The organism is Halothiobacillus sp. (assembly GCF_027346185.1).
In the GTDB taxonomy this organism is placed as follows: Bacteria; Pseudomonadota; Gammaproteobacteria; order Halothiobacillales; family Halothiobacillaceae; genus Halothiobacillus.
Window position 1 is genome coordinate 1 of record NZ_DAIESY010000054.1, and the last position, 56,998, is coordinate 56,998.

The following is a 56,998-nucleotide window of genomic DNA, read 5'->3' on the forward strand; positions in this document are numbered from 1 at the left end:
AAAAAGTCTGCACCAGACGGTGGATGCAGCCCAAGTCAGGCAGCAGGCAACGCCCTCTTTCAAGCCGGCTCCCGATCACATCTGGCGTCATTCCCCCATCGGCAAGGCTGCGCACACTACACCACCCACCCCGCGCTAGGACAACTCAGAAGGGGACATTTCAGCTTTGGAAAAAAGGGGACATTTTAGAATTGGGTTGACAATTTACGCCAGCCTGCGGGAGTGGTGGGGCCGACCCGGTTGCTCGGTCAGGGCTTGAGAACCTCGCGAATCGAGGCGAATGTCCGAGGGTACGGCTTAAGCTTTTGCAGGACGGTCGGCAGTTGGGCCAAGCCTTTACGCGCCGCTTCCGGGGTGGCAAAGTCGCCTGCGGTAACGGTGTACAGCACCTGGTTGTTCTTGGTTTGAGAGAACAGGTGCCAGTCGGTTATGTGTGCACCTGATGTGTGACGTTTGATAAAACCCAGAGCTGCTTTTTCATCATTGAACGCGCCCATCTGGATGACGGCACGGTGCGGCGCCCGTGCGCGGTACCACGCGTTGTCCACACCCTCGACAGCAACGGGTTTAACTGCTGGTTTGGGTTCGCCGGGCTTTGCCACCGGAGCCGGGGGTTTGACCGGTGTTGGTGCAGCTTTTTCTAATGGCTTCGCTGCGGTTGTGGCAGGTTGTCCCGCCAACTTTTGCGACTTGGGTGGAATCAGGTGAGGTGCTTCACTCGCAATGGGGGCGGTTGATTGCTCGACAGGCTTTGTAGCTTCCGTCGGCCGGGTTGCAGGGGCAATTTCTGCTGACGGGGGCGCAACGGCGGCCGGTGGCGTTGCCGGGGCTACAGTGGCTTGGCTAGCCTGTAGATCCGGTGTGCTGACCGGGCCGTCATTCGGCAATGGATTGTCTGTTTGCGCCATTTCGTTGCTGGCCAGTGACGTGGGTGTGCTTGTCGCGGTGGTTTCTGTTGCCAGTGGCAGTGACTGTGGTTTGGCTGGCTGATCGGTCGAGCGAGTGAGCAAGGCAAAGCCACCGAAGGCAACAACGGCTACGCTGATGCCAGCAACGATCAGTAATGCCGGGCTGAACCGCTTGGTTGGTTTGAAGTGATCTGACGTATTGAAACCGCGGCCATCTTCCGGATCGTCGACGAACAGAGATTGGACCGTTGTGGCGGTGGGAGCTTCAGCTGGCGTTTGTTCTGTTGAAGGCGGGGTTTCTCCAAGCAGTTGGCAAGGGTGCATATCACTCTGCATTTCGGAGAGTTCGGGTTCGAGCCGGAGTTGATCGGTCAGGCCGATATCGCCCGTTAACAGGAACAGCAGTTGGTTTGCTGCGAAGTCGTGCGCCGCACGCAGGTAACTGACCATCTCTGACCATTGCGGGGTGTTGAGCCAGACATGGGCATTTTCAATGACGACCAGAACGCGCTCGGATGCCGTAAGCGCTTCGTGAGCAGCGGTGGCCAGTTCTTGTGGGGACTCGATTCCCGGCGAGAGTTGCAACGCTTCAGTGACCAGGGTGATGATCGCCGATGGGGTGGTGGTCGGGCTGGCCCTCAGGCCGAGGATGTCGATGTGATCCGGTAGCTGTTCGTCCAGCAGCTTGACGAATGCCCGTCGTTCCGGTTCGGATGCGCTCTCGACCAAGATGGTCCGGTCGGCGTATTTGATCAGTTGTGTGATCAGATTGGCTTGATCGAGTGCGTGTTGCTGCGCGGTATTCATGAGGGTGTCCATTCAAATCAGAGTCGCAATTAAGAGGCCGTTGCGTGGGTATGTCGTAACGTTTCCATCAGGGTTTCTTCCGGAGCTTTGTCGGTGACGAGCGCCGAACCGAGGCCGTGCATCAGGACCAGTCGAAGTCGACCACTCTGCACTTTCTTGTCACTGTCCATAAGACTGCGGATCGTTTCGACACTGAGCTCGCTCGGGCTTTGTGTCGGCAACCCTGCTGCAGCCACAATGCGATAAACGCGGGCCAGATCAGCGGCACTGATCCATTCGAGCCGATGGGAAAGATCCGCCGCCATGCACATGCCCGCACCCACCGCTTCACCATGCAGCCAGTTGCCGTAGCCCATGCCGGTTTCAATGGCGTGGCCGAAGGTGTGCCCCAGATTGAGCAGGGCACGCAGTCCCCCTTCACGTTCGTCCTGATTGACGATATCGGCCTTGATGGCGCAAGACCGGGTGATGGCATGCTTTAAAGCGGTTTCTTCGCGGACGCGCAGTTTGGCCATATTGGCTTCGATCCAGTCGAGGAAATCCACATCCCAGAGCAGGCCGTATTTAATGATTTCCGCCAGCCCAGCCGACAACTCCCGATCGGGCAGGGTGTCGAGTGTGCGGATGTCCGCTATCACGCAGCGGGGCTGGTAAAACGCGCCGATCATGTTCTTGGCACGGGGGTGATTGACCCCGGTTTTTCCGCCAACGGAGCTATCGACCTGCGAGAGCAGTGTCGTCGGAATTTGGATGAAGGGTACACCGCGCTGGTAGCTGGCGGCGGCGAAGCCGGTGATGTCGCCGATGACGCCGCCACCCAGGGCAATCAGCGTGGCCTGGCGGTCGCAGCGCGCATCTACCAGTGCATCGAAAATCGTGCTGAGTACCTCAAGGGATTTGTACTGCTCGCCATCCGGCAGCACGATCTGTTCGACTTTCTTGAATGCCCGCAGCCCAGCTATCAGCGTGTCGGCATAGAGCGGTGCGACCGTGGTGTTGGATACGACTACGGCTGTATCGCCCAGAATGTGTCGAGCCAATAGCTCGGGCTGCTTGAGCAAATCAACCCCGATGTAGATTGGATAACTGCGATCGGCCAGATCAACAACCAGGGGAGCGGTGTTCATTAACGCGGTAGCCGTATCGGGCATGGGATCACCTTCATTCATGGAGACAGTGAGTTGGACGAGTACGATACAGTCCTCAAGGTATGGACTATATCAGGAAGATGCAGGACGCGGCAGCCGCATCATAGCGACGTCGAGCGGCATTATTTACGTTCGACCGGCATCCAGCCGCTGGACCCTTTCAAGAGTTGCAGGCGCGTGAGATAGATTTGCGTCTGGCCTTGCTTGAAATTACCGAACTGCAACATCAGGCCAATTTGCCCGACGGTCCCCAGCAGACTGCTGGCTGAGTCGGCGTTTTGCAGTGATTTGGCAACCTGTTCTGCGCTCTGTTTGAAGGCCAGTGTGGCGGTGACGTCGACTGTCCATTGGTGGTTCAGCTCGGCAGCGTTGAGGGAGTCAATGCGTTCGACCACGATGACTTTGCCGGATGGATCGAGTTGATCTTGCAGAATCTGTCGCACGGAGTCTTTATCGGGGCCGTTATTGAACAGGCAACCTCCAAGAGCTAAAAGTACCAACAGAAAGAGACTACGCGTTAAAAAGCTCAGTGGTCGCAAGGCGAAGGCTCCTAAAAGAGTATGGACTTGGGTATTGAACAGGGTGGGATGGAATCTCGAAGCCGGGTTACAGGCCAACTGGCCGCGGAATGCCGGCCTTGAGGTTGTCCCAATGTGCCCAGTTCTGGCTTCCGGGCGGCATTTGCACATAAAACCCGAGCGTCGACAGATAGTGGCGAACCGTGGCCGCATCCGTCCTGGCCAGAGCCCGATCCACGCTCAAATCCAGATGCATGACTTCTTCCAGTCGGCCAAAAGGTGCCCGTATTGTCGCGTCCAGCGTGTCCGGCAAGGTGCCCTTGGGCAGAAACAGGTACAAATCGGCTTTTTTCAGGCTTTTGTAGATAGTGCAGTGCATGTTGGTCTATTTCAGTGGTGAACGAGGCCAAGTTTATCCCAAATGCAGCGCAAACCGATTTTTCGTGCGAGGATGCGCAGCATGAATATCTCCTGGTTAACCCCTTTTCGCCGTGTCCTGACCTCTCGAACCGAGCTCGCGGTTCTGTTGCTGGGGTTTTCCTCGGGACTGCCTTTCCTGTTGAGTTCCGGTACCTTGCAAGCCTGGTTGACGGTGAGTCACATCAGCACGTCCACGATCGGCTTGTTTGCGCTGGTCGGGTTGCCCTACACGCTCAAGTTTCTCTGGGCGCCGTTGCTCGATTGGTACAGCATCCGCTGGCTGGGGCGACGTCGAAGCTGGATGTTGCTGGCGCAAGTAGCCATTGCATTGACTCTGCTGGCCATGGCAATCACGAAACCAGAAAGCCAGATCTGGCCGTTCGCTCTTTTGGCTTTGATGTTGGCAACGTTCTCTGCCACGCAGGATATCGCCATTGATGCGTGGCGAACCGACACACTCAGCCCCGAAGAGCGTGGTTTCGGTGCGGCATTGTTTGTCATGGCCTATCGCCTCGGGATGCTGGCGGCCGGCAGTCTGGCGATGATCTTTGCCCAATTTTTCGGTTGGCCGCTCACCTACACGGCGATGGCCGTTTTCATGGGTATCGGCATCGTCGCCACCTTGATTGCCCCGGAGAAAAACACCCTGGAATTGGCGCCACCGAGCCTGCTGGCAGCGGTGGTCGAGCCTCTGCGGGAGTTATTCGGGCGACGCGAAGCCTGGGCCTTGCTGGCGCTGATTGTGCTGTACAAATTCGGTGATGCCTTTGCCAGCGCGCTTTCAACCACGTTCCTTATTCGTGGTGCCGGTTTCAGCCTCGCCGAGATCGGCCTGATCAATAACGGTCTGGGGTTGGTTATCACCCTCGTCGGCGGTTTGTTCGGCGGTTTGTGGATGATCAAGCTGGGCCTGTTCCGCTCACTGATGGTGTTCGGTGTCCTGCAGGCGGTGACTAACTTGGGTTACGCCCTGCTGGCGGTGGCGCCCAGTCTGGAATTGATGGTGCCGGTCATCGCGCTGGAACATTTCACGGGCGGGCTCGGTACGGCGGCCTTTGTGGCCTTGTTGATGGCGGCTTGTGACATCCGTTATTCCGCCACGCAGTTTGCGCTGTTGTCGGCGATTGCCAGCTTGGGGCGCGTATACCTCGGGCCGGTTGCGGGGTTGACGGTAACCGCCTTGGGGTGGCCCAGTTTTTTTGTGCTGACTTTTATCGCCGCTTTGCCCGGGCTTTGGTTATTATTCAAACTTAGGGCGATGATCCAGCAAATGGATCGTTCGCCGAATTAACCCGGGAGGGTGTGCTATGCGTTTGAGAAATCAGGTTTTAATGGCCGTTTTGGCCAGTATGTTCAGCGTGAGTGTCGACAGCACGGTTGCGCGTGCCGACCCGCCACCTTGGGCTGGCGGACAGGATCGATCGGATAAACATCACGATGACGATCATGATCGCGGCGATGATCGTCGTGGCGAGCGAGCGGATCGTGGGCACGATCACTACCAAATCACCACTCGAGAGCAGTACTACATCACGGATTGGTATCGTCGCCACGGGCACGGTGCGCATCGTTTGCCTCCGGGACAGGCCAAAAAACTCTATCGCGGCGCGCCGTGGCCACCGCCGTATGCCTATGCCCCACTGCCTTACGAGGTTGTGCGCGGGCTGCAGCCATTGCCGCCCGGATACCGTTATTATCAGGTCGGTGCCGACGTGGTGATCGCCAATTTGGCCGGACAGGTTGTCGCCGATGTGGTGTACGACTTGCTAAACCGTTAAGCTCCGCATCCTGTCTTCCTTGTACTATGGCCAGTAGCTTTTGAATATGACCGAGCAATCTTCCCGCCCTGCTGCTGATGCGGCTGATCAATCCCCATTCCGCGATCTGGCTCTTGATCAGACCGGCTCCGTGGCATCGGCGCCGGACGCTACTGTATCGGCAGAGGCTGATGTGACATCTGAAACACCCGTGGAACATGCGATCGAGCCGAGCGCTGACCAGATGCCGGCAGGGTTGGAGCAGACGGATTCGGAGCCCACAGATTCTGAACAAAAGACGGATAAACCCGCCAAAAAGCGGGTTCCTCCGCAGGAAGTCATCGCCCGCCTAGTTGCGGCCTGGCCTTCGGCTTTCTTTGCGGAGCCGCGCTCGGTCAAGCCACTGACAATCGGTGTGTTGCAGCAGATTCTGGCGAATCGTCCGGCTGAACTTGATGGCTTGAACAGCCACGCGATTCGCACGGGCATCAAATTTTATACATCCCGGTTGTCGTACCACTACGGCATGGTGCACAACACGCACCGCATCACGCTCGCCGGAGAACCTGCCGAGGAAGTGGACGACAAGGCTCGCGAATTTGCCAAAGCCCAGATCGTTGCGATCAAGCAACAACGAGAAGCGCGCCAAAAAGCAAGCCAAGAAGAAAACAAGGCTGCGCAGAATCCGGCAGATGCCGCCTCGGGTGAGCAATCTACAGATGAGTCCACAGAGGGCAAGAAGCCGCCCCGTGCCAAGCAGGCCCGCAAACCGCGTCCTGCCACTGGAAGCGAAGGAAAAGGGCGTGATGCAGATGCTGGCGCATCATCAGGGCAGCGCCCGCGCCGTCCGCGCCGGGATCAGGCGCGCCCTCCGCGATCAGACAAACCGGTGGCTCCCGGTACTCAGGCTGCGGCACCCGCAACCGAGAACCTGAGTATGGAAGAGAAGCTCGCCCGTCTGGCCCAGCACTTCGGCAAGCCCGGTTGAGAGCCCGGTTAACATTCAGATTAGATCGATAACAGACCGCTGTATTCAATCAGACCCTTTAAGGAACCCCCTGCCATGATGGCTTCAACCGCCCTTTCGATCATCCTGCCCGCCAAGAATGAAGTCGGGGCGGTGGGAGATACCGTCAGTCGGATTCGTCAGGCCTTTCCCGATGCAGAAATTCTCGTGGTCAACGATGGCTCGACCGATGATACGGCCCAAGTGGCAGAAGCGGCTGGGGCACGGGTCATCACGCATCCCTACAGTGTGGGCAATGGCGCGGCCATCAAAACCGGCGCGCGTCACGCGACCGGCGAGGTGCTGGTGTTCATGGATGCCGATGGTCAACACGATCCGGCGGACATTCCCCGTTTGCTTGCCCGGCTCGGCGACGGGTTGGACATGGTGGTGGGCGCGCGCCAATCCGGTTCACAGGCCAGCGTGGGTCGTGGTTTGGCCAACCGCTTCTACAATGCGCTGGCTTCCTGGATGACCGGTCAGAAGATCGAAGATCTGACTTCCGGCTTTCGCGCCGTGCGCGCCGATAAATTCCGTGAATTTCTCTATTTGTTGCCCAACGGGTTCTCCTACCCCACCACCTGCACAATGGCGTTCTTCCGCGCCGGCTATGGTGTGGCCTATGTCCCGATCATGGCAGCCCAGCGGATTGGCAAAAGCCATATTCGGCCCGTCAAGGATGGCATCCGTTTTTTGCTGATCATCTTCAAGATCGGCACCCTGTACTCCCCCCTCAAATTGTTCCTGCCGGTTTCCCTGCTGCATTTCATTGTCGGACTGGGCTATTACCTGTACACCTACAGTGAATTCAATCGCTTGTCGCTGGCATCGGTGTTTTTGTGGAGCGCAGCGGTCACCATTTTTCTGATTGGTCTTGTTTCCGAGCAGATCACGCAGTTGATGTACAAGGACAGCGGCAATCGGCCCGATTCCCGGCACGAATAGCCTGTCAAAAAAGGCACTTCCGCCCTTTTCCCAATCACCCCGTTTTTTCTGCCCGCTCTCATCAGGCTGCCCGTATGATTTCTGTAACGGAATTTCATCGTTGATCGAACTACACTCAGAGCACGAACAAATACGTGGGAAACGAGTCATGTTTCAAAGCAGTCGAAAGCAGATCTGGAAAAAGTTAGGTTTATTGATCGGAGGGATTGTATTCATGGCAAGCAATGTTTACGCGGCCGATACTGGCGCAGGTCAAACGCGCCCCGCGGCCACCGACTCAATCGTATTGGGTTTGGGCTGCTTCTGGGGTGCGGAAAAGCGCATGTCGGAAATCCCCGGTGTGGTGGATGTCGAATCCGGCTATGCGGGCGGTGACAAGGCGCGGGTTGGCTATCGCGAGATTCTGAACGACGAGCAGGCCATCCGCCGGGGGGCGCTCGATGAGCGGAATCACGCCGAAGTCATCAAGGTCACTTTTGATCCGGCCAAGGTGAGCCTGAAAACCATCCTGATCAAATTCTGGGAAAACCATGACCCTACACAGGGTGATCGTCAGGGTAACGATGTCGGCAGCAACTACCGCAGCGTGATTTATTACCATGACGACGCGCAAAAGGCGGTCGCACTGGAAACGCGAGACGCGTATCAATCAGCCCTGACGCGTGCCGGACGCGGCACGATCACCACCGAGATTGCACCGTTGCGTAATTACAATACCGCCGAGGAGTACCATCAGGACTACCTCAAGAAAAACCCGAACGGCTACTGTGGTCTGGGGGGTACCGGCGTGGCCTATCCCGGCAGTGATCAGGCCGCTTCTGTCCCGGCGCCGCAACTGGTTGCGGCGGATTTGAATGCCGATCGTCAACTGATCGTGTTTGAAGCGCATGATTGCCCGTTCTGCGCCCAGTTCAAGAAAGACGTGCTGGCCGATTGGCGTTCGCCTGTGCCGGTCGTCGCCACGCTCAACCCCAATCCGCCCAAGGGCTGGACGCTGGAGAAAGCCCTGTTTGCCACGCCCACCATCGTGCTGTTCGAGCAGGGCAAGGAAGTATCCCGATACACCGGCTACAACGGCGACAAAGACCGATTCTGGAAATGGCTCGGCTTTCACCTGTTAACGCCGGAACAACAGAAAATCGCCTTTGAGCAAGGCACCGAGCGACCAGGAACCGGCTCGCATCTGGACGAAAAACGCCCCGGCACCTTCGTGGATCCGATTACCGGTGCGCCCTTGTTCCGAAGCGACACCAAATTCAACAGCGGCACCGGTTGGCCGAGTTTCTTCAACCCCCTACCGGGCGCCATCGAGCTCAGAGAGGACAATGCTTACGGCATGCACCGTGTCGAGGTGATCAGTGCCAGCTCGGGCATCCATTTGGGCCACGTTTTCGACGATGGCCCGCCACCAACCGGCAAACGCTACTGCATCAATGGTGATGTACTGAATTTCGTACCGGATTAGCTATCTGGTTCCGGGGCCAAACGCAGTAAGATAAGCGGCACTTCTTGTATGTGCCCTGATTTTTTACTGTGAAGATTTCATGTCTAAATTATTGTTCTGGATCGTCATCATTCTCGGGATTGTCGGTTACGTGGTATACAAACGTCGTGCACGCACGGTACCGCGATTGCCACGCGACAAGCCGCTCGACACCTTCGAGACGATCCGCTGTGCCGAATGCGGCGTGTTCACGGCAAAAAACAAGGCGGTGATGCGCGATGGCCACTCTTTTTGCAGTTGGGAGCATGCCCAGAAATGGCATGATCGGCATTCCTCAAGCGATCATTCGTGATTCGCGAACTCATGACCCGACATCAATGATCGAGGCCCAATGATTCATACTCGCCCCAATACCAGATCTGGTTCCGAAGCCGACAACTGGCGGGGTATTCGTCTCGTCAATGCCTACCGTGTTTTTCTTGCCTTTGCGCTCGTCGCCGCCTCCATTTCCGGCCGGGGACCACAGGTTTTCGGGCAGCAGGATCCCTACCTGTTCGGTTTTGTCGCCTGGGGTTATCTTGTCCTCGCTATGGGTTTCGAGTTCCTGCTCGAACTGCATGTCCTGCCTTTCCGTCCGCAGGCGCATTTGCACGCGTTCGGTGACATCATTGTTCTGGTGTTGGTGATGCACGCATCGGGTGGCCCTGGTGGCGGCATTGCCCTGTTGATGATTATCGCGGTCGGCCTGTCGGCGGTCTTATTGGGCGCCACGGCCGCTATGGGCTACGCCGCCTTGGCCAGCATCATGGTGCTGGGCGAGACGATGGTTTCCTCTCTGGTCGATCACGAAGAACGTCAGTTCGCGGCGGCGGGATTTCTCGGCTTTGCCCTGTTCGTGGTGGCGATTCTGGTAGCGACTTTCGAGCAACGCGTCCAAAGGATGGAGCGCCTGAGTCAGCGCAAAGAAGAGGAAATTCATTACCTGTCTACTTTGGCTGTTCAGATCATCGAGCGCTCATCAAATGGCATTTTGATCAGTGATCCGGCCGGAGAGGTGGACTATATCAACACAGCAGCGCGGCAGTTGCTGGCGGCGCGCCGGCAGGGTGATGTTCGCAAAACGGTGGGGAAATTTCCGGTAAAAATGCGCTTGAGGGATGTGCACCCCGCGCTTGTGGGGGCCCTGCAGGATTGGTATGACGGGCGAAACAGCGGCAGCATCGAGTGTGATGAACCGCTCCGATTCCGGGCGGAGTTCCATCCGCTGGAAACCGGGCTCGGGCAGCGGGCCTTGGTGATTCTGGTCGATTTGTCCGTGGAAGACGCCCGTGTGCAGGAGAGCAAGCTGGCCTCGCTGGGCCGGTTGACGGCGAGCATCGCCCATGAGGTGCGCAACCCGCTGTCGTCCATTCGCCAGGCCAGCGAGTTGCTAGCCGACTCCACCTCGGATGAGGAACGCGCCGAACTGATCCCGATCATTATCCGTCACAGTGCACGAATCAACACGTTGGTCGAAGGGGTGCTGGATGTGGCACGCAAGCCGCAGGTTCAGCCGGTCCGGATTAATTTTGCCCAATGGCTGCACGAGTTTGTCAAACTGCACCGGCTTTACTGGGAAGCAAATTCGGTGATCTGGCAGGCGCCTGAACAGGCAGATGCCGACTGTGCACTGACTTTTGATGCGGCTCACTTGTGGCAGATCATGGATAATCTTGTTACCAATGCCGTACGGCATGGACGCAGTGCCGATGGTATGGTCTATTTGAACCTGACTTGCGATATCGACACAGAGGAAACCGTGGTGCTCCGGATTTGTGATCGTGGCCCTGGCCTTTGTGATGCGGCCGCCCGTTCGCTGTTCGAGCCGTTTTTCACTACCCATGTCGAAGGGGTGGGGCTGGGATTGTATGTCAGCCGAGAGCTTGCTTTGTCCAACGGCGCACAGCTTTTTGTCGAAGCGGCGGTAAAGGGTGCGGCTGCCGATGCGCACGGCACCTGCTTTGTGCTCCGTTGTCCGCGCGCTGTATGATGGCGCTTCATGAACCGGGATTTTGTTTATGACCGCCTGCTTGATCGTTGACGATGAACTGGACATCCGCACGCTAATCGCTTTGTCGCTCCGCCGCGAAGGCGTGACCTGTCATCTGGCCGCCGATCTGGCCAGCGCGCGTGCTCAATTGGCCGAGCTGGGCCACATACTCAATTTTTGTTTGACCGACATGCACCTGCCCGATGGCGATGGGCTGGATCTGCTCGATGAGATACGCCAGCGGTTTCCTGACTTGCCCGTGGCGGTGATCACGGCGCATGGACAGGTTGATGCCGCTGTTCGTGCACTCAAGGCCGGTGCCTTCGATTTCGTGTCCAAGCCGATCGAGCAGCTGGTGCTCAAGCGACTTCTGCGAGACGCACTCAAGGCGAACCCGCCGGACACGCAATTCACGGCAACAGAACCAAACGGTGCACAAGAGGATGCCGTGCCTGGGGATGATCGGCCGATATCCTCAGCGCGGGGGGAGGGCGCACCATCCCTGATCGGTCCGTCGCGTACCATGCAGCAGTTGCGCGAGACGATTCAAAAGGTCGCCCGCTCACAGGCGCCGGTGTTCATCTGTGGCGAGTCCGGCACGGGCAAGGAATTGGTGGCACGTCAGATTCATGCCTTCAGCGGTCGGGCCGATGGCCCCTTTATCCCGGTCAACTGTGGCGCCATCCCGGCTGAATTGATCGAGAGCGAATTGTTCGGCCACAAAAAGGGGGCCTTTACAGGAGCACATAGGGCGCATGAAGGGCTTTTCCGCGCGGCGGAAGGTGGGAGCCTGTTTCTGGACGAGGTTGCCGACCTGCCTTTGGGTTTGCAGGTCAAGCTCCTGCGCGCCATTCAGGAGCGCAAGGTGCGCCCCGTTGGTGAATCAGCCGAAATACCCATCGATGTCCGCATCATCTCAGCATCGCATCAGGACCTCAACGCGGCGGTGCGCGACGGACAATTTCGTCACGACCTGTTTTACCGCCTTAATGTGATCGAGCTGCGCGTCCCCCCCCTGCGCGCGCGCCTGGAGGATTTGCCCGCGCTCTGTGCCCATATTCTGGATAAACTGGCCGAGCGGGAACGCCGCCGCCCACCCCGTCTGACAACAGAGGCCTTGCACTGGTTGGCTCAGCAGCCATTTGAAGGTAATGTCCGGGCATTGGAAAATCTGTTGGAGCGCGGGGTTGCGCTGACCGATGGTGATCTGCTCGGCGTCTCTGCCTTAACCGATCCCGGCGCATACACTCCTTCGATCGAGCAGGTTGCCCGGCCTGCGTTTCAGGCTGCCAGTGTGTCCACGAGCTGGGCCGTCACTCCGCCCAGCAGCGCGCTGGAAGCCGAAGAACAGCGCCAAGTGTTGAATGCGTTGGAGATGACCCGGTGGAATCGCAGCGAGGCGGCCAGGCAATTGGGCCTGAGTTTGCGGCAACTGCGCTATCGGTTGTCCAAATGGGGCGTCGAATAGCCGGCGACTGGGCTACGTTTTCGAACCGCTGCACTGTTGAGCCCAAAGCTTATGCCCCTTACGGGCCGTTTTTCATGCCGACGGTCGCTGTCGGCGTGTTATGGCGTTCGGCACGCGAGGCAGGGAAGGTGACCCGGAACACACTGCCCTGGCTGATCTGGCTTGTGATATCGAGTTTGGCCTCGTGTCTCAGGATCACGTGCTTGACGATCGCCAGGCCGAGCCCCGTACCGCCGCGTGAGCGTGATCGCGCCACATCAATGCGGTAGAAGCGTTCGGTCAGTCGGGGAATATGCCGTGGCTCGATGCCGATGCCGGTGTCCTCCACTTCAAAAACGGGTTGGTTTTTTTCGTTTTGCTGCCAGCGAATGGTGATTGTTCCTCCGCCGGGGGTGTATTTGACGGCGTTGAAGACCAGATTAGACAAGGCTGAGTGCAGCTCTCGCATGATGCCGACCAGCCATAGCCCCGGGTCTACTTCCAGCAGAATCTGATGCTGTTCTGCGCCGGAGAGCAATTGTGCGTCGTGAGCGACGGTTTCGAGCAGACTGCGCATGTCGATGGACTCGAAATACTCCTCGTCGGGGCGAGAGGTTTCCAGTCGCGAAAGCAGCAACAGATCTTCGACGATGCGACGCATACGCTCCGATTGTTGGTGCATGTTGGTAAGAATGCGGAACATTTCACCCTGCGTATCTTCCTCGCTGTCGAGCAGCGTTTCGAGATAGCCCGCCAGCACGGTCAATGGTGTGCGCAATTCATGCGACACGTTGGCCACGAAATCCTGCCGCACGCCCTGAAGACGATAGAGCGCCGTCACGTCCCGACCGATCAGCAAGCTGCGATCCTCGCCATAGGGCTCCATGCGCAGATTCAGCGCCCGCTGCTCATCGCCCGGAGACTGGAATTCCAGCACACGCCCCGAAGCGCCTTCCCCCAGCCAATTCACGAATGTGGGATCGCGTATCAAATTGTCGATACGCAGGCCCACATCGTTCTGCGTCAGATTCAGCAGATCGCAGGCGGCATCGTTCAGCCACTCGATTTCACGCAACGGGGTCAGCACCACCATCGCATCGGGTACCGACATGGCGGAGCGATGGTAGCGCTTCAATAAATCGACCAGCTTGCGTTGTCGCCGAACCCAAGAGGCGCGTACACGGCGCTGACGATCCTGAATCAGGCCGGTCAGCCCATAGGTTGTGTGACTGGTGAACCGACGCCGGACACTGCGCGCCAGGCGCATCAGCCGATACAGCAGTGAGAGGGCGTAGCAACCTAGCGTGAGCGCGACGGCCCAACTGATTGCGCCACCAAACATGAATAAAATCCCACCCGGCAAAGCCGAGAGCAGAAGCATCATGAATTCCTGCCGCCAGCGTGCGGCGTTCAGGCGCCATATCCGGTCTTGGTGCCTGTATCGGGCTGTGGGGGATCGATCGGGACGTTTGACAGTGTTAAGTATATTCCGCGGCACGATCGATCAGGCTTTGCTGGATAGCCGGTAGCCGACGCCGCGTACCGTTTGAATCAGGGCATCGAATCCGCTGGGCATCAGGGCCTTGCGCAGACGCAGAATGTGGACATCGACGGTGCGCTCTTCCACATAGGCGTTGCGGCCCCAGATGCGGTCGAGCAATTGCGTCCGGCTGAACACGCGCTCCGGGTGCGTCATGAAGAAGGTCAGAAGACGGAATTCGGTCGGGCCGACATCGATATCGACATTGCCGCCCGTCACCCGATGGCTTTCCGGATCAAGCCGCAAACCCGCCACTTCGATCATGCCGCCTTCGCTATCGGGTGATGCGCGACGCAGAACAGCCTTGATGCGCGCCATCAATTCCCGAGGTGAAAATGGTTTGGTGATATAGTCATCGGCACCGGCCTCTAGGCCGCTGACTTTGTCTTCTTCCTCGCCTCGTGCAGTCAACATGACGATCGGCACGTCCCGTGTAAGTTCATCCCGCTTCATGCGTCGGGCGAATTCGATGCCGCTGGCACCCGGAAGCATCCAGTCCAGCAGGACCAGATCCGGTAGTTTGTGCGTCAGTTGTTCGAACGCTTCGGATACATCGCCCGCTTCGATCAGATCGTAGCCCGCGCGCCCGAGGGCAAACGCTACCATCTCCCGAATGGGTTTCTCGTCTTCAACGATCAAAATTGTTTTGCGTGCCATGGTTAATGCTCGTGTTGCAGGGTGATGACTATTTGACCGCAAGGGAATGACACGATTATGACAATATGACAAACCGCCCGATTATCCAAGTGATGGATAATCGGGTGGTTTGTGTCTAGGGAAGGTCAGCACAAATGCAGCCCTTCCCGTGCAGGGCACGGAAGCCCTGCCGCACAATGACGTAAGCCATTTAATTTCTGAAACCGTGCCGGGCGTGAACGCGGGCTTGCGCCTGCCGAACATTCAGCTGGCGCAAGCCCACCGGCGCGGGTGTTTCTGCACGCAAAGCTGGTGTAGGCCCATGAAGCCATGGATGGATTCGTGCAGAGATTCCCTGGGGGACCTTGGTGGTGTTGCGCAACCAGTGTCTTGAGTCAAGGGTGTCCTGTGCAGCGCGCTAGCCTTCATGGGCGCCGAGCGGTACAGTAAGGGCCCTCAAATTCCGAAAAAATCGAAGTGATGATTGATTCCCAGCAGATAGCAGATGATGTAACGCGCGCGCTGACCGAAGATATGGGCGGCGGTGATGTTTCTGCGCGACTCGTTCCGGCCGAACAGATGATGCAGGGGCGGATTGTAGCGCGGGAATCGTGCATATTGGCTGGCACAGCCTGGGCAGAAACCGCGTTCCGCCGCGTATCGAATCGTTCACTGGTTCAGTGGCTGTACCGTGATGGCGATACCGTCCCGGCAGATAGTGTCATTTGTAGGCTGGACGGGCCGGCACGCGCCCTGCTGACGGCCGAGCGTACGGCTTTGAATTTTCTGCAAACACTGAGTGGTACTGCGACAGCAACCCGCACCTTTGTCGATGCCATCAGCGGGACATCGGCGCGCATTCTCGATACCCGCAAGACGATCCCCAGTTTGCGCACGGCGCAGAAATACGCAGTCACCTGCGGCGGGGGCTTCAATCATCGCATGGGTCTGTATGACATGGTTTTGCTCAAGGAAAACCACATCATGGCTGCGGGATCGATCACGGCTGCGGTGCAGGCCAGTCGCATGATCAACCCGGATGTTCCCCTTGAGGTAGAGGTTGAAACCCTCGACCAGCTCGAGGAAGCTTTGGCGGCGGGCGTTGAGCGGATTCTACTGGATAACTTCGACTTGGATGGGCTACGTGCCGCTGTGGCTTTGAACGACGGGCGAGCGAAGCTGGAAGCATCGGGCAACGTCGATATTTCCAACGTGTGCGATGTCGCGGAAACGGGAGTTGATTACATTTCAATCGGTGCGATCACCAAGCACATTCGCGCCGTGGATCTGTCGTTGCGTTTCGACCCGCTGGCCGACCGGCTCGTAGTTCTTTAACGTTTTTTAGCGGTCTCGCCCGCAGAGTGTATCCATATGATGGGGACACTCGAACCAGAACTACTCAAATTGGTAGTAGTTCTGATTCAGATAGGTCGAGACAGCACTGACCTCTTCGTCGAACCACGGCAGGTTGAAGTGGTTGGCGCATGACTGAACCTTGGTTTGCAGGCTCTCGAAGTTCTGGATTTTGCCGCCGCGGCGTGATTCATAGAACGCGGCGTCATGTGGCGCCGCGTGACAGGCCGCGCAGTGTTGCGCGTGTAGGCTCGCGCCCCAGCTTGGATCGTGCGCTTCGGCCGCAGCAGGCAGGGCAAATGTACTACAGACCAAGGCCGCTAAAATCAGGCTCAGAGCGTGTTTTGTCAGGAATGGCATAGGATTCATCTTGGCTCCTCAATGAAATCAGGCTGATGTGGACTTCCAGCCAACACATATAAGCCTGTGGCGATTTATTTGCATCTTCCTGGGCGTGTCTTCATCCGGGTATATTTTTATTTCACCCAGCTCCAAGCGTAGCCACCTGTGGATGCGGCGCAAATAAAACTTATCTATCAGTCTGCTGGATATCGATGCCCTGCTTTAACCGCCTGCTGAAATAAGTATTACAGTTGGTGGTTAATTTGCCATTATCAGGCGCGAACGTCGAGCAGGGAGCCTGTCGAATTTGCGTTAACGCCCTTTGGAGTCGGGTTCTTGACTGCGGCAGCAACTTGTTCCGGGCTGCTCACGCGGTTGGGTGTTTGCTGTTCCACGGGCATGTTGCGTGTCTGGGCCGAACTGAAGTTCGGGTTCTGGTTTGCGGTGAGGACAAGCGCGCCGTCGGCAATGGGCGTATTCGTATAACTGGCGTGTAAATTGATCATGGCCTGCTCCTTGATCGTGCATTACTGTGTTCAATGATACGTCCATTTCTACGGTTGTACATCTTCCTGTTTTATTCCAGGCATTTATCCCCGTCCGGAGAGCAGGAAGTGTTCGGCGCTATCGAGTTCTTCGGGCGCGCCGTACAGTGTAAGCGTGTCACCTTCCTGCAGCAGGGTGTCGCTTTGCGGTGTTTCCCCGCGAATACCAGAACGGTTGATGGCATCGACCACAATGGTCTTGTTGGTCGGCAGGCAGCTTTCAAGCGTCCGGCCGATGGCGTAGCTGCCCTCAACCAGTGAAATGTTGCGCAGGGTTCGCGGTGCGAGCGGAATGAAATCGTTGCTGTCGCGCGCGCGGTTACCGGCATAGGTATGTCGTAAAGGGGCGTAGTTTTCCCGCCGGATTTCCTGAATCTGCCGGATAATCTTGGATACCGGCACATTCAATGCGCGCAAGACATTGCCTGAGAGTACGAGGCTCATTTCATAAATACTGGCAACCACATCGGTGGCGCCTGCCTCGTACAGAGGATCGATCTGTTCGTCCGTCCGTGCGCGCACCATGATCGGAATGTTTTCGGAAAGGCTGCGGGCAACCTCGGTTGTCTTGATGGCGGCACTGTCGTCCAAATGGGAAATGACCAGTGCCCGCGCCCGGCTCAACCCCGCGGCCTCGAGAATATCGGCGTGGGTCGAATTGCCGAAGTGAACCGGCAAGCCGGCCTGCAAGGCCTGTTGCACGATATCCGGATCGATTTCGATGGCCGCATATTCGAAGCCTTCGCTTTGCAGTAAGCGAGCGACGTTCTGGCCCACTCGGCCAAAGCCGCATATCACGACATGACCACTCAGCTCATTGGTGAATTGCGAGATTGATTCTGCCTGACTCTTACGGTTCTTCTGGTAACTGGGCACGATGTGCTTGGCTATCCAGCCATTGAACTTGATGAGGATCGGGGTCAGCACCATCGAAAAAATCACCACGGCCAGAACGATCTGCCGTTGATAGTCGGTCATTATCTCCGGTGCGGTGATGGCAAGCATGGCAAAACCGAACTCCCCGCCTTGCGCCAGCACAAGGCCCGTACGCAGGGCAACACCCGGCTCCTCTCCCATGGCTCGCCCGATGACGAATACGATGCTGGTTTTGACAACTACGAGTAGGGCCAGCAACAGCAGCACCCAGACGAACACATCCGGTAGTTCCCGTACGTTCAGCATCATGCCGATGGTGATGAAAAAAAGGCCGAGCAATACGTCGCGGAAGGGCCGCACATCCGTTTCGATTTGATGTTTATATTGCGTTTCGGAGAGTGCGATACCGGCCAGAAACGCACCGAGTTCATAGGAGAGTCCGGCCTGATTGGTCAACCAGCCGGCGCCCAACACAACCAGCAGCACAGCAATGGTAAACAGTTCCGCCGAGCGCGCGCGCGCGATTTCCCGGAAAAGCGGGCGCAGAATCCAGCGTCCGCCGAAGAAGAGCACAGCCGCCGCCGCAATCCCCGCTGCGATGGTGAGGGCGATGTGCAGACTGATCTGTGCCGTGCTGTTGGATGCGCCCGCTTGCACGCCCAGAACAGGGATGATGATCAGGAAGGGGATGACGGCCAGATCCTGAAACAGCAGAACACCCACGGCGTTGTTGCCGTGGCGGCTGTTGACTTCCAGTTGTTCACCCAGTTGCTTGATGACGATTGCAGTGGACGAGACGGTCAGCACGCCTGCCAATATGAAAGCGGCGGCCGGTGAAAACCCCATCAACCATGCCGCAACGCCCGTCACAATGGCGGTAGTCAATACCTGTGCTCCGCCCATGCCGATGACCGCCCGGCGCATCGCGATCAGTCGCGGGAGGGAGAATTCCAATCCCAGCATGAAGAGCAGGAACACCACACCGAATTCGGCAACCAGGTGAATGTCTTTGACATCGCCGATCCAGCCCAAGCTGTAGGGGCCAGCGACAACGCCCACGAAGAGATAACCCAGGATTGCGGGCAGGCGCAAACGACGAAGCCCCACCACGGCGACGACCGAGATGATCAATAAAATCAGTAATGAGGCCATGGCATCGTGTTGCATCGTGGTGTACGTGTCATCAGGTTAGAAAAGCAAGGAGGCGTAATAGGCTGATGAAATACTCATTTCAACAGCCTGTTATTGCGGGACATGGATGTCCTGCCCGCAAATCAATCACGTATGTGGTTGATTTTTCGCTAACGAATACGGGCGTGTACCGGATTCGTTAGGGCTTGATCATCGCGGCTGGCGTGGGTTTCGTCAATCGCCCTGATGCGTCGCAATGCTCGTGGCCAAACGCTTGTTGAACTGGCTTCGTGACCATTCTTCCGCCCCGAGGCTCAACAGGTGAGTGGTCGTGAACTGGCAGTCGAGAAAGTCGATTTCGCCCCAGCTCTGATCGATGAGGATGGCCGCCAGAGCGAGTTTGGATGCATTCGGCACCCGGCTGAACATGGACTCGCCGAACGCGGCGCGACCGAATTTCGCCCCGAACAGGCCACCAACCAATTGCGCGCCATCCCATATTTCGATGGAATATCCGTGTCCTGCTTCATGGAGTTCGATGAACACCTTGAACATGTCCGGCACGATCCAGGTGCCGTCCTGATCTGAACGCGGGGCCGCACAACCGGCGACCACGTCTGCGAAGGCTTTATTCACCGTAATTCGGTAACGTTGCTGGCGGCGCCATTTGGCGAGTGATCGGGAAAGGTGAAAGCCTGCTGGGGTCAACACTGTGCGCGGATCAGGTGCCCACCAAAGCACGGGATCGCCCGCGCCAAACCAGGGGAAAATGCCGCGTTTGTAGGCACAGACCATGCGCGGCAAGGTTAAATCGCCACCTACCGCCAGTAATCCATTGGGTTCCGTGAGTGCCCGGTGTACCGGTGGGAAATCGTCGGGGTCAGCGTGTTCGCCCTCACTCAGAAAAGGCAGAATCATCGTTTGATCAATAGCCGATCAACGCCGGTTGGATCCGGCAGTGGCTTTGGGCAAGGCCAAACGCGCACCATCCGGATCGGGGCGGTAAAACACGGCAATGTGCCCTACAGATTGCACCAGCTCAGAACCGGTCGTGGTGGCGATCTGCTGCATCATATCTTTCTTGTCATCCCGATCCTGACCTGGGATACGCACTTTGATGAGTTCGTGCGTAGTCAGTGCGAGCTCGATTTCAGCCATGACGGCGTCTGTCAGCCCGTGTTGACCAAGAAGTACGACAGGGTTGAGGTGGTGGGCCTGTGCGCGCAGAAACTGTTTTTGTTTATTTGTGAGAGCCATGCTGATCTTGCTGGTGAAAAATGGAACCGGTATCCGAGTACCGAGGATATATAAAACCAAAGTGAAGCAGTCAAAAGGAAAAAGTGTGTGAAATCACACATTGTGACTGGTGCCCGATAGGGGGCATATTAACGGTTTAATCATTTTTAACCAATCGATTCCCGGCGTGGAGTAACTGTGGTTGTGGTGATGGATTAATTGTCTTCGGAAAGGGGTATTTCATGTTGCACGCTGGTTCTGGGTGTCGATTCCCGCATGTGTCTCTGGTGTTGGTGCGTTTTCTGGCGCTGCTGGCCTTGGGTGCGTTTGTCTCGTTCGGAATTTCGGCTTGTGGCGACCAGAATCAGCGTGGCTCGATCAATGAGCGTGCAGTCGATATCCAGCGGCTGTCCGCTTTCGAGCCGAAGGATTTGCTGGTGATACGTTCGCTGGAATCTCCTGTCGTTGTCCCGTCTGCCGAATTCATGACGGCAAACGGGCCGGTCAAGACACCGGAATTATTCAAGGGGCATTGGACGCTGTTTTACATCGGGTACACCTTCTGTCCCGATGTGTGCCCGACCGAACTGACCGCTTTGGCGGGGTTGTTGCCGAAGTTGCAGCAGTCATTGCCCGGCGTGAAGTGGCGGATTGTGTTTTTGTCCGTGGATCCCGAGCGGGATACGCCCAAGCGGATCAATGAGTACGTTCATTATTTCGATAAGCAGTTCATGGGGATGACGGGGATGCGGTCGATGATCGATAAAGTCACCAAACCGATGAAGGCGGGGTACCGAATCTCGGCGCACACTCCCGGTGATATGAGTTATGAAATTGATCACGATACCGCGTATCGGTTGATTTCCCCTGATGGCAAGATGGTCGCCATTTTGCCATCACCGCATGATCCGGCGGCGATAGATCAGGCTTTGGTTCGATTTTTCAAAGAGGTGGTGCAATGAAGCGAATGTTAGTGGGTTCAGTGTTTATGGCTATAAGTGGCGGTGCGTTTGCGGCGCCCGTGATTTCCGATGCCTGGATTCCCGAGCAACCCCCCGGAGCAATGGCGAGCGCAGTTTTTCTCAATTTGAATAACCAGACCGACAAGCCTGAAGCCTTGGTCAAAGCCGAAGCGCCGGGCTTCAAACTCGTCCAGTTGCACAAGTCGATCGAAGTTAATGGCATGCATAAAATGATCGAGCAGACAGAGATCATTGTGCCCGCCCATGGCGAAACCAGGCTGGCACCCGGTGGTTATCACATCATGTTGATCCAACCGGAGAAACGGTTGCAGGCGGGTGACTCACTGCCAGTGACGCTCACGTTTGCAGACGGCTCGCATGAAACGATCATGGTGCCGGTAAAAAAACGGCCTGCGATGCCAGGCATGATGAAGCACTGATCAACCTGAACCATATATCCGGCGCGATGCAAAACCGGCTTTCGACAGTCGGTTTTTTATGTATTCCGGTTTGGTGAATGCCCCGCTTCGGGCGATAATGATCGATTATTCGACGATCAGGGGAGCCTATGGCCCGGTCAAATAGCAGTCAGCGTTGGCTGGCTGAACACTTTCGTGACGAATTTGTGATGCGCGCTCAGCGTGAGGGTTATCGCTCGCGTGCAGTATACAAACTCAAGGAACTCAATGAGCGGGACCGATTTCTGAAACCAGGCCAACGGGTGGTCGATCTGGGCGCCGCGCCCGGTGGGTGGACGCAATATGCCGCGCAGGTTGTCGGTGAACGGGGGCATGTTTTTGCGCTCGACCTCTTGCCTATGGATCATTTTGCCCATACAACCGTCATTCAGGGTGATTTCTCTGCTGAAGAAGTGCTGGCGCGTCTTACAGCGTTGCTCGGTGAAGCGCCGGTCGATCTTGTCATTTCAGACATGGCACCGAACATGAGCGGTGTGGAAACGGTGGATATTCCTCGTGCCATGTATCTGGCGGAACTCGCGCTGGATTTTTGTCATCACATGCTCAAGCCTGAGGGGGCCTTTGTGACTAAAGTCTTTCAGGGCGAAGGCTTCGATGCGCTCATGAAGGATACCCGGAGCGCCTTCAAGAGTGTCGTGGTGCGCAAGCCCAAGGCATCACGTCCGCGCTCCCGTGAAGTGTATTTGGTGGCGCGCGGCAAGCGCGTGGTATAAGGTTGAGGCTATAAATTTTATTTGCCGGGGTATGGCTTCCCGTCAATGTGATGCAGAGGTGGCGTGTTGAACGATTTAACGAAAAATATTCTCGTCTGGGTGGTGATTGCGGTTGTCCTGATGACCGTGTTCAACAGCTTCAGCTCGCGCTCTACAGCGACTCAACCGATGAGCTACTCGCAGTTTTTGAGCGATGTGAAGGGTGGAAGCATCGATTCGGTGATTATTGAAGGCAAGACCATTACCGGCAAAACCAGCTCGGGCGCCACGTTCCAGACTTACAGTCCGGAAACCGATAATCGAGCGATGATTGGTGATCTGTTGAGCAACAACGTCAAAATCGATGCCGTGCCGCCAGAACGTCCGTCCCTGTTGATGACGATTTTCATCCAGTGGTTCCCGTTCCTGTTGTTGATCGGCATCTGGATCTTCTTCATGCGCCAGATGCAGGGCGGCGGTGGCCGGGGTGCCATGAGTTTTGGTAAGTCCAAGGCACGTCTGCTGGGCGAGGATCAGGTCAAGGTGACCTTCAACGACGTCGCCGGTGCCGATGAAGCCAAACAGGATGTGGTGGAATTGGTCGATTTCCTGCGCGATCCGGGCAAGTTCCAGCGTCTGGGTGGGCGGGTGCCGCGTGGTGTGCTGATGGTCGGTCCGCCGGGTACGGGTAAAACTCTGTTGGCGCGCGCGGTTGCGGGTGAGGCCAAAGTGCCGTTCTTCACGATCTCCGGCTCCGATTTTGTTGAAATGTTCGTCGGTGTCGGTGCGTCGCGCGTTCGTGACATGTTCGAGCAGGCCAAGAAACAGGCTCCCTGCATCATCTTCATCGACGAGATCGATGCGGTGGGGCGCCATCGTGGCTCCGGTATGGGTGGCGGACACGATGAGCGTGAGCAAACATTGAACCAGTTGCTGGTCGAAATGGACGGTTTCGAAGGCAATGAAGGCGTGATCATCATTGCGGCGACGAACCGCCCAGACGTACTCGACAAGGCTTTGCTTCGTCCGGGCCGTTTCGACCGCCAGGTCGTGGTTGGCCTGCCCGATGTGCGGGGGCGTGAACAGATTCTCAAGGTTCATCTGCGTAAGGTGCCGGCCGCTGCCGACATCGTTCCCAACCTGATTGCACGGGGGACGCCGGGCTTCTCCGGTGCCGATCTCGCCAATCTGGTGAATGAGGCGGCCTTGTACGCCGCCCGTGCGAACAAATCCGAAGTGGTCATGGCGGATCTGGAGCGCGCCAAAGACAAGATCATCATGGGTGCCGAGCGCAAATCGATGGTGATGAGCGAGGCCGAGAAGAAACTCACCGCCTATCACGAAGCAGGCCATGCGATTGTCGGCCGCTTGGTGCCCGAGCATGATCCTGTCTACAAGGTCTCCATCATTCCGCGCGGTCGTGCCTTGGGCGTCACCATGTTCCTGCCGGATGAAGACCGTTACAGCTACTCTAAACGCAAGCTCGAATCGAATATTTCCAGCCTGTTTGGTGGGCGTATAGCCGAAGAGCTGATTTTCGGCGCGGAAGCCGTAACGACGGGTGCTTCCAATGACATCGAGCGTGCGACCGAAATTGCCCGCAACATGGTCACCAAGTGGGGTATGTCGGACAAACTCGGTACTCTCGCCTATTCAGAGGAAGACGGCGATCCCATGTTTGGCCGGGCCGTACCGGGCAGTACCATTTCTGACAGTACCGCCAGTGTGATCGACGAAGAGGTACGCCTTATCATCGACCGCAATTACCAGCGTTGCCATCAGTTGTTGACGGATAACATCGACATTCTGCATGCGATGGCTGGTGCCCTGATGAAGTACGAAACGATCGACGTGGCCCAGATTGACGATTTAATGGCCCGCCGACCGGTTCGTGAACCTGCTGATTGGGGTACTGGCTCTGATTCGGGCAGCAAGACACCGCCGGCAAGCGGAGAGACTGTGTCTGAGGCCAAACCTGAAGAATCCATTCCTCAGGCGGATAAATCTGCACCCCCAGCTGATGCTGTTGGTGGCCCGGCGAACCAGCACTGATTTTGCCCATGCAGGATTCGTTCATGTCGCGGCTTCATCAGAAGTCGCCTCGCATCATGTCGATTTTGAATATCACTCCTGACTCCTTTTCGGACGGGGGTGTTTTTTTTCGGCACGAGAAAATTGATATCGACAAGGTGATTGATGCTGTAGCGACCCTACAGTCGGAGGGTGCCGATATCATCGATGTGGGTGGCGAGTCGACACGCCCAGGTGCCAAAGTGGTTGGCGTCGGGCAGGAGCTTGATCGTGTCGTGCCGGTGATCGAGGCGATCAGGGCTCGTTTCGATCTGCCTGTTTCCATCGACACCAGTCAGCCTGAGGTGATGCTCGCTGCGACACAAGCGGGTGCATCCATTATCAATGACGTGCGGGCTTTGGTCCGTCCGGGGGCGTTGGAAGCGGCCCGGCAAGCCGTGCAGGCTTCGGGTGTCATGGTGTGTTTGATGCACATGCGGGGCGAACCCTCGACGATGAACAGCCTGTGTCAGTACGAAAATCTGGTGTCTGATGTGCTGACAGAACTGGATGAGCGGGTGAATGCAGCGATAGAGGCGGGTATCCCTCGAGCCCATCTGATGCTCGATCCTGGCTTCGGTTTTGCGAAAACTACCGAGCAGAATTTCGAACTTCTTGCTCGGTTAGACCAATTCCAGTCCAGGAACATGCCCATCCTTGTCGGACTTTCACGAAAGAGAATGATCGGTGAGGTGACGGGGCGGGCTGTTTCCGATAGGGCGGTTGGAAGCGTTGTGCTTGCTGTGATGGCGATGGAGCGCGGGGCGGACATCGTTCGCGTCCACGATGTGGCAGCGACGAGAGACGGGCTCCGGCTGTATCGGGCGACCTGTCTGCATCAATTTTGATTTCAACGTCGTTACCATATATTTATTTATTGATGCATAAGTCGCATCCGGTTGTTCCCTATTAGGGTTCTCTGATATTTTACGCAGTCGGGGGTATTTGATCGATTTTTGCCTGTTAGAGTGCATTGCGTTCAAATTGTCATGATAAAAACGAGAGAGTAACTATGAAAATGATGCGTCGTTCGCTATTGGCTGTCATGTTGGGCGGTTTGATGATTCAGCCCATGGTTTCAATGGCCGCAGGAGATGCTGCTGCGGGTAAAACAAAATTTGCAACGTGCGCAGCCTGCCACGGCGCGGATGGAAAAGGTAACGGGGGGGCTTTCCCGTCGTTAACGAAGTTGAACGCAGCGGATGCCGAAACCATCCTTACTGCCTTCAAAAAAGGCGATATGGCAACTCTGAAGGCTCATAATCTGGGCGGCGCACGCTATGGCACCATGGCGCCTCAGGCCGCCAACCTGTCTGAAGCCGATATCGCCGACCTCGCCGCCTATATCGCCACCCTCGGTGGGGGCGCTGAAGCTGCCGCTGCGCCTGCTGCTGCGGCACCTGCTGCTGCTGCTGCGGCGCCTGCGGCGAACATGATCAAGGCAGATGCCAACATCGGCTTTGGTCATGCGCTGTTCTCAAGCTGTGCCGTGTGTCACGGTGCGGAGGGCGAGGGTGGAAAACTCCTGAACGCGCCGAAGCTTTCTGGCCTGCCGGTTTCAGCAACCTCTTCCATGCTGGAAATGTACAAATCTGGCAAGCAGCTGGGCCCTTACTCTTACGTCATGAACGCACAGGCGAAATACCTGACGCCTGAAGAGATCCGCGACTTGGCCGCTTACATTTCGCAAATGAATGTGAAAGGCGCCGACAACAACATGGCTCAGACCGAGTAATTGTGTTGGTCGCCACCTCCTCGGGGTGGTGTTGTCTCTATGAACCGCCTTTTGTTTAGGCGGTTTTTTTGTTTGGGCGATTTCTTTGGCTGAGTGCTATTGAGTGGCAGCGGGCGTGTTATCGGTTAGGATGCGGGCGGCTGTAGCAGGTTAAGGTGAATGGATATGAAGGTATTTGGGACCGATGGCGTACGCGGTGCGGTGGGACAATGGCCGATGACGCCGGAGTTCGTGCTGAAACTTGGCTGGGCCGCCGGAATGGTGCTGGGTCAGGAAGGGCGCCGTCGGGTGTTGATTGGAAAAGATACGCGTATTTCCGGATACATGTTCGAGTCGGCTCTGGAGGCGGGTTTTTCTGCTGCGGGTGTGGATGTGCGCTTGCTGGGGCCAATGCCCACACCGGCCATTGCCTACCTGACTCGCACGTTGCGTGGATCGGCCGGCGTGGTGATCAGCGCTTCTCACAATCCTTTCCAGGATAACGGCGTTAAATTCTTCTCCTCCCAAGGGGAAAAATTGCCGGATGTGATCGAGGCCGAAATCGAGCGCATGCTGGATGAACCCATGACCGTGGCCCGTTCGGATATGCTGGGCAAGGCTCAGCGTATCGACGATGCGCCGGGCCGGTATATCGAATTCTGCAAGAGCTCGATCGAGACGGGGCTGTCATTGTCCAATCTGCGGATCGTAGTCGATTGCGCCAACGGAGCCGGGTATCAAGTTGCACCGCGCGTGTTTACGGAGTTGGGCGCCGAAGTGATTCGCATTGGTGTTGATCCGGATGGGTTGAATATCAATGCAGGCGTGGGTTCAACTGATCCTGCTGCGCTACAACGAGCCGTGGCCGAGTTCCGGGCGGATCTAGGCGTGGCGCTGGATGGTGATGGTGATCGCGTGTTGCTCGTCGATGCAGAGAGCCATGTACTGGATGGCGATCAGTTGCTCTACATCATCGCGGCGGACCGGGTGAGTCGTGCAGGTTATACGGGGGGCGTCGTCGGTACGCTGATGAGCAATTTCGGACTTGAGCTTGCCATCAGGGAGCTGGGTTTGCCATTTGAGCGTGCCAATGTTGGGGATCGCTATGTGCACGAGACACTCAGGCGCCGTGACTGGATTTTGGGCGGAGAGTCTTCCGGGCATATCTTATGTCTTGATCGGCACACGACCGGAGACGGTATCATCGCTGCCCTGCAGATTCTCTCGGCGATGAAAGCCGCGGGGAAAAGTGTGCGCGCGCTTGCCGAAAACATGATGATCTTCCCGCAGACCTTGATCAATGTCCGCACTGAGCGAAAGTGTGATCTGAATCAGCCGGGCATCATATCGGCGGTGCAGGCGGTCGAAAAATCACTGGGTAATGAGGGCCGCGTCCTGCTTCGTGCGTCGGGTACTGAGCCGTTGATTCGTGTCATGGTTGAAGGCAAGCGGGCTGATTTGGTTGAGAAACAGGCGCAGAAGCTGGCTCAAGAAGTAAAAGCGATCGCCTTATCCCAGCAGGGCTAATAGTGTGAAGCGGGTATGAGTGATTGATTTAACGCGCTTGTACAAGTAATCTTGATGGCCTTTTTGATAACAGATCGGGCGCGGGTGCGTTCCAGAAAAAGCAGAACCAAGGGGAAATAGGACGGCATGCGTAAGCCAATCGTACTCGGTAACTGGAAGCTTAACGGCTCAACAGCCTCGTCTGAGGCACTTGTGGCTGGCATTCTTGCCGGGGTAACGGGATTGGACGCGATTGATGTAGGGGTTTGCCCCCCATTCGTTCTTATTCCGCAAACGGTGCGCCAAGCGGCGCATACGGATTTGAAAGTAGGTGCTCAGGATTGCTCTGAGTATGTCGAAGGAGCCTATACGGCCGAAGTTTCGGCTGACATGCTGCGTGATGTTGGCTGTCAGTATGTGCTGATCGGTCACTCCGAGCGTCGTGCCCTTTTTGGTGAGCGCGACGAGGTGATTGCCCGTAAAGTCGGGCGCGCCCTGGCAGCTGGCCTTATGCCGGTTCTGTGTGTGGGTGAGACTTTGGAAGAGCGCCAGGCCGGGCGCATGAACGAAGTCGTGTGTGCTCAGGTTCACGCGGTCATCGACGAGGTCGGTGTCGCAGCATTTGATCGGATCGTTATCGCGTATGAGCCTGTTTGGGCCATCGGGACCGGTTTGACTGCTTCGCCCGAGCAGGCGCAGGCAATGCACGCTACGATTCGTGGTCTGATTGCCGGGCTGAACGAACCGGTCGCGCGTACCCTGCGCATTCAGTACGGTGGGTCGGTCAAGCCGGATAACGCGGCCGAACTGTTCTCCCAGCCTGATATTGATGGCGGCTTGATTGGCGGCGCATCTCTGAAGGCAGAAGATTTTCTGATTATTTGTCGTGCTGCGGCCGACTCGCTTGGAACCGTGTGATGCAAACATTGATTTTGATTGGACATGTACTGATTGGTTTGACCTTGATTGGTTTGGTGCTGATTCAGCATGGAAAGGGCGCCGATGCCGGGGCCGCCTTCGGCTCGGGTTCGTCTGGCACCGTATTTGGTGCCCGCGGCGCAGCAACCTTTCTGCAAAAAATGACAGGCTGGCTTGTGGTTGCTTTTTTTGCGACCAGTTTGCTGCTCGCTTACGTCATTAATACTTCACATAGTCCTTCCAGCGTGGTAAATTCTGTGCCCGTTTCAAAGACGAACTCCAATAAGAATGATGGGATGGGCACTACGCCAAATCCACAGAATTCAATACCTGCACCTTCTGAGTCAGTGACCCCTGCACCAGCGAGTCAAGGTAAACCTTCAGATGTGCCATCCACATCGGCGGGCACTGAGCAGGTCGCGCCGGCGGTTAGTGAATCAACCAAGCCGGCTGATGTGCCAAATAAATGACCTGGTAAATGACCCGATAACTGACTTGGTTTGTATAGAATAGAAAGCCTGTTTCGCCAGTTTGATCCCTGGTGAAGATAGGCGCAGATTTCGCGGACGTGGTGGAATTGGTAGACACGCTATCTTGAGGGGGTAGTGGCGAAAGCTGTGTGGGTTCGAGTCCCACCGTCCGCACCAATTTTGTGTAAGTAAAATTATAATAAGACGTAGGCCAGTCCGCAGGAATTGCTTGTGTGCTGGGTTTTAGTTCGCGCGCGAAAAATCAAGCGGACGTTGGTTCGCGCTGACCGAGAGGGTGCCCCGTGCTAGAAGGTTATCTTCCCATCCTGATTTTCTTCGGCGTTGCCGTGTTGTTTTCTTTGGGGTTGTTGTTTGGCGGTAAGCTTCTCGCTCCATTCCGCCCGGATTCGGCCAAGAACGCTCCCTACGAATGTGGTTTTGCCGCTTTCGAAGACGCACGCATGAAATTCGATGTGCGTTACTATCTCGTCGCCATACTATTTATTATCTTCGACCTCGAAATTGCCTTTTTGTTCCCGTGGGCTGTGGCTCTGGACCAGATCGGGCATTTCGGGTTGATTGCCATGGCTATCTTCTTGGGTGTTCTGGTTGTCGGGTTTGTGTATGAGTGGAAAAAGGGGGCGCTGGAATGGGAATAGAAGGCGTTCTCGAAAAAGGCTTTGTCACCACTTCTGCCGACAAGCTGATTAACTGGGCGCGCACTGGCTCGCTCTGGCCCATGACGTTCGGTTTGGCCTGCTGTGCGGTCGAAATGATGCATGCGGGTGCTGCGCGTTACGATCTGGACCGGTTCGGGGTTGTTTTCCGCCCCAGCCCACGTCAGTCGGATGTCATGATCGTGGCGGGTACGCTGGTTAATAAAATGGCTCCAGCCCTGCGTAAAGTCTATGATCAGATGGCCGAGCCCCGTTGGGTTATCTCGATGGGTTCCTGTGCCAATGGCGGCGGTTACTATCACTATTCATATGCTGTTGTGCGTGGTTGCGACCGAATCGTGCCGGTCGATATTTATGTTCCGGGCTGTCCGCCAACGGCCGAGGCTTTGCTGTACGGGATTATTCAGCTTCAGAACAAGATTCGCCGTACCAATACAATCGCACGGAGCTGACTGTGTTAGTGCAAAACAATAGGCAAAGTAGATCATTATGACTGTGCAGCAAAGGCTTAATCCGGCCCTGAAACCAGCCCTGGAATCTGTGCTTGGCGATCTGTTGATCAATCTGACCGTTGCGTTGGATGAAATTACCATTGAGGTGGCGGCAGCGCACTGGCAAGAGGCGGCAAAGCGTTTGGCTACTGTGCCTGAAACCCATTTTGATCAATGCGTCGATCTTTGTGGAATCGACTATCTGGAATATGGGCGGCAAGAGTGGGCTGGTGAGGAAAGTGTGTCCTATGCGGGTTATAGTCGTGGCGTCGAACCGGCAAGTAATGCCCGCCTGAAGTTCGGGGATGAGATGCGGTCAGGAAATCAGGATCGCCCTCGCTTCGCCGTTGTGGCTCATTTGCTTTCATATAAGCACAACTGGCGTGTCCGTGTCCGGATTCCCTGTGCCGATGCTGAACTGCCTACGATTCCTTCGGTCGTGGCCGTTTGGCCTGTCGTCAACTGGTTCGAGCGTGAAGCCTTCGACCTCTTCGGTATTCTGTTCGATGACCATCCCGACATGCGCAGGATCCTCACGGATTACGGTTTCGTTGGTCATCCGATGCGCAAGGATTTCCCATTGATCGGCCACGTTGAAGTTCGGTTCGACCCGGAGAAGAATCGAGTAGTTTACGAGCCTGTTTCCATTGAGCCGCGCGTGCTGGTGCCTAAAGTACACCGCCACGATAGCAGATACGTCGAGCCCGAAGAGCCCGCGCGGGGAGGACGCTGATCATGCCGGAAATTGCCAATTACACGTTGAACTTTGGTCCACAGCATCCATCCGCCCACGGCGTATTGCGCCTGGTACTGGAGATGGATGGTGAGACCATCGTTCGTGCCGATCCGCATATCGGTTTGCTTCATCGTGGAACCGAAAAACTGGCCGAAAGCAAACCTTATAACCAGTCTATCGGTTATATGGATCGACTGGATTACGTTTCCATGATGTGCAACGAGCATGCCTATGTTCGTGCCATTGAGCAGTTGGTCAATCTAGAGATTCCCGAACGGGCGCAGTATATCCGCGTCATGTTCGATGAGATCACCCGCATTCTGAATCACCTGCTCTGGCTGGGGGCGCACGCACTGGATATCGGTGCGATGACGGTATTCCTGTATGCGTTCCGTGAACGTGAAGATTTGATGGATTGCTACGAAGCGGTCTCCGGTGCGCGCTTGCACGCCACTTATTATCGTCCGGGCGGCGTGGCGCGGGATTTGCCCAATTCGATGCCGCAGTATGAGAAATCACAGTGGCATAGCGAGCGCGATGTCCGGCGGATGAACGAGTCCCGGCAAGGTTCCCTGCTGGATTTCCTTGAAGACTTCACCCAGCGATTCCCTGGCTATGTGGACGAGTACGAGACTCTGCTCACCGATAATCGGATCTGGAAACAGCGCACGGTGGATATCGGCATTGTTCCGCCGGAGCGCGCGATTGCGCTCGGCTTTACCGGCCCGATGCTGCGTGGTTCCGGTGTCGAGTGGGATCTGCGCAAGAAGCAGCCCTATGCCGTCTACGACAAGCTGGATTTCGACATTCCTGTGGGTGTGACTGGTGATTGTTACGATCGGTACCTCGTTCGGGTCGAGGAAATGCGGCAATCCAACCGGATCATCAAGCAATGCATTGACTGGTTGCGCAAGAATCCAGGTCCGGTCATGGTGGATAACCGTAAGATCGCGCCGCCACGACGGGAAGAAGTCAAGGCGGACATGGAATCGCTGATTCACCATTTCAAATTGTTCACAGAGGGCTATTGCCTACCCGAAGGCGAGACCTATGCCGCTGTTGAGCATCCGAAGGGTGAGTTTGGGATTTACCTGGTTTCCGATGGGGCTAACAAGCCATATCGCTTGAAAATCCGCGCGCCGGGCTTTGCGCATCTCTCAGCCTTGGATGAGATGTCACGCGGGCATATGCTGGCCGATGTCGTGGCGATTATCGGTACGCAAGATATTGTTTTTGGTGAGGTGGACCGTTAATGAAAGACAGTAAGATTTATTTACTGAGCGATCACACACGCCATGAGATTGATCATTGGCTCAGTAAATATCCGCCCGAGCAGAAGCAATCAGCCGTGCTGGCCGCACTTCGCGAAACGCAGCATCAGAATGAAGGCTATCTGACGACGGACCTGATGGATGCGGTTGCCGAGTACCTCGAACTGCCACCCATTTCCGTGTATGAAGTGGCGACTTTCTATTCCATGCTGGAAACAAAACCCTGCGGCCGGCATCACGTATCCATCTGCACCAATATCTCATGCGCCTTGATGGGCTCAGACGAGATTGTGGCGCATTGTGAGAAGAAACTGGGCATCAAACTCGGAGAATCGACTCCTGATGGCCGAATCTACCTCAAAGTGGAGGAAGAATGCCTGGCTGCCTGCGACGGCGGCCCGATGATGCAGGTCGATCATGTCTATTACGAACGGCTGACACCCGAGAAGGTGAACGCCATTCTCGATAAACTGGAGTGACGCGATGACGGAACAAGTCTGTTTTGCGACGATGCAGTTTGATGAGCCCTGGACCCTCGAGAGCTATCTCAAGATTGGCGGGTATTCGGCCTGGCGGAAAATCCTGACCGAAAATACCGATCCAGCCCTGATTATCGAAGAGTTGAAAACCTCAAACCTGCGTGGTCGAGGCGGGGCGGGTTTCCCGACCGGTCTTAAATGGTCCTTCATGCCGCGCAATGCGCCGGGGCAGAAATACATCGTATGCAATTCGGACGAATCCGAGCCAGGTACCGCTAAGGATCGGCAGATTCTGCTCAACAATCCCCATGCTCTGGTAGAGGGGATGGCGATCGCGGGTTACACCATTGGCGCAACGGTGGGTTACAACTACATGCGCGGCGAGTTCACTGATCTCGTGTTCCGTCGTTTTGAAACCGCAGTCAAGGAAGCCTACGAGTTGGGCTTGCTGGGCAAGAACTTGCAAGGCTCCGGCATTGATTTTGATCTGTACGGTTCGTTGGGCGCCGGCGCCTACATCTGTGGCGAAGAGACTGCCTTGCTCGAATCTCTGGAAGGCAAGAAAGGCCAACCTCGATTCAAGCCACCGTTCCCGGCCAACTTTGGTTTGTACGGGCGCCCGACCACGGTGAACAACACCGAAACACTGTCGTCGGTTCCCGCCATTATGCGCAACGGCGGCAAATGGTTTGCGGATCTGGGCGTGCCGAACAGCGGGGGTTTGAAGCTCTTTTCCGTTTCCGGACATGTAAACAAGCCGGGAGTGTTCGAGGTTCCGATGGGTCTTCCATTCGGTGAACTGCTGGCAATGGCCGGTGGCGTACGCGAAGGACGCAAGCTCAAGGCGGTGATCCCGGGCGGTACCTCCACTCCCGTGGTGCCGGGGTCTGTGATGATGCAGACCACCATGGATTATGACGCCATCGCCAAATCAGGCACGTTTCTCGGTTCGGGCGGCCTGATCGTGATCGACGACTCGGCGTGCATGGTCGAAGCCTTGCGCCGTATCTCGCGTTTTTACTATTCGGAGTCCTGCGGTCAATGCACACCCTGCCGCGAGGGCACCGGTTGGCTTTACCGGATGCTCACCCGCATTGTTGAAGGCAAGGGGGGTATGGCCGATTTGAACCGATTGGATGACGTGGCCAGCAAGATCGAGGGACGAACCATTTGTGCGCTGGGTGATGCGGCGGCGGTACCGGTGCGGAGTTTCCTCAAGCACTTCCGTCACGAATTTGAATATTACATCGAGCATGGCCACAGCATGATTGCTGATGGTTTGGCGACGGTCTAACAGATACAGGGTTAAGTCTTTGAGTATTCACGACGATTTGATCACCATTGAAGTTGATGGCCATCGCCTGCAAGGGCGCAAGGGTGACATGCTGATCGAAGTAACTGATCAGGCAGGCATCAACATTCCTCGCTTTTGCTATCACCGCAAACTCTCAATCGCGGCCAACTGCCGGATGTGTCTGGTGGAAGTGGCGCGCGCGCCCAAGCCGCTACCTGCCTGCTCAACACCCATTTCCGAAGGCATGCGCGTGCAGACGCGCAGCCCCAAAGCACTGGCCGCCCAGCGCGCGACCATGGAATTTTTGCTGATCAACCACCCGCTCGATTGCCCGATTTGCGATCAAGGCGGTGAGTGTGAGTTGCAGGATATGGCCATGGGCTATGGCGAAGGGGTCGGGCAATATTCCGAAACCAAGCGTGTGGTCAAGGACAAGGACATCGGACCACTGATCGCCACCGACATGACGCGCTGCATTCATTGCACTCGTTGCGTACGTTTTGGTGAAGAAATCGCCGGACTGAAAGAATTGGGTGTGGTTGGTCGTTCCGAGCACATGGAAATCGGTACCTACATCGCCAAAAGTGTGACGTCAGAGTTGTCCGGTAACGTGATTGACCTGTGCCCAGTGGGCGCCCTCACGGCCAAGCCCTCTCGTTATACTGCCCGCCCTTGGGAGTTGGTCCAGCAACCGCACATCTCAACCCATGATGCCTTCGGCTCGAATCTGTATCTGCATACCCGTGATGGACAGGTCATGCGTACGGTGCCGCGCGATAACGATCTGATCAACGAAACCTGGTTATCGGATCGTGATCGTTATGCCTACACCGGTTTGTTCACCGAAGATCGTCTCGCACAGCCGATGATCAAGAGAGATGGGCAATGGCATGAAACGGATTGGGATAGCGCACTTGCTCTAGTGGCTGAAAAAATTCAGGGCATCGTGCAGCAGCAGGGTGCTCAAGCCTTGGGTGGACTGATCTCTCCCAACGCGAGCCTGGAAGAACTGTACCTGTTCCAGAAAATCATTCGTGGCATGGGCTCGAATAACGTCGATCATCGCCTTCGCCAGACTGATTTCTCGGCCGATGCGGGCGATCCGGTCATGCCGTGGTTCGGCATGGACATCGCCCAGATCAGCCAGCTCACATCGGTGCTGGTGATTGGTGGTTCGATCCGTGAGGACATCCCACTGTTCGGTCATCGTCTGCGCATGGCGGTGTTGACCAAGCGAGCCCGGATTCATGTGGTTCACCCGGTTAAGGAGTCTCTGACCTTCTGTGCTGCGCAATGGGGCTGTGCACCAGACGGCGGTTTGTTGGATGTCCTGATTGCCTTGAGCCGAACGGCAGGTGTGACTTTGCCTGAAGGATTGGTTGAGTCCGCGCCGGTCGATACGGAACTGTGCACTCAAATTCTTGCTGATCTCGAACAGGGTGCGAATGCCGCGATCTTCCTGGGGCATCTGGCGCAGAACGATCCACAGTACGGCGCGATTCGCTATCTGGCCGGTCGTCTGTCCAAGGCGCTTGATGTCTCTCTGGGTATCCTGCCGCAAGGCGGTAATCAGCCGGGGGCTTGGTTGGCCGGTGCTGTGCCGCATCGTCTGGCGGGTGGTCAGGCTGCGGTCGGGTCAGGAGTAAATGCCCGCGCGCTACTGCACGCACCCAAACCGGCAATGTTGCTGTGTGGTGTCGATCCGGATCTCGATACTCATGCGGGTGCCGAAGCTGTGGACCGTTTTCGTGCGGCCGAATGCGTGGTCAGTCTGGTTTCTCATCTCACCCCCAGCCAACTTGAGTTTGCCGATATTTTGCTGCCGATTGGTACGGCTGTTGAATCTGCGGGCACGTGGGTCAATGGCGAGGGTCGTTGGCAGCCGCAACGCGGCATCGTCCGCTCTTGGGCCCAGTCCCGTCCAGGTTGGAAGGTCCTACGCGTTCTCGGTAATCTACTGGATCTTAGTGGCTTTGATTTCATGGACGCCGCCGAGGTGCGTGCGGAAGTTCAATCCCAGTGCGCCGAGGTTAGCCTGAGCAATGAAAGTGAAGTGCTCGGCGCGGTTCGACCGGTGGCGGCTTCATCGGCAGAAGGGTGGGTGCGCATTGCGCCGGTAGCCATGTATGCCGTAGATGGTGTGATCCGCCGTGCCGCGCCTTTGCAGGTCACTGATCTGGCGAAAAAACAACGACATTGCCTCGTCAATCCTGCAGATGCTGCTGATCAAAATTGGGATGAGGGCGGTGTCGTGACCATCACCCAGTCCGGCTGTTCAACCGAGATGACGGTTAAATTCGATGATTCCGTGCCGCAGGGCGCATTGCTGATTTATGTCAGCGAAGTGAGTGCCGCGCTTCCAGCCATTGGCGGTCTGGTTGAAGTGTCACGGGAGGTAGTGGCGTGTTGAATCAATTGTTGCATCCGGTCATCGGCTGGATGTCACCGGCCTGGCAATATCTGGTGGTCAATACCCTCTGGGTGCTGGTCGTTCTGCTGCCGTTGGTCATTGCCGTGGCTTATCTGACATATTTCGAAAGGAAGGTCATCGGTTACATGCAAGTACGAATCGGCCCGAACCGTGTCGGTCCACTGGGGTTGTTTCAGCCGTTTGCCGACGTGTTCAAACTGCTGTTCAAGGAAATCATCACACCTAACGTCGCCAATAAATTCATTTTCTATCTGGCGCCGGTCTTGATTCTGGTGGCGTCATTTGTCGCATGGGCGGTTATTCCGTTCGACAAGGGCTGGGTTCTGGCCAATATCAATGCCGGTCTGCTCTATGTGCTGGCCATCGGTGCGGCCGGTGTCTATGGCGTGATCCTGGCCGGATGGGCTTCCAACTCGAAGTACGCGTTGCTGGGCGGAATGCGTTCCGCCGCGCACAAGGTTGCGTATGAGCTCGCGATGGGCTTCGCGCTGGTGGGTGTGCTCATGGCGGCCCGGAGTCTGAATCTGACCGAGATCGTTGAGCATCAATCCGGCAATATCCTGACATGGTACTGGTTGCCACTGCTGCCGATGTTTGTGGTGTATTTCATCTCTGGCGTAGCCGAAACCAACCGCGCACCCTTTGATATCACGGAAGGCGAATCGGAACTCGTCGCCGGTTTCCATGTGGAGTACTCAGGCATTACCTTCGCCCTGTTCATGTTGGCCGAATACGCCAGCATGATCCTGATTTCGGCATTGACTGCGTTGTTGTTCCTCGGCGGCTGGCTTTCCCCCTTCCAGGGAACCGCGCTGGAATCGATTTTCGATTTTATTCCCGGGATTTTCTGGTTCTTTATCAAAATTGCGATCCTGCTGTTCCTGTTCCTGTGGTTCCGGGCCACGTTCCCTCGATACCGTTATGACCAGATCATGCGACTGGGGTGGAAAGTGTTTATCCCTGTGACCGTCGTCTGGATTTTCGTTGAGGGTGTGTTGGTGTATTTCAAGGTTGGGCCATGGTTTTCTTGAGCTTGGGTTTTCCTGATCGCGGGTCGCCCGAGTTTGAGTTGGCCCGAGAAAACACCCAGAGGTAATGGGCGATGAACGCATTCAAACAATTTGTTAAAACCTGGTTTTTGTGGGAGCTGTTCCTGGGGCTGTCGGTGACCGGCAAGTACTTCTTCGGCCGCAAGTTCACTGTGCAGTATCCGGAAGAAAAAACACCGATGTCGCCGCGCTTTCGCGGGCTTCATGCCCTGCGCCGCTATGCCAACGGCGAAGAACGCTGCATTGCCTGCAAGCTATGTGAGGCGGTCTGCCCGGCGCTGGCGATCACCATCGAGTCTGAACAACGCGAGGACGGTACCCGACGTACCACACGCTATGACATTGACTTATTCAAATGTATTTACTGTGGCTTCTGCGAGGAGGCTTGCCCCGTTGATTCGATTGTTGAAACCCGTGTGTTTGAATATCACTTTGAAGAACGCGGCGAGCAGATCATGACCAAAGAAAAACTGCTGGAGATTGGTGATCGACTGGAATCCCAGATTGCCGCCGATCGATTGGCCGATGCCCCGTACCGTTGAGACGCGCAATGACTTGTCTCAAACAGTCGGCATTAGAGCCGGTATTAATCAGGAAGGTTTGAATGACTCTATATCAGTTTCTTTTTTATGTGTTTGCCTCGTCGGCCGTGATTTCGGCCATCCGGGTGGTCACGGTTAAAAACCCTGTCCATGCGGCTCTGTTTCTGGTGCTGACCTTCTTCACCACGGCGTTGACCTGGATTCTGATGGAAGCGGAATTTCTCGGCATCGTGCTGTTGCTCGTCTACGTCGGCGCGGTGATGGTGTTGTTCCTGTTCGTGGTGATGATGCTGGATATCAATCTGGCACCGTTGCGGGAGGGGTTTGTGCGTAACTTGCCGGTGGGCGTTTTTGTTGCGCTGGTGATGGTGGTCGAGTTGGGCTTGATCGTCGGTTCCCATGCCTTTGGTCTGGCGAATTATCCCGCGCCGACTCCGGCGGCAGCCGGCACCTCCAACACCCTGGCACTGGGCTCAGTGCTGTACACCGAATATGTCTATCCCTTTGAAATCGCCGCGTTCATTCTGCTGGTTTCGATTGTATCGGCCATCGCCTTGGCGCATCGCAAGCGTGAGGGCGCTCTGTACCAGAACATCGATGCGCAGGTGAAAGTCAATCGAGGTGATCGGATTCGTGTGGTGAAGATGGCTTCCTCGACACCTGTCGGGTCCGAAGCTGACGACGACACGTCAAACTCAGCGGGAGAAAAGCGCCGTGATTAGTCTGTCCCAGTTTCTGGTATTCGGAGCAATACTGTTTTCCATCAGTGTGGCTGGCATCTTTCTGAACCGGAAAAATATCCTCGTCCTGCTGATGGCGATTGAATTGATGCTGCTGGCCGTGAATGTCAATTTTATTGCCTTCTCTCACTTCCTGGGCGATATCAACGGTCAAGTGTTCGTGTTTTTCGTGTTGACTGTGGCGGCAGCCGAGGCGGCGATCGGCCTGGCGATCCTGGTGACGCTGTTCCGCAATCGCCGGACCATCAATGTGGAAGACTTAACGGCGATGAAGGGATAAGCCATGGAAAAAATTTATCTCATCATCGCCCTGTCGCCCTTGGTCGGGGCACTGGTCGCCGGCCTGTTCGGCAAGCAGATCGGCCGCGCCGGTGCTCACTGGGTGACCAATATCGGCGTGGGCATTTCCTTTGTGCTCTCCGCATACAGTTTCTACATGCATGTCTGGGGCGGGTTACCCACCTTCGATGCTACCGTGTACACCTGGGCGGCGACGGACGCGTTCCATTTTGATATAGGCTTTATGGTCGACCGCCTCACGGTTCTGATGATGGTCGTCGTCACCGGCGTCAGTCTGATGGTGCACATCTATACCATCGGCTACATGGCGGATGATCCGGGTTACCAGCGTTTCTTCAGTTATATCTCCCTGTTCACCTTCTCCATGCTCATGCTGGTGATGGCGAACAATCTGCTGCAACTGTTCTTCGGCTGGGAAGCAGTGGGGCTGGTTTCCTATTTGCTGATCGGTTTCTGGTACAAAAAGGAAACTGCGATTTTTGCCAATCTCAAGGCGTTCATCGTCAACCGCGTGGGTGATTTTGGTTTCCTCTTGGGTATTGCCGCCATCCTGATGTATGCAAACACGCTCGATTACGCCACTTTCTTCGAGCGTCTACCGGCATTGGCCAGCGTGAAAGTCGAGTACTGGCCCGGTGTGGAATGGTCGCTGCCGACTGTGATTGCCATTTTGCTGTTTATCGGCGCGATGGGTAAATCGGCTCAGGTGCCACTACATGTGTGGCTGCCCGATTCGATGGAAGGCCCGACGCCCATTTCTGCGCTGATCCATGCCGCGACCATGGTTACGGCCGGTATTTTCATGGTGGCGCGTTTCTCGCCGCTGTTCGAACTGTCCGATGCGGCACTGTCGTTCATTATGGTGATCGGTGCGATTACGGCCTTGTTCATGGGGCTGCTTGGTATCGTGCAGAATGACATCAAGCGCGTCATTGCCTATTCGACCCTGTCGCAACTCGGTTACATGACCGTGGCGCTGGGCGCCTCGGCCTACTCCGCAGCAATCTTTCATCTAATGACCCATGCGTTCTTCAAGGCCTTGCTGTTCCTGGCTGCCGGTTCGGTAATCATTGCCATGCACCATGAACAGGACATCCGCAAGATGGGTGGCCTGTGGAAGTATATGCCCGTCACCTTCGTGACCTTCCTGATCGGTTCGCTGGCCTTGATCGGTTTCCCCGGTACATCGGGCTTCTTCTCCAAAGACAGCATTATCATGGCGGTTCATGCCTCTCAATTGCCTGGTGCCACGTTCGCCTATTGGGCGGTGTTGCTGGGCGTATTTGTTACAGCGTTCTATACCTTCCGGTTGTTTTTCCTCGTGTTCTTCGGTAAGGAACGGATGGATGCGCACACCCGCTCACATTTGCATGAATCACCCAAGGTGGTCACCGTGCCGCTGATTCTTTTGTCCATTCCTGCTTTGCTGGTTGGGTTCTTTGCCATCGATCCGCTGTTGTTCTCTGACTTCTTCGAGCAGGCGATCGTGGTGATGCCGGGGCATGATGCGATGACGCATCTGCGCGAGCATTACCATGGCGCACTGGCCATGATCGAGCACAGCCTGAGCAGCTCTGTGTTCTGGCTGGCCATTGCCGGCGTGGCACTCTCAGCGGTCATGTATCTGCTCATGCCCGGCACACTGCCCGCGCTGTTTGCCAAGGTGTTTGCCTGGCCAAAGCGGATTCTGGAAGGTGCCTACGGCTTTGACGATTTCAATAACGCCGTGTTCGGTGGTGGTTCACGGTTGCTGGGGCGCGGGCTTTGGCGAATTGGCGACGTCCGGCTCATCGATGGCCTGATGGTCAATGGTACGGCGGGCGTGATCGGTGCTACGGCCATGCAGTGGCGCAAGCTCCAGACCGGTTATCTTTATCACTATGCGTTTGTAATGATTTTGGGCTTGATCGGTTTAATGACCTGGATCGTTTTTTTACGTTGACCTCTTTCTAAATGGATACTGGTTTAATGCTTCCTTCTTCTTGGCCGATGCTCAGCCTGATTGTTTGGCTCCCGATTATCGCGGGTATCTTTGTGATGTGGTTTGGTGCCGGGCGCGCCAGCTTCGCACGCTGGTTCGCTCTGGTCAGCTCGGTGGTCGTGTTCCTGCTCAGCCTTGCCTTGTTGCCTGCCTTTGACACGCACACCTATGCCATGCAATTTGTCGAGCGTGTCGCGTGGATTCCGCAATTCGGTATCCATTACCACCTCGGTGTGGATGGGATTTCCCTGCCCTTGCTGATTCTGACCACATTCACGACCGTGATCGTGATCGTGTCCGCTTGGGAAGTGATTCAGGAGAAAGCACACCAATATCTGGCGGCCTTCCTGATCATGGAAGGCATGATGAACGGCTCTTTTGCAGCGCTCGACGCCATCGTGTTCTATTTCTTCTTCGAAGGGATGCTGATTCCGATGTTCGTCATCATCGGGATATGGGGTGGTCCGCGGCGCGTGTATGCGACGATCAAGTTCTTCCTCTATACCTTCCTCGGTTCGGTATTCATGCTGATCGCCCTGATCTATATGTACTTCAAGGGCGGTAGCTTCTCGATTCTGCACATGCAGCAAATGCCGCTGACCCTGACCGAGCAGGTGCTGATTTTCCTTGCATTCTTCATTGCCTTCGCCGTCAAAATTCCGATGTGGCCGGTCCATACCTGGTTGCCCGATGCGCATGTTGAGGCGCCGACCGGTGGTTCCGTGATTCTGGCGGCCATCATGCTGAAGATTGGTGGTTACGGCTTTCTGCGGTTCTCCCTGCCAGTTACACCGGATGCGTCTGCCTTGTTGGATGGCATGATTATCGCCTTCTCGCTGATCGCAATTGTCTACATCGGTCTGGTTGCTCTGGTGCAGAGCGACATGAAGAAGCTGGTCGCTTACTCGTCCATTTCGCATATGGGATTCGTGACACTGGGCATGTTCGTGATCTTCATGATTGCGGCCAACCCGTTGAATATTGGTGGTAGTGGTATCCGATTGGCGCTTGAAGGCGCGATGGTGCAGATGATTTCCCACGGCCTCATTTCAGCCGCCATGTTCCTCTCGATCGGCGTACTTTATGACCGTCTGCACTCCCGGGAAATTTCTACTTACGGCGGGGTGGTCAATACCATGCCGTGGTTCGCCGCGATGGTCGTGGTGTTCGCCATGGCGAACGTCGGTCTGCCCGGCACATCCGGCTTCGTCGGTGAGTTCATGGTTATCCTCGCCTCGTTCAAGGCCAATTTCTGGATTGCCCTGCTGGCCGCGCTCACGCTTATCATCGGCGCCTCATACACGCTGTGGATGGTCAAGCGTGTGATTTTCGGCGACGTTCAGAACGAGGGCGTGGCCAAACTCAAGGACGTCAACAAGCGGGAAGCCTGGATGCTGGGCAGTCTTGTCGTCCTGATCATTCTGGTCGGTATCTGGCCAAATCCGCTGCTCGATTTGATGCACGCCACGATTGAACATCTCGCGCAACAAGCGCTGACCTCAAAACTGTGAACCTCGACATGCCGAATTTGACCTCTTTGAATCTGATGCCGGTACTCCCAGAAATTATCCTCGCGGGAATGGCGTGCCTGATTTTGCTGATTGATCCGTTCATGCCCAGACATGGACGAAATGTGAGCTATGCGCTTTCATTGCTCACCCTCGTGGCTCTGTTCATCGTTACCCTCATGCAGATGTCGCCCACGGTGCGCATGAGCTTTGGCGGCATGGTGGTCAATGACCCCATGTCAGACATCATGAAACTGGCCTCTTATATCGCTCTTGCCGCCGTGTTGATCATGTCACGCGGGTACCTGCGAGATCGAGGGATGGATAAGGGCGAGTACTACATGCTCGCATTGTTCGGCTTGCTGGGCATGATGATCCTGATCTCTGCGAATCATCTGCTCCTGATTTACCTTGGCCTGGAGTTGATGTCGCTGTCCATGTATGCCTTGACGGCGTTCAAGCGTGATGATGGTCGCGCTTCCGAGGCGGCGATGAAGTATTTCGTTCTCGGTGCGCTCGCCTCGGGGCTGCTGCTTTACGGTATGTCTCTGTTGTACGGCGTGACTGGGGGTCAGCTCATGTTGACCGATATCAACACCGCTTTGAGTCATGATTCCGGTTCGCTGGCATTGAAGGCCGCCGTGGTGCTGATCGTAGTCGGCTCCATCTTCAAGCTCGGCGTCGCTCCGTTTCACATGTGGCTGCCGGATGTGTATGAAGGTGCGCCTACCGCCGTAACGCTGTACCTGGCGACGGCACCCAAGGTGGCCGCTCTGGCGATGGTCATTCGTCTGCTGGTGGATGGTATGGGGAGTGCCTTTGCGGACTGGCAGCCGGTGCTGATCGTAGCTGTAGTGCTCTCACTGGCGATTGGTAACATCGTCGCCATTGCTCAAACCAGCTTCAAGCGGATGTTGACCTATTCCACCATCAGTCACGTCGGCTTTGTGATGTTGGGTATTCTCGCCGGTACGGATGTGGGCTACTCGGCCGCACTGTTTTACACCTTGGCCTACATTGTGATGACCACGGGTGGTTTCGGCATGATCCTCCTGCTGGCCAAGCAGGGTTATGAAGCGGAGAGTCTGGATGACTTGCGCGGTTTGAACGACCGAAGCCCGGCAATGGCGTTCGTGTTTCTGCTGTTGATGTTCTCCATGGCGGGAATTCCGTTCACGCTGGGCTTCTGGGCGAAACTTGCAGTGCTTCAGGCTGTCGTAGGTATTGGCCTGTGGTGGTTGGCGGTTTATGCGGTCATCATGTCGGTTATCGGTGCGTTCTATTACCTGCGCGCGGTCAAGTTTGCCTACTTCGACTCACCGACCGATCCATCACCTGTCAATCCGGACTGGAATGTTCGGGGTGTGCTCGCTTTGAGCGGTCTGCTGGTGCTTGTACTGGGCATCTTCCCCGGCGTACTGGTCGGCTTTGCATCCCGCGCGTTCGGTGGTTTTTAAAATTCGATAGATGGGCTTTGCCCTGCCGTTTTGATGAATGGCAGTATTGGTAATTAGATTGGCCCTGGAGTGTTTTGATGGTTAACGAGACCTTGGTTCAAGGATATATAGTCGCCCTGCTGGTGCTGGCTAACCTGCCCTTTATCAATCAGCGCCTGTTCGTGCTGATTCCGGTCGTCAAGGCAGGTGAACGAAAGCCATTCTGGTTTCGGCTCGTGGAATGGTTTGTTCTGTATGCCATCGGGATCGGGATCGGGCTGTACCTTGAAGACCAGATTGGCGGTATTCAGCACAAGCCGTGGGAATTCTGGGTGGTAACCCTCTTCATGTTCGCCACACTGGCCGCACCAGGGTTTATCTGGCAGTACCAGCTCAAAAAGCAACTGTTATCTGCTCGATAGCAGAGCATACCCCCGCGCTCAGGAGTTATTACAGGCCCACCTCGCGTGGGCCTGTCAGTATGCTGACAAACTCGTCCATGAGTTTTTGCTATTCATGTCCGAGGCTTAGTTTGCGCACGGCCTTCAGGTATTGCCCGCGACGGAGTAACAGCGCCCAGCGCGTGCCGCCGACCTGGCGCCACAATACGGTTGCCCGCACACCTGCAAGCAGCAGGCTGCGGATATGACTGGCGATTCGCGGTTCTTCTAGGAATCGTTTTTCACCATTGATGACAATCCGAACGGGCAGTGAGCTGATTGTTTCCCGATATAACAGGTTAAGATCGGTCATCAGCGCATCATCCACACCATGTTCCAGAAAAGCAGGTTTGAGCTCTTCAAGCCGTTGGTGCAGCTTGCGCATCATGTCTGCGTCATTCATGAAAGCTTTGGTCACGCCGATCAGATTGACGGCATAACGGATGATTTCAGTATCCGATGGCTGTCGCTCGCCACCGGAAAGAAGCTTCAAAAAAGTTTCCAGGCCGAGGTTGAGATCGTGGATATTGCCACCGAACGTGTCCAGCGTATCCTTGGGGTTGAAATTAAACAGCGAACATATGTTGGCCGCAGCCAGATGCTCATGCTCGATGCGGCCTTCATAGGCAAGTTCGCGCACGAGTCGGCAGCACTGTAAGACACCGGCAATGGCGATGGTCTGGTCTTCAATCGTACTCATTAGTATTCAGCTCGGAAGAATGGGTGGTTTGTGGTTCAGGTTACGGCTTCTTCAATCACGGCGCCACCAAGACAGACATCGCCCTGATAGAAGACGATCGATTGTCCCGGCGTGATGGCCCGTTGGGGCTGATCGAAGGTGACATGCAGCAAATCTTCGGACAGGGCTGTGACTGTGCAGGATTGATCGGGTTGACGGTATCGAATCTTGGCGGTCAATCGCAGAGGGTAGGGGCCAACGTGCGTCATTGGGTCATTGATCCAGTGAATCTGTCCGGCACGCAACGCGGGGGCAAACAGCGCCGGGTGATCTTTCCCCTGCGCCACAATAAGTGTGTTGTCATGTAGGTTTTTCGCTGCCACATACCAGGGTTGATCGCCCTGATCCCGCAGCCCGCCAATACCCAGACCCTGCCGTTGACCAATGGTGTGATACATCAAGCCCTGATGCTGGCCGACTACCTGACCATCCACGGTAATGATGTCGCCCGGTTGCGCCGGCAGGTAGGTTTTAAGGAACTCGCTGAATCGGCGCTCACCGATGAAGCAGATGCCCGTGGAGTCCTTTTTGGTTGCCGTCTTGAAGCCCGCTTGTCCGGCAATCCGCCGTACCTCGGGCTTTTCCATTTCACCGATGGGGAAAAGTGCCGAGGCAAGCTGTTCCCTGCTGAGTGCATGCAGGAAGTAGCTCTGATCCTTGTTGGCATCCAGTCCTTTCAGTAGACGTGTCTGGCCCGAGCCGTCGGGTAAGGCGTGCTCGACGCGTGCATAGTGTCCCGTCGCGATGTAATCCGCACCCAGCGTTCGGGCGTGGTCCAGAAACGCGCGAAACTTGATTTCGCGGTTGCAGAGAATATCGGGGTTGGGTGTTCGACCGGCGCGATATTCATCGAGGAAGTGGGCGAACACGCGATCCCAGTAATCTTGGGCAAAATTTACAAAATGAAACTCGATCCCGAGTCGATCGGCAACAGACAGGGCATCAAGCATGTCGGCCTTGGCCGCGCAGTACTCGTCGTTATCATCCCCTTCCCAGTTCTTCATGAACAGGCCTTCAACCTGGTAACCCGCTTCCAGCAGACGCAGGGCGGCGACCGAGGAATCCACCCCACCGGACAAGCCGACGATGACGCGTGTTTCCTCTGGTTTTTTATGGGGCGGCATACGTTCGGTCGAGGTCATTTTTCGAGCCCGGTGAAAGAATGGAGTACGTTAAGATCAAAGCGGTTGCCTTGTAGGAAATCATCGATGCAGCGCGTTACGAAGGGTGAGCGAAGGTCTGCCCGACGGGCTGAAATTTCATCGGCGCTGAGCCATTGCGTCGAGATGATACCCGCATCCAAGGTCAGGGATGGATCGGGCGCGGAATCGACGCTGCCGATGATCGCTACCCGCATGATTCGAGGGCCGCAAGCGGGATTGCTGTGATAAATCCCAAGCAAGGCTTCGGGGTGGAAATGATGCCGGGTTTCCTCCAGTACTTCCCGTTTGGCGGCTTCGATAAGGCTTTCGCCCGGTTCGACGTGTCCGGCGGGTTGATTGAGCTTGATCTCCCCCTCAATTAATTCTTCGACCAGCAGGAAGCGCTGTTCACGAAAAATGATGCCGGCAACGGTAATGGCGGACAGGGGGCGGTGCGTGATGGGATTCATGGCGAAATTATACGCACTCTTGCAGCAGGTTGGGCGCTCGAGTCAACGATTCGAAAAGGAAACAGCTCAACCGGGTCCATGGCATGCACTACCATCACATGATCGATTTCGAAAATGAGCAGTTCGCCCGCTTGCGTTTCGGCGCCGTCAAAGCAGACATAGTCCAGCCACATTCGATCCGTGATCATGCCGAGCGCCTGCCCATGTCGGTTGATGAATGCGTCAAAGTGCATCATGAACTGTGCTTCTTTATGCCGTTTTTCTGCATCCTCATACATGCCCGCGTTGACGTAATGGATCATCCAGTGTGCGGAAACAGCCATGTGAACAGCAAAGGGTTTTCCGCCGACCAGTGCGATTCTAAACTTGCGGAACAGGCCATCGGCTTCGCTGTAGTCGATGAAGGGCGCGATGAAGAACTCTGTTGAGGGTATATGATCCAGATAACGCTGTATGGCCGCGCTATCAGCCAGCCGCTCAAGATCATGCCCGGCGTGGGAGTCGGATGGGCGCACGATGAGCGGGAAGTCCAGGTCGGCGGCAATGTGTGTTAGCGGCTGCAACGTTTTCGCGACGGCGGCAAGTTATTCCCGCGATATGCGGTCCGTCGTCGGCATGAGTACGCCGGGGATGTCGTGCAGTATCTGGCAGGCCGTGTCCCGTTGGGTATTCGGGATGGCTTGCGGTCGATTCAACACGCGCACGGGCCAGTCGTTCAATGCGGTGGCCAACGCAGTCAGAAGCGGGCGTTGCTCCGGGGCGTCACTAATCGCAATGAAAACAGCATCATGGGGCGGCAACGGGTCGGGTAGGAGCGAGTCGAGTGCGCAGTAATGGCAAATCAAATCAATGTCACTGCCTTCGAGCAAGCAATCCAGTGGCGTATTGGCCGCAATATCGCCCGGAACCATCAGCATGAGCATCCTGAAACTGCTCGGCTCTTCAAGTGCGGGAATCTCAAAGTTACGTTGCAGCAACAAACCCTGATTCTGACTGGCAAAGGCCGATTCACGTTGCCCCAGACTGAACATCAAGGTGGACAGATTCATCCAGAGGTTCGCATCCTGCGGGAATTGGTTCAGGTTGCCCAGAGCCGCTCTGGCAAAAGCCTGTAAATCCTGCCCTTCGATACTGGCGCGCAAAAAGGGGCCAGTCCCAGAAAAGGAGTAGAGGAAACGTCCGCGCGGTCTTGTTCTGTCATGACTTCATTCTCAATCAACCAGTTCCATCCACCAAGGAAAATATCAATGGCGGATCCGGTTCTTGCCAGGTGGCTGGTGATGCTGCCTGAGAGGATAACCTTTCGTGAGACAACAGAGTGTGCTCTTGAGTGAAAATTGTGACTTTTCAGCGGGGTGAGGGGCATCCGGCTGATTCTGCCTCTCAAGGGATCGTTTTATTTGTGTCTGAGTGGAACTTTATCTCTTGGTGATTGTTTAATGTGCATAACTTGTGCATTCGATTAGGTCGTTATCTAGATTGTCGATGTTTTTTTAGTTATTTCACTTGATGAAGCTCTTTTTCTATGCAAAAGTTGTACACGTAATCGACTCGAGTTTTGCTTATATGTGAGGAGCCATCCATGGGTAGTGTGACGCAACGTAAAAAGTCTGTCGGTACCGACAGCGTTCAGATTCCAACACGTCAACGGATGGCGCTTGATTACGAAGAAACGGTCGAGCTGATGGTGATGGATGAACCCGTACTTGATCATGACGCTGAGGCGCCGGAGCCGGGGGATGAAGAAGCGGTCACTGTGTTCAGTGCCAGCGATTCCGAATCGGCCGATCCAGTACGTCTGTATCTTCGGGATGTGGAAACCGAGCGTCTGCTGACCGCTGAGGAGGAAGTTCTCTATTCGCGGCGTGCTCAGAAGGGCGATGATTCTGCCCGGCAGAAAATGATTGTCTGCAATTTGCGTCTGGTGATCAAAATCGCTCGGCGTTACATGAATCGCGGTCTCGATCTACTTGACCTGATCGAGGAAGGCAATATTGGATTGATGAGAGCGGTTGAGAAATTCGACCCCGAAAGAGGTTTTCGTTTTTCCACGTACGCCACATGGTGGATTCGTCAGACCATCGAGCGTGGGCTGATGAATCAGTCGCGTACGGTGCGTTTACCGGTTCATGTGGTTAAGGAAGTCCATTCCTTCAACCGGGCGGCGCGAAAGATTGCGCAGAACCAGAACGCTGAGGTTACGGCCGAGCAGATCGCCGACCATCTGGATCGTCCGGTGCATGATGTGTTGAAGGTCATGGCCTATAACGAGCGACAGTCCTCGTTCGATAGCCCGCTGAAAGGCGAAGGCGAATTCTCGTTGCTCGATCTGATCCCCGACCGGGAAAGTAATCAACCGGATGAACTGTTGCAAGATGCCGGCGTGCATGGCCTGCTCGATCAACTCATGGCGCAGCTCGATTCCAAGCAGCGCGAGGTTCTGGTCCGGCGCTACGGTTTGCGCGGTTACGAAACGCACACGCTGGAAGAAGTGGGCGATCATTTGGGTGTTACTCGTGAGCGCGTCCGGCAGATACAGTTAGAAGCCGTCCGGCGCCTGAAATCGGTTGCCAAGAAAAACGGCATTACGGCAGAGGTCATCTTCCCGGATTGATCATACGCGGGCCATCAACCTGAAAACCGCCACCGAACCGGGTGTGCGGTTTTTTATCACTGCAAAACTAGATAATCTGGTTAATAATTGTAGATGGAACCCGCGTTTGGGTGCCATCCATCGTTCGTTTATGAAAGCCCCATTAAAAACCGTATGCGGTGTCATTTGTAAGAATAATTCCTTCCGATTCCTTGCTTTTTACTTCGAAAACAATAGTATGGCCTGCTTGTTTTATCGGGTATCACCCTGTTCCGCCTGAACCACGACAATGAGTCAGACGTCCACCCAGGGGAATGACCACCCGACGAGGACGGTAAAGCCACTATGGAGATCAGCTAACAGTCATGCCTACCCCCGAATTTGATATTTGCACCGAAGACAAGATGCCCGTGTTGATGATGCGCGTGACACAATTGTGGCGCCAGCTAATGGATGCCGAACTGGCGCATCACGGTTTGAGTCAGGCTAAATGGCGCACGCTGGCGATTCTGGCGCTACGACCGGAGGGCATGATTCAGTCCGAGCTGGCGGACGAACTGGGGGTGGAAGGGCCGTCGCTGGTCGCCATGCTCGACCGTCTCTCAAAAGATGAGTGGGTCGAGCGCATCCTCTCCGAAACCGATCGGCGCTGCAAAATCATTCGCTTGACCCCGCGGGCCTGGCCCCTCATCGATGAGATACGCATCAGTTCCGAAAAGATATTCCAGCGGACGATTGCCAAGGTCGATGTTGCTCCATTGGCCGTCATCGAGGCGTTTTTCATTGATCTGCGAGAACGCCTCTATGATGACCTGCCTGAAAAGAAGCGGCATCACCGGGGTGAGCGTCGTGCTACCTGTGGACTGCCCACCAGTCATGACTGGTCTGAGTAAGTACGATTAACTTCCCTTTTCAGGAATTCTTCGAGCACCAGTTACGTACCAGTAAATTCCCCCACCCCTTTTTTTGAAGAAGTGCGCCTCCCCTTTTGAAAAAGGGGGAATGAGGGGGATTTAGGAGGGCTTAACATCTGTAAGTAAACGCTGATTTATTCCATCCTTGGAATAAATCAGCTCGCTCATCGCGGTACACGCCCGCGATGGCTCTCACGAATCAAAGACTTGCGTCTTTGTTCGTGTTGGGGCATCCTGCCCCAAGCGGGAAGCACTGAATAAATCAGTGCTTCCCTAAAGAGATTCCTTTGATTTCATCGCACCTTATAGAACGGGGAGTTCATTCCAGATGTTGCCGAATCAAATCGACAACCACCTTCGGTGATTTACCAGCCGTTTCAATAATCAGATCAGCGGCCACGCGGTAGAGCGGCTCACGCATCGTCATTAGTTCGTTCAGTTTGCCTGCTCTGTCTTTTGTTTGCAGTAACGGGCGCTGGGTGTCCATGGCCGTTCGTTCCGCCTGTTGCTGCACGGTGGCGTGCAAATAAACCACGAAGCCGCGCTCGGCAAAAACCGCCCGATTCTCGGGACGCAAAATCGCTCCGCCCCCCGTGGCGAGCACCCAGCCAGAAGTGCGCGTAAGCTCATCAATAACCGCAACTTCCCGATCACGAAATCCCGCCTCGCCCTCGATCTCGAAGATCAGCGGGATGGTTGCACCGGTGCGATGCTCAATTTCCTTGTCGGTGTCGTGGAAGGTCAGGTTCATGCTGTGGGCAAGCAATTTCCCAATCGTGCTTTTGCCGGCACCCATAGGGCCGATGAGGATAATGTTGTGTGTATTCATAGCGCTGCATTTTATCTGAAATCATAAAAAAACCCCGCATGGCGGGGTTTTATGGGTGTTGTATGGGAACGAACACCCTCAAATTTTACGAGCTCTAGTTGATTGCAAAACAACTCGCACCGTTGCCTAGAGGATTCGTTTGAGCAGCGGGGCCGGATTGGCTGGTTACATCATCAGCACTTACGGGCAACCAGAAATTTAATGCACTGGTGTTTGCCGTGCCTAATACTGTTGTGGTCGCAGAAAGATAGACCTTTACCCAAGATGCGTAGTTTTGAGGGTAAGTGACTGTAATGGTTGCAATACCATTTTGATCTGTCCTCGGTTGAGCGGGGCTGAATGTAGCTACGTTGCCTGGTGCAATTACATTCCCTCGTGTGGCGCTAACAACCGCTGTCTCAGTTGGGTTCAGTACGCCATCATGATTGGTGTCGTTAGTTGTGCACGTGCCTGGAGGGTTATTGACATTTTGAACCCACTTTCCTGCTGCTGGGTCGAAAGACCAATCACCTAACGCATAAGCGGTTGAGTACAGATAAATGTTTACAGGCTGATCTGTCATTGGCCGGCCATTGATATCCGTCACAATTACACTGTAGGTTTTTTGATAATTTGGTGCTGATTTAGCAATTAAATTATCTGTTCCAATGGTTACGAAGGCGGTTTTGTTGGCTACATTCATTTTAGTTGTGCCGTTAATGTTATCTGCCGTATCTGTTGCGGTAATTGTGAAATTCGGCGAAGTGCCGTTACCCGCTGTAAAGGTCGTTGTTGCTACCCCTTGTTCATCTGTGATCGCTGTGGGAGAAGTGAAGGCACCACCTGAAGTGTCGTCAGTGGTAAATGTTACATTTTTACCTACAACAGAATTGCCGTTGCTGTCCATTAATTTTGCTGTAATGGTGCTGCTATTGTTTGGAGCCACCGTGCTTGGTGTGGCTTGAACAATAACTTGTGTTGCAGTAGATGCAGTAAAGGCTACGATTCTGCTAGCACTTACGGCTCCGTATGTTGCGGTGACGATGGCGGGGCCTGCAGTAGACGAACCTAGATAAATCGTGGCATCTCCGTTGTTATCTGTTAGAGCAGTGTTACTGCTTAAATTACCGCGAGTGGTTGCAAAGTTTACTATTTGACCCATAACCGCATTACCCCCATCAGTGACTTTCACGATAAATGGGTGTGGTGGAGGTTGATTTGATGGGCTAATTGCCAAAATCGAACCAGCGTTCGGATTTTGGGCATCATAATCAACCGCTGGTTTCGTAAAGTTAACTGCTACCTGAGCCACTTTTACATCGAGTGAACCCGTCGTATTCAAGTCAGTAGCGTTCGCCGTTAGGGTGGTATTTGCCGTTGCTGATAGGCTGAATGGAGCTTGACCATTTGCATCCGTGACAACTGATCCAGGCGTGACAATGCCCACAGTGCTAGTGAGATTAACTGATTGCCCAGAAATTGGCTTGTTGTTGCTGTCTTGCAAAAGCAATGCGTAACTTAAGTTATTGCCAGCTGTGCCTGCACTCGGGCCATTAATAGCAATTTTTGTGCCACTTACGTTAACGGTTGCGCGGGTGGCGTTCACACCGCCTGCCGACGCATTCAGAGTAATTGTTCCATTCTTATACAAACCCTGGGTATCCAGCTTGGCAGTTACCGCACCGTTGGCCGCGGTAACAAAACCGCCCGCAGGTGGCGTAATGTTGCCATCGCTGGCACTCAGTGTTACTGGCACATTAGGCATTAAAACATTTGTTGGGCTTTTTACGATTACGGTAACGTCAGTACCTGCTGAGCTGTTTGTATCGACTTGGCCCGTTGAGGTTAATATTTGAACAAAGCCAACAGTATCAGGAGCAGAAGTACAGCTAGGGTTGTTTACTGCTATTGTCCATTGCCCCAAACCTTCTTCAACTGCAATGAAGTATGTTTTTGTGACATCTAAAGTTACTGATTGTTGCCTATTGACTACATCACCAATCTCGTTCGCCAGTAAAGCAACGTTATTGCCCGTCGCATCTTTGAGATTGACAATGAAATTACCAGAACCCTTATAAGACATTGTAAAAGTCGTTGGGCCTGAGATATTCGTGAAACTGCTAAGAACGGTTGCACCAGTTCCAGAATAGGCAACATTTTTACATGCGGTGGCATCGCTTGCAGTCACTGCAATGGACACGGCCGACTGCACGGTTTTGCCGTTGGTATCGGTGACGGTGGCGATGATGGTATCGGTACCGGACTGAGTACCGGCGGTGTAGCGCACCGAGGCAGACCCTGCGGCGGTGGTGGCCGAATTGGCCGACAGCGTACCGTTTGACAGTTTTGAACCAAAGGCGAACGAAACGGTCGCTCCATCGACAGCAGCGCCCGATGCATCTGTAACAGAAGCGGTCAGGTTTGCCGTGCCGCCTGCATTCAAACTGGTTTTATCAGTTGAAAGCGTGATTTTGTAGGTGGCGGTTGTTGGCGGTGTGGTGCCTCCTGTGCCGCCGGGGCTACTCACCAAACTGGAGCCTCCGCCACCACCACCGCATGCCGTCAGGGTGAGCATGGTGGCAATCACGATGCCGCCCTTCAGTTTATTTATCAGTTTGCTAAACATGGTTCACGTTCTCCCGATTGTGTTCTTGAGACTTTATTCCGTTGTGTCAACGAGTTGTTGGTTTGAATCAATTATTTTCGGCGTGACGAAAATCAGTAATTCAAGGCGTTGGTTGTTGATCTCTCGATTTTTGAACAAATTTCCCAAGCCAGGTAAATCGCCCAAGAAGGGGACTTTATTTATTGAATTGGTGTTAGTGAATTGATAAATACCACCCAATACCACTGTTTGACCATTTTTGACCTCTACTTTGGTTTTGACTTCACGCGTGTTGATCGGCGGATTGGTCGTGCCAGGCAGTAAATTGGTGTAGTCCGGCTCATCCTTTTTAACATCAATATCCATAATGATGTTGTTGTTCGGTGTGATTTGCGGCGTTACTTCTGTGGACAGAACTGCTTTTTTGAAGCTGACTGTGTTACTGGCCACACCACCGGCCGTTTGGGTGGCAATGTAGGGGATTTCTGTGCCTTGGGATATCAATGCCGTGTGGCCGTTCGTGGTAATGACTTTCGGGCTGGAAACGATTTCACCTGTACCTTCTGTTTGTAGCGCGGATAGCTCCAGATCAAGTAATACGTTGGAGCCAAGAATGGCTAAGCCTAAGCCACCGGTCGGGGTGCCGCTTATCGGTGTGTTGAAATTGTAAAGCGAGCCTGGGATACCCGCAGCGGCGCCCGAGGCGACATTTTGAGCCATGGTTGCGGCATCGTTGCCGTTGGTAGCGGTTGTGTATACGTTGCCATTTCCGGTGCCAACACCCGTCACACCCCAGCGGACGCCCAGTTGACGAGCAAAGTTGTCGGTGGCGATCACAATTCGGGTTTCAATCAGTACCTGTTTAACGGGCTTGTCGAGTTTTTGAATCAGGTCACGGATGCGATCAAGTGCACTGGCGGTATCGGTAACGATTAGGCTGTTGGAGCGGGCGTCAACCGTCACACTGCCGCGGTCACTGATGAAACGCTGTGCGGTATCCGTACTTTCGCCGTTTTTACCCGACGATGCGTTTGTCTTGGATGCGGACTCAAGCAGCTTGTAAATATCTTCTGCTTTAGCGTAATTAATTTGAATAATATCGGTGGTTAGCGGAGCGAGCTGCTGTGATTGCTGACGGGCTTCAAGTTCGGCTTTATCTCGCGCCACAATATCTGCTGTGGGTGCAACATACATGACATTGCCATTTTTGCGCATCGACAATCCTTTTGTTTCTAGAATAAGGTCAAGCGCCTGATCCCAGGGTACATTTTCGAGCCGAAGGCTGATTGAGCCTTTGACATCGTCACTGACAACGATGTTGTTGCCCGTGAAATCCGCAATGAGCTGGAGCAGGGGTCGAATCTGGATGTCCTGGAATTTCAGGGTCAGGCGTTCACCGGTATATTTTTTCTCACCGATGTTTTGCGCGCCTTCACCTTTGGGGATGGGCTTGACTTCAACGACCAGGCGGTTATCCGTCTGATAGGCCATGTGCTCGCCCGCGTTGCGGGTATAGAGGGTAATACGGCTGCCGCTCCCCATGGGGCGAACATCCACTGTTTCTACCGGCGTGGCAAAGTCCTTGACGCCGAAGCGGCCGGACTCGACGCGGGTGTTGGATAGATCAATGATGATGTTGCTGCCTTCGCTGCGCATCTTCATGGGGGCGTTCGGGCCGGAGGTCTGGATGAGCAGTCTGCCCGCGCCATCGGCCGAACGCCGGAAATCGATGCTCTGTCCACGATCCATGGCGGTGATCGGATTGCTACCCGCCGTGGTGCTGACGGGCCGGCCCGTCGGGGTCGAGTTGCTGACAGCGGCAGGTTTGAAGGTAACGGTTAATTCATTGCCTTGCGGGTTGATGGCGTAAGGGGTGGCTTGGGTCAGGTTGAATACAACACGCGTTTTACCGCCGGCTTGGGCCATCAGCAGTGACTTTACGGGATCCAGGTTGATGTTCCGGGTACGTTCGCCGGTCTTGTTCGTCGTGTCAGGCAGGTCGATCGCCACCCGCGCTGGGTTGTCGATCTGGAAGTTGTCGGGACTACCTGATAGAGGCGCTGACAGTTTGAAGTGTACTTGAATAGAGCCATCCGCTGTGCGGTCGGTACTAATCGTATTGATGTCGACTGCATAACCAATGGAGGGAATAAGAAGTGATATCGATAACACGCCCAACGATTGCCGGATGGCTCGGGTCAGAGGTCGATAAAGTGTTTTTGCATCCATAACGCTGTTCATTGCTTTCTATCCCCTTGAATCATTTGGTCGCTTTTGCTGGACAATCGCAGTTTGCTTGCGCCAGCCGCCCTGTCCGTCGGGCACGATTTCTTCGAGCGTGATCTTGTCGGTCGTGATCTTGACGACCTTGCCGTAATTCATCCCCATGTAGTTGCCCACTTGCACCTCATGTAAGACATCATCACCGTCCCGGACTAGCGCGTACTTCGTGCCCTTGCGTTCGAGTACGCCCTTCATGGCAAGCGCGTCCAGTGGATACATTTCCAGCGGCTCTTTGGAGCGGTTCATGTCTGGGGTGATGCCGTTGCCTTTATTTGCAGTCTGGGTATCGGCTGGCGAAAATGGTGTGCGGTCCTTGGTTTCCACATAACTGAATTTCGGTAGGGGCTTCATTTCAGGGATGGGCTCAATCTTCCCACCGGGCCTCGCCAGAATTCGGTCAACTTTTTGTGTCAGATCGCTCATGTTGTTCGCGCAGCCGCTCAACATGAGTGCGGCCGGTGCTAATACCAATATCCATTTGATCGAGGAGGTTTTCTGTTCACGAGAAAAAGGCCGATTGTGCTTCATTTGCCTTCTCCTTCACCTTGCTCAAGGTAACGGTAGGTTTTGGTCACAACGGTCATGACAAGCGGCGGGGACTTCATGTCCGGGCTTTCTCCGTTTTCCGGCTTGATGGTTGGATTGTGCAGTGTGACAATTCGGGACAGATTAGCCGTGTCACTAATGAATTTCGCCAGTTGGTTGTAGCTGCCTTCCAGCGTCAGTGTGTAGGGCATCTCCGCATAGAAGGTATGCTTAATTTCACGGCCCGGCTGAATTTGCTTGTTTTTAAGACCGTTCTTGAGAGAAGTTTGGGCAACATCGATAATCAGATTTTCAGCTTCGCTTTTATTCGGCAGTTGTCGGAGTAGCTCGCCGAAGCTCGTCTGCATTATTTTGAGCTGATCCTGATAGGCCTTAAGGTTGGCGGCAAGGTTTTGCTTGGTCTCAATCGTGGCCAGCAGACTTGTTTCCTGACGCTGCTTTTGAGCGAGCTCATCCCGTTGAGGCAGGGTGTCGAAATAAATGACTGCGCCAACAATCAGGACGATAACGAAGAGGAAGATCACCATACGCGTCCCTAGAGACGCAAGCCCGATGGTCTGGAAGTCCAGGTTTTTTAATTCATTGAGATCCATCTCTTATTGCTCCTTATTCGCATCGGCCGAT

At 55.3% G+C, this 56,998-nt stretch carries 57 protein-coding genes and 1 tRNA gene (1 of these 58 cut by a window edge); 36 read left to right on the top strand and 22 right to left on the bottom strand.

Annotated features, from left to right (window positions below):
- Positions 1–248: 248 nt before the first annotated feature.
- The 4 genes from M7R55_RS04135 to M7R55_RS04150 form a co-directional block, all read right to left on the bottom strand.
- Positions 249–1,715 (bottom strand): SPOR domain-containing protein, encoded by a 1,467-nt coding sequence (locus M7R55_RS04135; protein WP_298218762.1) that lies wholly within the window; start codon positions 1,713–1,715, stop codon positions 249–251.
- Between the two features lie 29 nt (positions 1,716–1,744).
- Positions 1,745–2,866, bottom strand: coding sequence for a 3-dehydroquinate synthase (aroB, locus tag M7R55_RS04140; protein WP_298218764.1), 1,122 nt, complete (start codon positions 2,864–2,866; stop codon positions 1,745–1,747).
- Between the two features lie 119 nt (positions 2,867–2,985).
- The gene (locus tag M7R55_RS04145) at positions 2,986–3,402 is read right to left on the bottom strand and encodes a hypothetical protein (protein ID WP_298218766.1); all 417 of its coding nucleotides are present in this window, start codon (positions 3,400–3,402) and stop codon (positions 2,986–2,988) included.
- 67 nt (positions 3,403–3,469) lie between these two features.
- Complete coding sequence (locus M7R55_RS04150) at positions 3,470–3,760, bottom strand: YcgL domain-containing protein (protein ID WP_298218768.1); 291 nt, start codon at positions 3,758–3,760, stop codon at positions 3,470–3,472.
- An 81-nt stretch (positions 3,761–3,841) separates the two neighbouring features.
- Here M7R55_RS04150 and M7R55_RS04155 point away from each other — a divergent pair, with 81 nt between their 5' ends.
- From M7R55_RS04155 to M7R55_RS04190, 8 genes are all read left to right on the top strand, one after another.
- On the top strand, positions 3,842–5,092 hold the full coding sequence (locus tag M7R55_RS04155) for an MFS transporter (protein ID WP_298218770.1): 1,251 nt from the start codon (positions 3,842–3,844) through the stop codon (positions 5,090–5,092).
- A gap of 16 nt (positions 5,093–5,108) precedes the next feature.
- Entirely contained in the window at positions 5,109–5,579 is a 471-nt protein-coding gene (locus tag M7R55_RS04160; RefSeq protein WP_298218772.1) for a hypothetical protein, read from the top strand.
- A 46-nt stretch (positions 5,580–5,625) separates the two neighbouring features.
- A complete protein-coding gene (locus M7R55_RS04165; RefSeq protein ID WP_298218774.1) occupies positions 5,626–6,546 on the top strand; it encodes a ProQ/FinO family protein in 921 nt (306 codons plus the stop codon).
- Between the two features lie 75 nt (positions 6,547–6,621).
- Positions 6,622–7,509 carry a glycosyltransferase family 2 protein gene (locus M7R55_RS04170; RefSeq protein WP_298218776.1) on the top strand — a complete coding sequence of 296 codons (888 nt, stop codon included), beginning with the start codon at positions 6,622–6,624 and terminating at the stop codon, positions 7,507–7,509.
- A 214-nt stretch (positions 7,510–7,723) separates the two neighbouring features.
- Positions 7,724–8,974, top strand: coding sequence for a peptide-methionine (S)-S-oxide reductase MsrA (gene msrA, locus M7R55_RS04175; protein ID WP_298218778.1), 1,251 nt, complete (start codon positions 7,724–7,726; stop codon positions 8,972–8,974).
- A 79-nt stretch (positions 8,975–9,053) separates the two neighbouring features.
- Positions 9,054–9,305, top strand: coding sequence for a PP0621 family protein (locus M7R55_RS04180; protein WP_298218780.1), 252 nt, complete (start codon positions 9,054–9,056; stop codon positions 9,303–9,305).
- A gap of 39 nt (positions 9,306–9,344) precedes the next feature.
- Entirely contained in the window at positions 9,345–10,982 is a 1,638-nt protein-coding gene (locus tag M7R55_RS04185) for a HAMP domain-containing sensor histidine kinase (protein ID WP_298218782.1), read from the top strand.
- 28 nt (positions 10,983–11,010) lie between these two features.
- Positions 11,011–12,450 (top strand): sigma-54 dependent transcriptional regulator, encoded by a 1,440-nt coding sequence (locus M7R55_RS04190; protein ID WP_298218784.1) that lies wholly within the window; start codon positions 11,011–11,013, stop codon positions 12,448–12,450.
- A 58-nt stretch (positions 12,451–12,508) separates the two neighbouring features.
- Here the strand turns inward: M7R55_RS04190 and phoR are convergent, their stop codons facing one another.
- Entirely contained in the window at positions 12,509–13,813 is a 1,305-nt protein-coding gene (phoR, locus tag M7R55_RS04195; protein WP_298218786.1) for a phosphate regulon sensor histidine kinase PhoR, read from the bottom strand.
- Positions 13,814–13,933: 120 nt separating this feature from the next.
- Positions 13,934–14,626 carry a phosphate regulon transcriptional regulator PhoB gene (gene phoB, locus M7R55_RS04200; RefSeq protein WP_298218788.1) on the bottom strand — a complete coding sequence of 231 codons (693 nt, stop codon included), beginning with the start codon at positions 14,624–14,626 and terminating at the stop codon, positions 13,934–13,936.
- A 459-nt stretch (positions 14,627–15,085) separates the two neighbouring features.
- On the opposite strand from phoB, the gene nadC reads away from it, so the two are divergent.
- Entirely contained in the window at positions 15,086–15,940 is an 855-nt protein-coding gene (gene nadC, locus M7R55_RS04205) for a carboxylating nicotinate-nucleotide diphosphorylase (protein WP_298218870.1), read from the top strand.
- A gap of 60 nt (positions 15,941–16,000) precedes the next feature.
- Here nadC and M7R55_RS04210 read toward each other — a convergent pair whose 3' ends face one another.
- The 5 genes from M7R55_RS04210 to yhbY form a co-directional block, all read right to left on the bottom strand.
- Positions 16,001–16,327 (bottom strand): cytochrome c, encoded by a 327-nt coding sequence (locus M7R55_RS04210; RefSeq protein WP_298218790.1) that lies wholly within the window; start codon positions 16,325–16,327, stop codon positions 16,001–16,003.
- 245 nt (positions 16,328–16,572) lie between these two features.
- Positions 16,573–16,806 (bottom strand): hypothetical protein, encoded by a 234-nt coding sequence (locus M7R55_RS04215; protein ID WP_298218792.1) that lies wholly within the window; start codon positions 16,804–16,806, stop codon positions 16,573–16,575.
- Positions 16,807–16,890: 84 nt separating this feature from the next.
- Positions 16,891–18,873 carry a monovalent cation:proton antiporter family protein gene (locus M7R55_RS04220; protein WP_298218794.1) on the bottom strand — a complete coding sequence of 661 codons (1,983 nt, stop codon included), beginning with the start codon at positions 18,871–18,873 and terminating at the stop codon, positions 16,891–16,893.
- 213 nt (positions 18,874–19,086) lie between these two features.
- Positions 19,087–19,770, bottom strand: a complete 684-nt coding sequence (aat, locus tag M7R55_RS04225; RefSeq protein WP_298218796.1) for a leucyl/phenylalanyl-tRNA--protein transferase — start codon at positions 19,768–19,770, stop codon at positions 19,087–19,089.
- Positions 19,771–19,788: 18 nt separating this feature from the next.
- Positions 19,789–20,109 carry a ribosome assembly RNA-binding protein YhbY gene (gene yhbY / locus M7R55_RS04230; RefSeq protein ID WP_298218798.1) on the bottom strand — a complete coding sequence of 107 codons (321 nt, stop codon included), beginning with the start codon at positions 20,107–20,109 and terminating at the stop codon, positions 19,789–19,791.
- Positions 20,110–20,330: 221 nt separating this feature from the next.
- Here yhbY and M7R55_RS04235 point away from each other — a divergent pair, with 221 nt between their 5' ends.
- From M7R55_RS04235 to M7R55_RS04355, 25 genes are all read left to right on the top strand, one after another.
- Positions 20,331–21,050 carry an SCO family protein gene (locus M7R55_RS04235; RefSeq protein ID WP_298218799.1) on the top strand — a complete coding sequence of 240 codons (720 nt, stop codon included), beginning with the start codon at positions 20,331–20,333 and terminating at the stop codon, positions 21,048–21,050.
- Positions 21,047–21,490, top strand: a complete 444-nt coding sequence (locus M7R55_RS04240; RefSeq protein WP_298218801.1) for a copper chaperone PCu(A)C — start codon at positions 21,047–21,049, stop codon at positions 21,488–21,490. The genes M7R55_RS04235 and M7R55_RS04240 overlap by 4 nt, the downstream gene beginning before the upstream one ends.
- Positions 21,491–21,618: 128 nt before the next feature.
- Complete coding sequence (gene rlmE / locus M7R55_RS04245; RefSeq protein ID WP_298218803.1) at positions 21,619–22,242, top strand: 23S rRNA (uridine(2552)-2'-O)-methyltransferase RlmE; 624 nt, start codon at positions 21,619–21,621, stop codon at positions 22,240–22,242.
- A gap of 66 nt (positions 22,243–22,308) precedes the next feature.
- Positions 22,309–24,273 (top strand): ATP-dependent zinc metalloprotease FtsH, encoded by a 1,965-nt coding sequence (gene ftsH, locus M7R55_RS04250; protein ID WP_298218805.1) that lies wholly within the window; start codon positions 22,309–22,311, stop codon positions 24,271–24,273.
- A gap of 23 nt (positions 24,274–24,296) precedes the next feature.
- The gene (gene folP, locus M7R55_RS04255) at positions 24,297–25,139 is read left to right on the top strand and encodes a dihydropteroate synthase (RefSeq protein ID WP_298218807.1); all 843 of its coding nucleotides are present in this window, start codon (positions 24,297–24,299) and stop codon (positions 25,137–25,139) included.
- Positions 25,140–25,303: 164 nt separating this feature from the next.
- The gene (locus tag M7R55_RS04260; RefSeq protein ID WP_298218809.1) at positions 25,304–26,026 is read left to right on the top strand and encodes a c-type cytochrome; all 723 of its coding nucleotides are present in this window, start codon (positions 25,304–25,306) and stop codon (positions 26,024–26,026) included.
- 159 nt (positions 26,027–26,185) lie between these two features.
- Positions 26,186–27,532, top strand: coding sequence for a phosphoglucosamine mutase (glmM, locus tag M7R55_RS04265; protein WP_298218811.1), 1,347 nt, complete (start codon positions 26,186–26,188; stop codon positions 27,530–27,532).
- Between the two features lie 126 nt (positions 27,533–27,658).
- On the top strand, positions 27,659–28,429 hold the full coding sequence (tpiA, locus tag M7R55_RS04270; protein WP_298218813.1) for a triose-phosphate isomerase: 771 nt from the start codon (positions 27,659–27,661) through the stop codon (positions 28,427–28,429).
- Positions 28,429–28,899, top strand: coding sequence for a preprotein translocase subunit SecG (gene secG / locus M7R55_RS04275; protein ID WP_298218815.1), 471 nt, complete (start codon positions 28,429–28,431; stop codon positions 28,897–28,899). Before tpiA ends, secG begins: the two co-directional genes overlap by 1 nt.
- A 92-nt stretch (positions 28,900–28,991) precedes the next feature.
- Positions 28,992–29,076, top strand: a tRNA-Leu gene (locus M7R55_RS04280).
- 125 nt (positions 29,077–29,201) lie between these two features.
- The gene (locus M7R55_RS04285; protein ID WP_298218817.1) at positions 29,202–29,558 is read left to right on the top strand and encodes an NADH-quinone oxidoreductase subunit A; all 357 of its coding nucleotides are present in this window, start codon (positions 29,202–29,204) and stop codon (positions 29,556–29,558) included.
- Positions 29,549–30,028, top strand: coding sequence for an NADH-quinone oxidoreductase subunit B family protein (locus M7R55_RS04290; protein WP_012824817.1), 480 nt, complete (start codon positions 29,549–29,551; stop codon positions 30,026–30,028). The genes M7R55_RS04285 and M7R55_RS04290 overlap by 10 nt, the downstream gene beginning before the upstream one ends.
- A gap of 37 nt (positions 30,029–30,065) precedes the next feature.
- A complete protein-coding gene (locus M7R55_RS04295) occupies positions 30,066–30,800 on the top strand; it encodes an NADH-quinone oxidoreductase subunit C (protein ID WP_298218823.1) in 735 nt (244 codons plus the stop codon).
- 2 nt (positions 30,801–30,802) lie between these two features.
- The gene (locus M7R55_RS04300) at positions 30,803–32,056 is read left to right on the top strand and encodes an NADH-quinone oxidoreductase subunit D (RefSeq protein WP_298218825.1); all 1,254 of its coding nucleotides are present in this window, start codon (positions 30,803–30,805) and stop codon (positions 32,054–32,056) included.
- On the top strand, positions 32,056–32,553 hold the full coding sequence (locus M7R55_RS04305) for an NAD(P)H-dependent oxidoreductase subunit E (protein ID WP_298218827.1): 498 nt from the start codon (positions 32,056–32,058) through the stop codon (positions 32,551–32,553). The genes M7R55_RS04300 and M7R55_RS04305 overlap by 1 nt, the downstream gene beginning before the upstream one ends.
- A gap of 4 nt (positions 32,554–32,557) precedes the next feature.
- Positions 32,558–33,847, top strand: a complete 1,290-nt coding sequence (nuoF, locus tag M7R55_RS04310) for an NADH-quinone oxidoreductase subunit NuoF (RefSeq protein WP_298218829.1) — start codon at positions 32,558–32,560, stop codon at positions 33,845–33,847.
- Positions 33,848–33,872: 25 nt separating this feature from the next.
- Positions 33,873–36,257, top strand: a complete 2,385-nt coding sequence (nuoG, locus tag M7R55_RS04315) for an NADH-quinone oxidoreductase subunit NuoG (protein WP_298218872.1) — start codon at positions 33,873–33,875, stop codon at positions 36,255–36,257.
- 29 nt (positions 36,258–36,286) lie between these two features.
- Complete coding sequence (nuoH, locus tag M7R55_RS04320; protein ID WP_298218874.1) at positions 36,287–37,309, top strand: NADH-quinone oxidoreductase subunit NuoH; 1,023 nt, start codon at positions 36,287–36,289, stop codon at positions 37,307–37,309.
- A 71-nt stretch (positions 37,310–37,380) separates the two neighbouring features.
- Positions 37,381–37,869: an NADH-quinone oxidoreductase subunit NuoI gene (gene nuoI, locus M7R55_RS04325; RefSeq protein WP_298218831.1), complete on the top strand. Its 489-nt coding sequence runs from the start codon at positions 37,381–37,383 to the stop codon at positions 37,867–37,869.
- A 62-nt stretch (positions 37,870–37,931) separates the two neighbouring features.
- Positions 37,932–38,591: an NADH-quinone oxidoreductase subunit J gene (locus M7R55_RS04330; protein WP_298218833.1), complete on the top strand. Its 660-nt coding sequence runs from the start codon at positions 37,932–37,934 to the stop codon at positions 38,589–38,591.
- Complete coding sequence (nuoK, locus tag M7R55_RS04335; RefSeq protein WP_298218834.1) at positions 38,584–38,889, top strand: NADH-quinone oxidoreductase subunit NuoK; 306 nt, start codon at positions 38,584–38,586, stop codon at positions 38,887–38,889. The genes M7R55_RS04330 and nuoK overlap by 8 nt, the downstream gene beginning before the upstream one ends.
- Before the next feature lie 3 nt (positions 38,890–38,892).
- The gene (gene nuoL / locus M7R55_RS04340; RefSeq protein ID WP_298218836.1) at positions 38,893–40,851 is read left to right on the top strand and encodes an NADH-quinone oxidoreductase subunit L; all 1,959 of its coding nucleotides are present in this window, start codon (positions 38,893–38,895) and stop codon (positions 40,849–40,851) included.
- A 26-nt stretch (positions 40,852–40,877) separates the two neighbouring features.
- Entirely contained in the window at positions 40,878–42,401 is a 1,524-nt protein-coding gene (locus tag M7R55_RS04345; protein WP_298218838.1) for an NADH-quinone oxidoreductase subunit M, read from the top strand.
- Between the two features lie 8 nt (positions 42,402–42,409).
- The gene (nuoN, locus tag M7R55_RS04350; protein ID WP_298218840.1) at positions 42,410–43,855 is read left to right on the top strand and encodes an NADH-quinone oxidoreductase subunit NuoN; all 1,446 of its coding nucleotides are present in this window, start codon (positions 42,410–42,412) and stop codon (positions 43,853–43,855) included.
- 77 nt (positions 43,856–43,932) lie between these two features.
- A complete protein-coding gene (locus M7R55_RS04355; protein ID WP_298218841.1) occupies positions 43,933–44,256 on the top strand; it encodes a DUF2818 family protein in 324 nt (107 codons plus the stop codon).
- 88 nt (positions 44,257–44,344) lie between these two features.
- Here the strand turns inward: M7R55_RS04355 and hflD are convergent, their stop codons facing one another.
- The 5 genes from hflD to M7R55_RS04380 are packed head-to-tail and all read right to left on the bottom strand — an operon-like array spanning position 44,345 to position 47,767.
- Complete coding sequence (hflD, locus tag M7R55_RS04360) at positions 44,345–44,974, bottom strand: high frequency lysogenization protein HflD (protein ID WP_298218843.1); 630 nt, start codon at positions 44,972–44,974, stop codon at positions 44,345–44,347.
- Between the two features lie 35 nt (positions 44,975–45,009).
- Positions 45,010–46,155 carry a tRNA 2-thiouridine(34) synthase MnmA gene (gene mnmA / locus M7R55_RS04365; protein ID WP_298218845.1) on the bottom strand — a complete coding sequence of 382 codons (1,146 nt, stop codon included), beginning with the start codon at positions 46,153–46,155 and terminating at the stop codon, positions 45,010–45,012.
- Entirely contained in the window at positions 46,152–46,625 is a 474-nt protein-coding gene (locus M7R55_RS04370; RefSeq protein WP_298218847.1) for an NUDIX hydrolase, read from the bottom strand. The genes mnmA and M7R55_RS04370 overlap by 4 nt, the downstream gene beginning before the upstream one ends.
- Entirely contained in the window at positions 46,622–47,188 is a 567-nt protein-coding gene (locus M7R55_RS04375; protein WP_298218850.1) for a hypothetical protein, read from the bottom strand. Before M7R55_RS04375 ends, M7R55_RS04370 begins: the two co-directional genes overlap by 4 nt.
- A 21-nt stretch (positions 47,189–47,209) precedes the next feature.
- Positions 47,210–47,767, bottom strand: coding sequence for a hypothetical protein (locus M7R55_RS04380; RefSeq protein WP_298218852.1), 558 nt, complete (start codon positions 47,765–47,767; stop codon positions 47,210–47,212).
- Between the two features lie 440 nt (positions 47,768–48,207).
- Here M7R55_RS04380 and rpoS point away from each other — a divergent pair, with 440 nt between their 5' ends.
- Together rpoS and M7R55_RS04390 are read left to right on the top strand one after the other, a co-directional pair.
- On the top strand, positions 48,208–49,239 hold the full coding sequence (gene rpoS, locus M7R55_RS04385; protein WP_298218854.1) for an RNA polymerase sigma factor RpoS: 1,032 nt from the start codon (positions 48,208–48,210) through the stop codon (positions 49,237–49,239).
- A 344-nt stretch (positions 49,240–49,583) separates the two neighbouring features.
- Positions 49,584–50,111 carry a MarR family transcriptional regulator gene (locus tag M7R55_RS04390; RefSeq protein ID WP_298218856.1) on the top strand — a complete coding sequence of 176 codons (528 nt, stop codon included), beginning with the start codon at positions 49,584–49,586 and terminating at the stop codon, positions 50,109–50,111.
- 340 nt (positions 50,112–50,451) lie between these two features.
- On the opposite strand, the gene aroK is transcribed toward M7R55_RS04390, so the two are convergent.
- From aroK to M7R55_RS04420, 6 genes are all read right to left on the bottom strand, one after another.
- A complete protein-coding gene (aroK, locus tag M7R55_RS04395; RefSeq protein ID WP_298218858.1) occupies positions 50,452–50,961 on the bottom strand; it encodes a shikimate kinase AroK in 510 nt (169 codons plus the stop codon).
- A 94-nt stretch (positions 50,962–51,055) separates the two neighbouring features.
- Complete coding sequence (locus M7R55_RS04400) at positions 51,056–53,566, bottom strand: Ig-like domain-containing protein (protein WP_298218860.1); 2,511 nt, start codon at positions 53,564–53,566, stop codon at positions 51,056–51,058.
- 33 nt (positions 53,567–53,599) lie between these two features.
- Positions 53,600–55,786, bottom strand: a complete 2,187-nt coding sequence (locus M7R55_RS04405) for a type IV pilus secretin PilQ (protein ID WP_298218862.1) — start codon at positions 55,784–55,786, stop codon at positions 53,600–53,602.
- A 6-nt stretch (positions 55,787–55,792) separates the two neighbouring features.
- Positions 55,793–56,356 carry a pilus assembly protein PilP gene (locus M7R55_RS04410; protein ID WP_298218864.1) on the bottom strand — a complete coding sequence of 188 codons (564 nt, stop codon included), beginning with the start codon at positions 56,354–56,356 and terminating at the stop codon, positions 55,793–55,795.
- Positions 56,353–56,967: a type 4a pilus biogenesis protein PilO gene (pilO, locus tag M7R55_RS04415; protein ID WP_298218865.1), complete on the bottom strand. Its 615-nt coding sequence runs from the start codon at positions 56,965–56,967 to the stop codon at positions 56,353–56,355. The genes M7R55_RS04410 and pilO overlap by 4 nt, the downstream gene beginning before the upstream one ends.
- 3 nt (positions 56,968–56,970) lie before the next feature.
- Positions 56,971–56,998, bottom strand: partial view of a PilN domain-containing protein gene (locus M7R55_RS04420; protein WP_298218867.1) — the end only. The gene runs 563 nt beyond the window's last position; 28 of the gene's 591 nt are visible here — the last part of the coding sequence; its start codon lies beyond the right edge, outside the window; the stop codon is at positions 56,971–56,973.

Bases quoted from the DNA above. Each gene is read 5' to 3' on its own strand.
- M7R55_RS04160 (WP_298218772.1), top strand. From the start codon at position 5,109: ATGCGTTTGAGAAATCAGGTTTTAATGGCCGTTTTGGCCAGTATGTTC.
- aroK (WP_298218858.1), bottom strand. From the start codon at position 50,961: ATGAATACACACAACATTATCCTCATCGGCCCTATGGGTGCCGGCAAA.
- folP (WP_298218807.1), top strand. From the start codon at position 24,297: ATGTCGCGGCTTCATCAGAAGTCGCCTCGCATCATGTCGATTTTGAAT.
- M7R55_RS04400 (WP_298218860.1), bottom strand. From the start codon at position 53,566: ATGTTTAGCAAACTGATAAATAAACTGAAGGGCGGCATCGTGATTGCC.
- secG (WP_298218815.1), top strand. From the start codon at position 28,429: ATGCAAACATTGATTTTGATTGGACATGTACTGATTGGTTTGACCTTG.
- M7R55_RS04165 (WP_298218774.1), top strand. From the start codon at position 5,626: ATGACCGAGCAATCTTCCCGCCCTGCTGCTGATGCGGCTGATCAATCC.
- phoB (WP_298218788.1), bottom strand. From the start codon at position 14,626: ATGGCACGCAAAACAATTTTGATCGTTGAAGACGAGAAACCCATTCGG.
- rpoS (WP_298218854.1), top strand. From the start codon at position 48,208: ATGGGTAGTGTGACGCAACGTAAAAAGTCTGTCGGTACCGACAGCGTT.
- M7R55_RS04190 (WP_298218784.1), top strand. From the start codon at position 11,011: ATGACCGCCTGCTTGATCGTTGACGATGAACTGGACATCCGCACGCTA.
- M7R55_RS04345 (WP_298218838.1), top strand. From the start codon at position 40,878: ATGCTTCCTTCTTCTTGGCCGATGCTCAGCCTGATTGTTTGGCTCCCG.
- phoR (WP_298218786.1), bottom strand. From the start codon at position 13,813: ATGATGCTTCTGCTCTCGGCTTTGCCGGGTGGGATTTTATTCATGTTT.
- M7R55_RS04355 (WP_298218841.1), top strand. From the start codon at position 43,933: ATGGTTAACGAGACCTTGGTTCAAGGATATATAGTCGCCCTGCTGGTG.
- M7R55_RS04155 (WP_298218770.1), top strand. From the start codon at position 3,842: ATGAATATCTCCTGGTTAACCCCTTTTCGCCGTGTCCTGACCTCTCGA.
- M7R55_RS04135 (WP_298218762.1), bottom strand. From the start codon at position 1,715: ATGAATACCGCGCAGCAACACGCACTCGATCAAGCCAATCTGATCACA.
- M7R55_RS04180 (WP_298218780.1), top strand. From the start codon at position 9,054: ATGTCTAAATTATTGTTCTGGATCGTCATCATTCTCGGGATTGTCGGT.
- M7R55_RS04390 (WP_298218856.1), top strand. From the start codon at position 49,584: ATGCCTACCCCCGAATTTGATATTTGCACCGAAGACAAGATGCCCGTG.
- glmM (WP_298218811.1), top strand. From the start codon at position 26,186: ATGGATATGAAGGTATTTGGGACCGATGGCGTACGCGGTGCGGTGGGA.
- M7R55_RS04235 (WP_298218799.1), top strand. From the start codon at position 20,331: ATGTTGCACGCTGGTTCTGGGTGTCGATTCCCGCATGTGTCTCTGGTG.
- M7R55_RS04215 (WP_298218792.1), bottom strand. From the start codon at position 16,806: ATGATCAATTTACACGCCAGTTATACGAATACGCCCATTGCCGACGGC.
- tpiA (WP_298218813.1), top strand. From the start codon at position 27,659: ATGCGTAAGCCAATCGTACTCGGTAACTGGAAGCTTAACGGCTCAACA.
- M7R55_RS04210 (WP_298218790.1), bottom strand. From the start codon at position 16,327: ATGAATCCTATGCCATTCCTGACAAAACACGCTCTGAGCCTGATTTTA.
- nuoI (WP_298218831.1), top strand. From the start codon at position 37,381: ATGAACGCATTCAAACAATTTGTTAAAACCTGGTTTTTGTGGGAGCTG.
- M7R55_RS04260 (WP_298218809.1), top strand. From the start codon at position 25,304: ATGAAAATGATGCGTCGTTCGCTATTGGCTGTCATGTTGGGCGGTTTG.
- M7R55_RS04305 (WP_298218827.1), top strand. From the start codon at position 32,056: ATGAAAGACAGTAAGATTTATTTACTGAGCGATCACACACGCCATGAG.
- nuoH (WP_298218874.1), top strand. From the start codon at position 36,287: ATGTCACCGGCCTGGCAATATCTGGTGGTCAATACCCTCTGGGTGCTG.
- M7R55_RS04150 (WP_298218768.1), bottom strand. From the start codon at position 3,760: ATGCACTGCACTATCTACAAAAGCCTGAAAAAAGCCGATTTGTACCTG.
- hflD (WP_298218843.1), bottom strand. From the start codon at position 44,974: ATGAGTACGATTGAAGACCAGACCATCGCCATTGCCGGTGTCTTACAG.
- M7R55_RS04405 (WP_298218862.1), bottom strand. From the start codon at position 55,786: ATGAACAGCGTTATGGATGCAAAAACACTTTATCGACCTCTGACCCGA.
- M7R55_RS04170 (WP_298218776.1), top strand. From the start codon at position 6,622: ATGATGGCTTCAACCGCCCTTTCGATCATCCTGCCCGCCAAGAATGAA.
- pilO (WP_298218865.1), bottom strand. From the start codon at position 56,967: ATGGATCTCAATGAATTAAAAAACCTGGACTTCCAGACCATCGGGCTT.
- M7R55_RS04240 (WP_298218801.1), top strand. From the start codon at position 21,047: ATGAAGCGAATGTTAGTGGGTTCAGTGTTTATGGCTATAAGTGGCGGT.
- M7R55_RS04220 (WP_298218794.1), bottom strand. From the start codon at position 18,873: ATGGCCTCATTACTGATTTTATTGATCATCTCGGTCGTCGCCGTGGTG.
- M7R55_RS04295 (WP_298218823.1), top strand. From the start codon at position 30,066: ATGACTGTGCAGCAAAGGCTTAATCCGGCCCTGAAACCAGCCCTGGAA.
- nuoL (WP_298218836.1), top strand. From the start codon at position 38,893: ATGGAAAAAATTTATCTCATCATCGCCCTGTCGCCCTTGGTCGGGGCA.
- nuoF (WP_298218829.1), top strand. From the start codon at position 32,558: ATGACGGAACAAGTCTGTTTTGCGACGATGCAGTTTGATGAGCCCTGG.
- msrA (WP_298218778.1), top strand. From the start codon at position 7,724: ATGGCAAGCAATGTTTACGCGGCCGATACTGGCGCAGGTCAAACGCGC.
- M7R55_RS04370 (WP_298218847.1), bottom strand. From the start codon at position 46,625: ATGAATCCCATCACGCACCGCCCCCTGTCCGCCATTACCGTTGCCGGC.
- nuoN (WP_298218840.1), top strand. From the start codon at position 42,410: ATGCCGAATTTGACCTCTTTGAATCTGATGCCGGTACTCCCAGAAATT.
- M7R55_RS04290 (WP_012824817.1), top strand. From the start codon at position 29,549: ATGGGAATAGAAGGCGTTCTCGAAAAAGGCTTTGTCACCACTTCTGCC.
- rlmE (WP_298218803.1), top strand. From the start codon at position 21,619: ATGGCCCGGTCAAATAGCAGTCAGCGTTGGCTGGCTGAACACTTTCGT.
- mnmA (WP_298218845.1), bottom strand. From the start codon at position 46,155: ATGACCTCGACCGAACGTATGCCGCCCCATAAAAAACCAGAGGAAACA.
- M7R55_RS04185 (WP_298218782.1), top strand. From the start codon at position 9,345: ATGATTCATACTCGCCCCAATACCAGATCTGGTTCCGAAGCCGACAAC.
- M7R55_RS04330 (WP_298218833.1), top strand. From the start codon at position 37,932: ATGACTCTATATCAGTTTCTTTTTTATGTGTTTGCCTCGTCGGCCGTG.
- nadC (WP_298218870.1), top strand. From the start codon at position 15,086: ATGATTGATTCCCAGCAGATAGCAGATGATGTAACGCGCGCGCTGACC.
- aroB (WP_298218764.1), bottom strand. From the start codon at position 2,866: ATGCCCGATACGGCTACCGCGTTAATGAACACCGCTCCCCTGGTTGTT.
- aat (WP_298218796.1), bottom strand. From the start codon at position 19,770: ATGATTCTGCCTTTTCTGAGTGAGGGCGAACACGCTGACCCCGACGAT.
- M7R55_RS04300 (WP_298218825.1), top strand. From the start codon at position 30,803: ATGCCGGAAATTGCCAATTACACGTTGAACTTTGGTCCACAGCATCCA.
- yhbY (WP_298218798.1), bottom strand. From the start codon at position 20,109: ATGGCTCTCACAAATAAACAAAAACAGTTTCTGCGCGCACAGGCCCAC.
- M7R55_RS04410 (WP_298218864.1), bottom strand. From the start codon at position 56,356: ATGAAGCACAATCGGCCTTTTTCTCGTGAACAGAAAACCTCCTCGATC.